Annotated in this window: 15 protein-coding genes; 9 read left to right on the top strand and 6 right to left on the bottom strand. The window is 43.1% G+C overall.

All coding sequences use genetic code 11. From position 1 onward, the window contains the following. The 4 genes from CALSC_RS01755 to CALSC_RS01770 all read right to left on the bottom strand — a co-directional run. Positions 1–761 (bottom strand): carbamoyltransferase N-terminal domain-containing protein (locus tag CALSC_RS01755; protein WP_327331005.1); only part of this gene is annotated, 761 nt, incomplete at its 3' end. Positions 762–881: 120 nt separating this feature from the next. Then, positions 882–8,408: a type I polyketide synthase gene (locus CALSC_RS01760; RefSeq protein ID WP_088239712.1), complete on the bottom strand. Its 7,527-nt coding sequence runs from the start codon at positions 8,406–8,408 to the stop codon at positions 882–884. A gap of 169 nt (positions 8,409–8,577) precedes the next feature. Further along, positions 8,578–13,116 carry a type I polyketide synthase gene (locus tag CALSC_RS01765; RefSeq protein ID WP_088239713.1) on the bottom strand — a complete coding sequence of 1,513 codons (4,539 nt, stop codon included), beginning with the start codon at positions 13,114–13,116 and terminating at the stop codon, positions 8,578–8,580. Then, the gene (locus CALSC_RS01770; RefSeq protein ID WP_088239714.1) at positions 13,113–20,921 is read right to left on the bottom strand and encodes a type I polyketide synthase; all 7,809 of its coding nucleotides are present in this window, start codon (positions 20,919–20,921) and stop codon (positions 13,113–13,115) included. Before CALSC_RS01770 ends, CALSC_RS01765 begins: the two co-directional genes overlap by 4 nt. Before the next feature lie 388 nt (positions 20,922–21,309). Here CALSC_RS01770 and CALSC_RS01775 point away from each other — a divergent pair, with 388 nt between their 5' ends. The 6 genes from CALSC_RS01775 (at position 21,310) to CALSC_RS01800 (ending at position 27,645) form a co-directional block, all read left to right on the top strand. After that, positions 21,310–21,996: a ferritin-like domain-containing protein gene (locus CALSC_RS01775; protein WP_088239715.1), complete on the top strand. Its 687-nt coding sequence runs from the start codon at positions 21,310–21,312 to the stop codon at positions 21,994–21,996. Positions 21,997–22,177: 181 nt separating this feature from the next. Continuing rightward, entirely contained in the window at positions 22,178–23,611 is a 1,434-nt protein-coding gene (locus CALSC_RS01780; protein ID WP_088239716.1) for a lipase family protein, read from the top strand. Between the two features lie 181 nt (positions 23,612–23,792). After that, complete coding sequence (locus CALSC_RS01785) at positions 23,793–24,851, top strand: methyltransferase domain-containing protein (RefSeq protein WP_159460548.1); 1,059 nt, start codon at positions 23,793–23,795, stop codon at positions 24,849–24,851. A gap of 247 nt (positions 24,852–25,098) precedes the next feature. Beyond that, positions 25,099–25,962 carry a class I SAM-dependent methyltransferase gene (locus tag CALSC_RS01790; RefSeq protein ID WP_088239718.1) on the top strand — a complete coding sequence of 288 codons (864 nt, stop codon included), beginning with the start codon at positions 25,099–25,101 and terminating at the stop codon, positions 25,960–25,962. Between the two features lie 11 nt (positions 25,963–25,973). Further along, positions 25,974–26,660: a rubrerythrin family protein gene (locus CALSC_RS01795; protein WP_088239719.1), complete on the top strand. Its 687-nt coding sequence runs from the start codon at positions 25,974–25,976 to the stop codon at positions 26,658–26,660. A gap of 259 nt (positions 26,661–26,919) precedes the next feature. Then, a complete protein-coding gene (locus CALSC_RS01800; protein WP_088239720.1) occupies positions 26,920–27,645 on the top strand; it encodes a rubrerythrin family protein in 726 nt (241 codons plus the stop codon). Between the two features lie 99 nt (positions 27,646–27,744). Here the strand turns inward: CALSC_RS01800 and CALSC_RS01805 are convergent, their stop codons facing one another. After that, the gene (locus tag CALSC_RS01805; protein ID WP_088239721.1) at positions 27,745–28,506 is read right to left on the bottom strand and encodes a thioesterase II family protein; all 762 of its coding nucleotides are present in this window, start codon (positions 28,504–28,506) and stop codon (positions 27,745–27,747) included. Between the two features lie 342 nt (positions 28,507–28,848). Here CALSC_RS01805 and CALSC_RS01810 point away from each other — a divergent pair, with 342 nt between their 5' ends. The 3 genes from CALSC_RS01810 to CALSC_RS01820 are packed head-to-tail and all read left to right on the top strand — an operon-like array spanning position 28,849 to position 50,598. After that, on the top strand, positions 28,849–37,932 hold the full coding sequence (locus CALSC_RS01810; RefSeq protein WP_088239722.1) for a type I polyketide synthase: 9,084 nt from the start codon (positions 28,849–28,851) through the stop codon (positions 37,930–37,932). Positions 37,933–37,934: 2 nt separating this feature from the next. Beyond that, positions 37,935–44,501 (top strand): type I polyketide synthase, encoded by a 6,567-nt coding sequence (locus tag CALSC_RS01815; RefSeq protein WP_088239723.1) that lies wholly within the window; start codon positions 37,935–37,937, stop codon positions 44,499–44,501. A 46-nt stretch (positions 44,502–44,547) separates the two neighbouring features. Next, positions 44,548–50,598, top strand: coding sequence for a type I polyketide synthase (locus tag CALSC_RS01820; protein WP_088239724.1), 6,051 nt, complete (start codon positions 44,548–44,550; stop codon positions 50,596–50,598). Between the two features lie 271 nt (positions 50,599–50,869). Here CALSC_RS01820 and CALSC_RS01825 read toward each other — a convergent pair. After that, positions 50,870–54,634 (bottom strand): DNRLRE domain-containing protein (locus CALSC_RS01825; RefSeq protein WP_143288122.1); only part of this gene is annotated, 3,765 nt, incomplete at its 5' end.

The following is a 54,634-nucleotide window of genomic DNA, read 5'->3' on the forward strand; positions in this document are numbered from 1 at the left end:
TCAATACCCTTGACTTTAATTAATGGTCGCAACAACTGATATAAATTTTGATCGTATTCACCATAAGGAGCCAGCCCCATGACTTTCCATTCTTCTCCTTTGACCACATCAAAACCACACAAGCCACAAACAAGGGCATAAAAATGACCCATGCTACCATTGCCAAAACCTTCTAAAAAAGGATTTTTAAAGTTGTGGATTTTCCCATCTTTGTATTGAAATAAATCATAGGAACCCCAACCACCATAGGCATCAACAATGGCACAAACAGCTTCATTAAAAGGGCTAGAATAACAAGCTAGGGCTGCATGGGCTAAGTGATGCTCATAATATCTCACATGGGTTTTATTTTTGAGTTCGGGATTCCCCAAAATACTATTACCAGCTAAAGTCATATTACTCGCTTGTCCGGCAATCACACTCTGAAATGCTGGCCAAGGCCAATTCAATTTTCTAAAAAAGTCGTTGATGTTATCAAAATTGCTCAAAAAACGAGAGACTTCTGACATAACTTTGGTCAGCAAAACAATGGGCTGACTCCAGCTAATTGCTAAAATTAATTCCGCATCTCGGTCACAATATGACTTGATTAAATCAGGGGTGCGAATTAAATTATCAGGAGGAGCATTAAACGCCCGTTTATTTTGTAAATATCGTTCTGTAGCTTCCGCAAACACTACTTCTCCTTGAGGATTAACAATAGCGATCGCTGGATCATGTAATGATGCAGATAAGCCGATATAAAATCTTTTGCTAGCCATAATAATTTTGGATTTTGGATTTTGGATTTTAGATTGGTAACTGAGCCTGTCGAAGTTTAGATTTTGGATTTTAGATTGACCCCATACCTTCTGCCCCCTGCCCCCTGCTCCCTGCCTGATTCAATTAATGCCACGGTTTAAAACATTTTTTAAAATATCTGCTAGGGTGACAACATGGGGTTGTCTGAGTACATTCATATGATTTCCGGGAATTTCATATACTTCAACTTTTTCCGAAGTTAATTTTTCCCATCCCCAAGTTTTTTGTAATTCATTTTCTGGTAACAAATCTCCAGTCCGTAATAAAGTAATCCGACCAGAGTACACAGAAGGTTTGTACTTTAAGAGGGCATTATTGTTGATTTCAACAATTCGTAGTAAACGCTTGACAGCAGGTTGACGCAATTTCATGAGTTTGACCATTCGTCCTGTAGCCCTGGCAATATTTGAGGGATTGAAAAAGTTACTCCAAGAACTAGATTGCAGACTATTTCTATCTGGATTGTGCTGTTGATTGGGATTATTTAACAGATAAAAATAGTCGTAGACATAAGGCCAAATATGGGGAACAATAGAACGCCAAAACACTGTAAACATTTCAAATTTAGAGTTTTGGGTCACATCGGGTGATGGTTGGTCAATTAACACCAAGAGGGCGACTGATTCACCTGCTTGTTGTAGCTGTTGTGCCATTTCAAAAGCCACAGTTGCCCCAAAAGACCAGCCCCCTAAATAATAAGGGCCTTGGGGTTGGACAAGGCGCAATGCTTGAACGTAATGCTCTGCCATGCCTTCGATGCTGGTTGATGGATTCTCATTGGCTGCTAAACCAATTGACTGGATGCCATAAAATGGTCGTTCCTCACCCAAAAGACAGGATAATTCATAATAGGGAAAGACTACACCAGCTAGGGGATGAGCACAGAAAAATGGGGGCTGTGTCCCAGCAGATTGTAGGGGAATTAAACAAGGAGGAATTGACGATGGAGTTGGTTGAGTAACTTTAATTGTTGTTGCAGCCAGCTGAAAAACTTGATCAGCTAAATAATCTATCAAGGCGGCAATTGTGGGATATTGAAATGTTAATGTTGAGGGCAAATTACATCCCAAACTATTTTGTAATCTGTTGCGTAATTCCACAGACATTAAAGAGTCCATACCCAGATCAAAAAATGCCTGCTGGGGATTTAGTTCAGCAGATTTTAAGCCCATGAGGTGAGCAACTTGGGTTTGGACGTGGGCTGTTAAAAGTTTGCGCCGATCGCTGGCGGGGGCTGTTTCTAATTGTTGTTGAAATTTGGTTTGGGAGGTTGGGGATAATGATGTGTTGGCGGGATCCATAAATTCCGCAAATAATTGCCGATCAACCCCTTGAGGAAGTTGTGCCAAAAATTTCTGCCAATCAATGGAAATCACGCCGACTTGGGGCTGTTCTTGCTGGAGCAAGTAACCTAAAGCTTGCAGTGCTGGCTGAGAATCCATGAGATTCATTCCCCCGATTTCCCACTGCGCTTCCCGTCCTTCACCAACAGCCGCCGCCATTCCTAATTTATTCCAAGCACCCCAATTGATACTTAATCCCGGTAAACCTTGGTGTTGACGATAATGAGCGATCGCATCTAAAAAGGCATTGGCTGCTACATAGTTACCCAAACCTAAAGCCCCGAGTATGGATGAACCAGAGGAAATCAAGGCAAAGAAGTCCAGATTCATCCCTTGAGTTAGGGTATGCAAATGCCAAGTTCCGGTGACTTTAGCTGCAAACACTCGGCGGAACAGTTCCCATTGATGCTCCCTTAGTAACCGATCTTCAAAGATCCCCGCAGCATGAATAATGCCTTTTAAGGGAGGCATTGATTGCTGTATTTTTGTCAACAAGGCTTCTATTTGGGCAAAAACTGAGACATCAACTGGTTCTACCAGGATTTTTGCCCCATTTTTTTCCATTTGCTTCAAGGTAGTTTGGGTAGCTGCATCGGGACTGCTGCGAGAGACAAGTACCAAATTTCTCGCTCCTTGCGCCACCATCCACTCAGCCATGACTAAACCAATTCCACCCAAACCCCCTGTAATCAGGTAAGTTGCATCTGGGGAATATTTGATTGGGGAGAATTGGCGCAATTCACTGCGTCGGAAACGTAGGGTATAAGCTTGTCCTTGACGAAAGGCTACATGCTCTGGGCTGTTAGTTTGGGGTGAGAAAATTTCTGCTAATAACTGAGAAACTTCATCCCCATGACTTAAGGGATCTAAATCGATTAAGCGACAGCGAAATTCTGGGTGTTCCATTGCTATAGTTTTACCCAAACCCCACAATGGTGATTGAGCCAAGGCTGGGGAGTTGTCAGCAATCGATTGACTGGCGCGAGTAATTAACCATAGGGCTGGAGGTTGGGGGAAATTTGCCTGAATCAGGGATTGCAGTAAGTGCAAGGTACTACCACAACTGAGTTCCAGGGAGGCTTCTAGGTCATTACTGCTAATATTTGGGAGATAGGGAGTATCGAGACTCCAGCAATGGATAATCCCGGTAATAGTGGTGTACTCAGCCTTGATGGTGGTGATTAGGCGATCGCATTCTTCGGGATTGGCGGCATTGATTGTAAATTTTCTTGTCTCCACCTGCTCATATTCTGTCCCTGTCATCACCAGGATTGGGGTTTTCCCTTGAGCTTCTAATTGAGGAACCAATTGCTGCGCCAGTCCTGTGCTATCAGCAAAAATCAACCAATGCTCGGCAAAAGTTGGTTTTTTGGTAATCACTTGATCCGCTTGAGCGACAATTACAGCTGATTGGGCGGCTAGTTGGGGATTACCTAACTCAGAAACGAGGTTAATAGCTTGAGGAAATCCTGTGGTGGCTAATAAGTTAATCCATTGTTGGCCATTCACCAAGGGGTAGTGGGGGCGCACATCAACATCGGTAAATCTCCACCATCCTTCGGTTAAGCCGAAAGTTAAATCGATCCAGCCCATGGGGCTACTGCCTTCAATCAGGATTAAAATGCCACCAGGAGCCAATAAATGGCGAATATTTTCTAAAGTTTGCTTTAAATCGGCTGTGGCGTGGAGGACGTTCGCCGCCAAAATGATGTCATATTGGTGGTGGTTAAAGCCTTGGGAGTCGGGGTTAACTTCAATGTCTAAGACTTGATATTTGACAAAGTCAAAGTCACTAAATTTTTGGGCGGCTTGGGTGGTAAACACAGCACCAAGATCGGTAAATACATATTCAGTTTGCTGGGGATTTAATAAGGGTAAGATACCAGCCGTTGTCCCTCCAGTACCAGCACCCACTTCTAACACCCGCAAGCCACGAGATGGAGGGAATTTTTCCAGGGCTGTAGCCATCGCCTTTTGTGCCAAGGTATTCATCAGCATGGAACCTGGCGATCGCTGGTACATATTACTGGCTGTTGTTAAGTCACCTTGGGGAAATAATAATTGTAAGGGGTCACATTCTCCTCGCAATACTGAGGCTAAGTTAGCACCACAACGAGCCAAAATTGTTAATTCCGCTTCTGCAACTGGGTGTTGTGTTAATAATTGTTGCTGACGAGATTGGGGGGATTTGTTTTCTGGTAAAGAAAGCACCTGCCAAACAGGATCAATATGTTGCAAAATACCCACTTCCTGCAACATTTCTAATAAACGATTGAGTAGGCGGGAATGTTGATTAACAATGCCTAACTTTTGGGCAATTTCTGCTAGGGAAAATTGTTGTCCGACTTGCCAAGTCCACCCCATTTGGGCAAAAGCTGCTAATAAATAGTCAATGGCTAACTCTTCCAGGTGTATCAGTGCAGCTTGGTATTCTGGCAGATTTTCTTGTTGGCTGAGTTGGGGAAATTGGGGTTTTAGTTGCTGATAAATTTCTAGGGGCGCAAGCAGATAATCAGGAGGGGAGTATTGATGACTAAAACGGAGTTGGGGTTGCCAATCCAGTTGATAGAGCCAATTTTGCCACTGTTGTTGATTATTATTTAATAACCCTTGGCGGTTGGTTCGCATTAACTGCAAACCTAATATTTGCACCACCAAGTCACCATCTGCATTGAATAAATCAACGTCAACAATCCGCATGGGTTGATTCACATCAATTACTGGACGAACTTGTAATTGGCTCCAAAGACGAAAGCCGATATTTCCATAAATTTGTAGTTGCTCAAACCCAACTTGTAAATAAATTTGCTGCGGATCTAAGTCCTCAAAAGCCACACCTAATGTTTGCAAACAGGCATCTAATAGAATCGGATGTATGGTGTAATTCTCAGCTTCTACTATTAAAGTTGGTGATAACTCAATTTGCCCGATGACTGTACCTTGATATCTTCCTAGTCTTTGCAAACTGTGAAAACTTGCACCTAAATCAATGCCCTGCTGACGACAAGTCTGATAAAAATCTTCTGGTAAAATTTCTGTTGTTTCTGCTGTAAACCAATTGTGCAGATTAGTCTTTTGCTGCTGTTTTTTTGTTGCCGCAACTCCTATTTTTCCAGAAACGTGGAGCTGCCAATCATGCTCTCCATTTTCGCTAAAAATTTGCAAGGAATAGTTCTGAGAATCCCTAGGGGATAAAATTAATTGTAGGGTTTTCGCCTCAGCTTCTGGCAAAATTAATGCTTGTTGAATAGAAAAATCTGTAATGGTTAAATTCCCTGGTGGTAAAACCTCTTTTCCTGCTGCCAATGCCATTTCTATGTAAGCCGTAGCTGGGAATACGGTGGTTTCATAAAGGCGATGATCGGCTAAAAATGGAGGGGAATTTTGACTGACTTGGGAGGTAAATAAAATGTCTTTTAAAGGTGAATGCAGCCGATTACCTAATAGGGGATGATGGTCATGGGTTGCAGGTAATAAACCTGGAGATGGGACATCATAATTCCCTTCTATCCAATACCTTTGCTGTTGCCAAGGATAGGTAGGTAAGGGTACACGAGATCGGGGATAATCTCCATAGAAACCTAACCAATCAATATCCTTTCCTTTGACATATAATTTCCCTAAACTATGGAGAATTTGCTGCCAATCTGATTGGCGTGGGTTGAGACTAGCTAACCATTCACCAGACTCACCATTTGAATTATCACTTTCTGCCAACTGCCCCATACCAATTAAGATGGGTTTAGCACCAATTTCTAGAAAGTATTGATAATTAGCTTGCTTGATTGTGGCTAAACTGCGAGCAAATTGCACTGGTTTTTGAATATGATTTACCCAATATTCAGGGGTGGCAATTTCTGTTTCTACCCAGGTACCACTAACATTGGAAATCAATGGTAACTGGGGAGAAGAATAACTAATTGTTTGTGCAACTTGGCGAAACTCAGCCAGAATCGGTTGCATTAAGGGTGAATGGAAGGCTTGAGAAACTTCTAAGGGCTTAGTTTTTATCTCTTGACACTGCAATTCTGCCACAATGGTGTCAATTGCTTCTCCATCACCAGAGATGACTAGATTTTCTGGGCCATTAATGGCTGCAATGCTGACTGAGTCAGGGTAAGGGGAAATGACACTTTGGATTGTCACCGCATTTGCCCACACTGCCACCATTTTCCCGTGGCTCTTGATGCCCTGCATCAATCGTCCCCTGGTGGCAATTAATTTAATCCCATCCTCCAAGCTAAATACACCCGCCACACAAGCCGCAACATATTCCCCAATGCTATGACCCATAACAACACTTGGTTGAATACCCCAAGAGCGCCATAATTGGTAGAGGGCATATTCTAGGGCAAAAATTGCCGGTTGGGCATAACCAGTTTGATCAATGGCTGTAGGCAAAGTATAAAGAATATCTAGTAAACTCACATCCAAGTACGGTGTAAGTAATTCGGCACAATGGTCAATAGCTCTGCGGAATGTGGGTTGGGTTTGGTAAAGTTCCTCACCCATACCCACAAATTGAGAACCTTGTCCAGTAAATAGAAATACTATTTTAGGTGGCTTGCTCTCAGTATAAATATGGTGGTAAAACGAGTCGCTTTCTGGATGAGAGAGGAAAGTGGTTAATTGCTGGCGCAGTTGTTGGGTGTTTGCTGCTACTAACCCTAAACGATGTTCCAGATGGGCTCTTCCTGTGTTGGCGCTATAGCAAATATCTGCTAGTGGTTGCTGAGGATGAGTATCTAAATGCTGGAGGTATTTTTGGGCTAATTGTTGCAAAGCAGGGGCGGTTTTTGCTGATATTGTCAACAAATGTAGTGATGGACTGGGCACCACCTGGGGCGATCGCTCCACTGCTGCTGGTGGGTTGGCGAGGATTACATGGGCATTGGTACCACTGGCACCAAAGGAGCTAACTCCGGCAATTTGCCGTGGTTTGTCTTCAGGCCAAGCTGTAGCTGTGGTAGTTACTTGAATTGGCATCTGTGCCCAATTAATGTGAGGATTGGGCTGATTGAGATTTAAATGGGGTGGAATTTTTTGATGTTGCAATGCCAATACCACCTTAATTAACCCTGCAATTCCAGCTGCGGCTTCCGCATGACCAATATTGGTTTTGACTGAACCCAAGAGTAAGGGTGTATCAGGCGATCGCCCCTGAGCAAAAACCCCGCCTAGGGCATTCACCTCAATTGGATCCCCTAAAGATGTACCTGTACCATGAGCTTCAATATACTGCACATCTGACGGCTGAACCTGCGCCGATGTCAAGGCTTGACGAATTAAATTTTGTTGCGCTGCCCCGTTAGGAACGGTAAAGCCACTGCTAGGGCCATCTTGATTGGTGGCTGAGCCTAAAATCACCCCTAAAATATTATCCCGAGCAGTCACGGCATCAGAGAGACGCTTTAAGACAACTATGCCGCACCCTTCAGAACGCACCATGCCGTTAGCCTCAGCATCAAAGGTTTTGCACCGACCATCGGCGGCTAACATGCGGGAACGACACAGAGCAATGGTGGTTGCTGGGGATAAAATAACGTTGACACCACCCGCCAAAGCTGTTGTGCATTCTCGATTGCGGAGACTCTGACAAGCGAGGTGAACCGCAACCAAGGAAGAAGAACAAGCCGTATTCACGGTTAAACTTGGGCCTGTTAACCCCAAACTATAAGATAAACGTCCGGCGGCGGCATAGACTGGTGTGCCAGTCACATCATAAGTATCCATTGACAACCGAGCCGATTCCCCCGCTGTTTGCAGATGTTGGGCGTAGTCATTGGCTGTAATCCCCATAAACACACCGGTGGGAGAACTAGCCAATCTGGGTTTAATTTGGGCAGCATTTTCCAAGGCTTCCCAACTCACTTGTAACAGCAAGCGATGGGCAGGATCCATATTGGCGGCTTCACGGGGAGAAATGCCAAAAAATAAGGGGTCGAATTGGTCTATGTGGTCTAAAAATCCCCCGAACCGGGTGTACATTTTGCCGGGGGTATCAGGATTGGGATGGAAATAAGCGTCAATATCCCACCGATCGCCAGGGACTTGGGTAATTCCCTGTTGTCCCGCTTGTAATAACTGCCAGAAGGCTTCAGGACTATTGGCACCGGGAAAACGACAACCTAAGCCAATAATAGCGATCGCTTCATTTTTTGCCGCTTCTTGTGCTTCCAGTTTTTTCCGGGCTTCTTGGAGGGCTAAAAGTAAGCGCTGAGGTGATGACATTTGTTCTAAATTGGTGGCAGAATCCTTGCTCATTGATCCGTTCCATATTTACTAACATTTGCTAACAAATACTTCTTGCTTCACTGTGGCAACGTCGGCGTTATTCACTCCACAAGCTGTCACGGTCGAAAGGACTAAAAGTGATGTGTTGCGCGAACTAATTCGGAAGTTGTCAACAAAGATCAAGAAAAGTTAGTATTTGTTACGATTCCGACTGCTGTTGATTAACCCTCAATAGTTCTTCAATACCTGCGACTTCTTGGGCAATTAATGTTTCTATCTGATTTGCATCCAGTTGGGCAATGGCGGAAACATTGTCTGAATCTGGGTTTGTGACATCCTCAACTGTCCACCCGAATACTGTGTGCATTAGATGGGTTGCTAATATTTGTATATTGGGAAAGTCAAAGGCTAATGTGGAAGGCAGGGTAGCATTGAGATCTGCTTCCAGGCGATTTTTTAACTCCACTGCGGTGAGGGAATCTAAACCTAAATCGAAAAAGCCTTGTTGAGGATCGGGAATTTGCGATCGCTCTAATCCCAATACTAGCTGTAGTTGGTCTTGCAGATAGGTAACTAAGACATCATGTCTGAGTTGGGGGGAAACGGTTGCTAATTGTTCTCGAATCGGGATAAATTTTTTCTCTGGTGTGGGATTTACTGATGGTTGGGGATATTCCTCAGTAGCAGATAATGCTATTTCCACCCATTGAGATTGGGCAATAATCACTGCTGGTTGGGCAATTAATGGTTGATTGTTCAGGTGTGGCTGGATTGTAGCCGTGGTTTCAAAGCCGATTGCTTGTAATAATTCCTCCCATTTTGGCGCTGGTAATAATGGATGATGGGGACGTAAATCAAAGTCAGTAAATTTCCACCATCCCCCGGTAAACCCGGCAAATAAATCGACCCAACGCTGTCTAGCTGTAGTTTCTAACATAATCAACAAACCACCAGGGGCGAGTAATTCATGGATATGGGTTAAGGTTTGCCGTAGATCTGCGGTAGCATGAATGATGTTGGCAGCGATAATAATTTGGTAATGGTGGGAGGGAAATTTTTGTTGCTGTGGGTTTTCCTCAATATTTAAGACTTGATACCGTATAAACGGATAATCTGCAAATTTTTGCGCTGCCTTGGTGGTAAATAAAGGGCTAATATCTGTAAAAGTATATTGTGTTGTTTGGGGGTGAAGATGTGGTAACAAATAGGCTGTTGTTCCTCCTGTACCTGCACCAATTTCCAATATTCGTAAATCAGTCTTGGAGGAGAACTCATCTAGTACAGTCATGAGAGTTTTCTGCACTAATGTATTCATCACTTGGGAGAAAGGTGCGTCTTGATATAGTTGGGTTAATAAAGTAACATCAGCGTCTGGAAATAGACTTTGCAGGGGGTCACATTCTCCTCGTAAAACAGGTGCTAAGTTAGCACCACAACGTTGGACAACTGTTAATTCAGCTTTTGCTTGGGGACATTGCTCTAACAGCTTTTGTTGTCGGTTTTGGGGATGGGAAACATCTGGTTGATTAATCACCTGCCAATGATCATTAACTGATTTTAAGACCTGAGTTTCACTGAGCATTTCTAATAAGCGCAGTAACAATCTATAATGCTGGTCAACAATCCCTAGTTTTGTCGCCATTTCCTTAGCAGAAAAGCCCTGTTGTGGCTCAAAATTCCACCCCAAATTATCAAAAGCTTGCAAGACATATTCACTAGTTAGGGTTTCCAGTTGTTCTAAAACTTGCCAATAATTTACATCTATCTTCCCAATTAAACTGTCTAATTGCGGTTGTAAGGCAGCTTTGATTGTACCTGGTTGGGGAAGGGGGAAAGTGGCACAATTTTCAGTTTGATGTTGGTCAACTAAAATATTGACTATATCTGTAATCACTGCTTCCTGTTCTACTGGTAAGCGATTGAGTAATAATTGAGTTAACTTGTCTCGATTACCTGCATCTAAAAGTTGAGTAATTTGACTGGATTTACTCCCTACATTTTTTGTTGCTTTTGTCACTGCCCAATATCGTTTTCTCTGCCAAGGATAGGTGGGTAAATCAACTATATGGCGCTGATAATCTTGGTCAAACCCAGACCAATTAATCGCCACTCCCTGGGAAAACAAACTAGTTAAACTTGTGAGCATTTGTTGCCAATCACCAACACCAGGACAGAGTGTAGGTAGTAATGCAATTTCTGCTGTTGGTAAGTTTTGGCTAGCCATAGCTAAAAGTGTTGGTTTGGCTCCAATTTCCAGCAAAACTTCTACACCTTTTGCAGATAATGTGGCTAAACCCGCCGCAAATTGCACAGGTTTTTCTATCTGCTGACACCAATATTCAGGTGTGGCAATTTCCTCGGTGATCGGCTGACCAGTCACATTAGAAACTATATTAATTTTTGGTGATTGATAGTTAATTTTTTGGGCAACTTGGCGAAATGCAGAGATGATTGGTGTCATCAGAGGAGAATGGAAGCCGTGGGATACCCTTAAGGGTGTTGTTTTAATATTTTGGTTATTAAAAGTATGAATGAGTTGCTCTATGGCCTTTGCCTCACCAGACACTACCACATTTTGTGGCCCATTAATGGCTGCGATCGCTAAACCATGTTCGGCAATCACATTGCTAACAGTAGGGACATCGGTAAATACTGCTACCATTGCCCCTCCATCAGTGGATTGCATTAACCGTCCCCTGTGGGCAATTAAGGTTAAACCTTCTTCTAAAGTCCAAACTCCCGCCACAGTTGCCGCTACATACTCCCCCACACTATGACCCATCAGCCAATGGGGTTGGATGCCCCAAGTTTGCCATAAGGTAAATAAGGCATATTCTAGGGCAAATATTGCTGGTTGAGTATAAACGGTTTGATGAATTAAATCTGCGTTCTCTGGGGAACTGGGGTAGAGAATTTCTAGCAGTGGTACATCTAGCAGAGGTTGGAGAATTTCTGCACAATGCTCCAATGTTTTCCGGAAAGTTGGTTGGGTATCATAGAGTCCTTTACCCATCCCCGAATATTGCGAACCTTGCCCCGTGAATAAGCAAGCAATTTTGGCACTCTCTGCATTATTACTTGCTTTAGTAATATTTTGTTGTGTTAGTTGTGACTGGAGGTGGGGGATAGACTCAGCAATATAACTAGTACGATATGCAAACTGCGATCGCCCGGTATTGGCTGTAAAACAGATATCTGCCAGGGATAGATGGGGATGATTGTTTAAGTGTTGGTCATAGTCTTGAATTAATTGCTCTAATGCATCTGGGGTTTTGGCTGATAAGGTCAGCAAATGCAGTGGACGCTCCGGTGTATCTGGGGAATTTTCAACTGCTAAAGGAGCTTCTTCTAAGATAATATGTGCATTAGTGCCACTTAAACCAAAGGAACTTAGTCCCGCCAGTCGCGGCTTCTCCCCCCTTGACCAAGCCATAGATTTAGTGGGGATGTGGATAGGTAATTGCTCCCAATTGACGTGGGGATTGGGTTGTTGAAAATGTAAGTGGGGGGGAATCTCTTGATGTTGTAAAGACAGAATCACTTTTATAAATCCCGCAATTCCCGCAGCCGCTTCTAAATGACCGAGATTGGTTTTCACTGAGCCGACAATTAGGGGATTTTCTGGGGAATGGTTTTGACCATAGACTGCGTTCAATGCTTCTAACTCAATGGGATCCCCCAGAACTGTACCTGTACCGTGAGCTTCCACATAGCTAATTGCCTCTGGCTGAATTTTAGCTTTGGCGATCGCTGTTTGCATCAGCTTGACTTGGGCTTTTTCATTGGGAACTGTTAAGCCGCTACTGGGACCGTCATGATTGATGGCTGACCCGCGAATTAATCCTAAGATGGGGTTCCCATCGGCGATCGCATCTGTGAGACGTTTGAGGACAACAATACCACAGCCTTCACCTCTTGCCATGCCGTTGGCTGAAGCATCAAAGGTTTTGCAGCGACCATCAGGGGCTAAGGCTTGTAAGCGACATAAGCCGATGGTATTCTTGGGTGCTAACATCAAATTCACCCCACCCGCTAGAGCGAGGTTACATTCTCCCTGGCGCAAACTCTCCACTGCTAAATGTATGCCGACTAAGGAACTAGAGCAAGCGGTATCTAGTTGCATGTTTGGCCCTTGTAATCCCAACACATAGGCAATGCGCCCTGTGGCAATACTACGGGTCACTCCCAGATAAGAATATGCATCCAGATTGGTGTGGCTAGAATCTCCACCATTCACGGTTAACTGGGCATAATCATCTGTACACAAGCCGACAAATATGCCTGTCAAACTGTTTTTCAGGCTTTCTGGTACTATGGCTGAGTTTTCTAGGGCTTGCCAACAAACTTCTAATAGCAGGCGTTGTTGGGGATCCATGCTGGCGGCTTCCCTGGGAGAAATGCCGAAGAATACGGGATCGAATAAATCCACATCATCTACAAACCCACCATTACGGGTGTACATTTTGCCGGGGACATGGGGATCACAATCATAATAATCCTCAATCTGCCAGCGATCGCTGGGTACTTCTCCAATGGCATCCACTCCATTGCGTAACAGCTGCCAAAAGGCGGCGGGATTGTTTGCTCCTCCAGGAAATTTACAACCCATACCCACAATGGCGATCGCTTCTGATGCTGAATTTTCATATTCCCTGAGTTTTGCCCTCAGTTCTCGCAATTCCCAGAGGGCTTTTTTCATTAAGGAGGAGGAATCTGTATGATTTACATCTATATTCATCGCTGTTTGCTCTCCTCAATTGCGTTTAATTCTTGGGCGAGTAACTGTACAATATCTTCATCCCCAAGGTGGTCGAAAGCCGGTGCTGTGGGTTCTGTTGGCCTAGTTAAGGTCAGTCCCAGGACATTTTGCGCCAAATAGTCTACCAATTCTGCCACGCTGGCACATTTGAACAATAAGGTAGGCGGTAGGTCACATTCTAAGGTAGTTTGTAAGCTATTCCGCAATTCCACTGAGGTTAAGGAATCCATTCCCATATCAAAAAAGCCCTGTTGGGGATTAATGGTGGCTGTGGGTGATAATCCTAAGATTTTGCTCAGGTGCAAGTTGACATGGTTGGTGAGTAAAGTTATTGCTGCTTCTGGGTCAGTATTTTCTAACTGTTGGCGAATTGATGGAGTATCATCCGTCGTTGATGGGTTGACAACCTGGGACTGTAACAGGCTGAAGAATGGGGAATTTGTCCAAGGTTTGCCAAACTGTGACCAATCAATAGGAATCACACCCACTTGGATTGCCTTATTGTTCAATGATGCCTCTAAAATCTCTAATACTGCTTGGGCGGGAATAGTGCCCATACCTGTGCCAAGTAACCGGGAACTGATATCTAGTTTGACGGCTGCACCCACCTCATCCACTGCACCCCAGTTGATACATAGAGCAGGTAAACCCATTGCTCGACGTTCATATACTAAGGCATCTAAAAAACTATTGGCGGCGGCGTGGTTGGATTGTCCGATATTTCCTAAAATTGAGGCTGCTGCTGAGAATAGGACGAAAAAGTCTAGGGGTTGATCCTTGGTTAAAGAATGCAAATGCCAAGCCCCGTCTACCTTCGACTCCATAACTCGGGTAAATCTTGACCAAGATAATTGTTGCATCAACCCATCTGCCAATGTCCCAGCTGAATGAATTACCCCTCGTAGGGGTGGGGATGATTGGTCAATTTCTTGCAGAACTGCGGCGATTTCTTCAGCTTGGGACACATCAGCTTGAACAACTTTCACTTCAATGTCCATTGCTTCCAGGGATTTTAATGCTGAGGCATTTTCTGGCTGCACTCTCCTGCGTCCGACTAATACCAAATGCTTGGCACCTTTCTCTGCTAACCAATGTGCCACCAATAAACCTAAACCACCCAAGCCGCCGGTGATTAAATAAGTCCCCTCTGGGTGTAATTGCAACTGATTGGGGGAGGTCTGAGGAAATTGAGAGAGGACGATTTTGCCTGTGTGTTTTGCTTGCTGCATATAACGAAAGGCAGCGATCGCTTCTGTGAAGGAAAAGACTGTATGGGGTAAAGGCTGGAGTTCCTCTTGCTCAAACTGCTGTCCAAGTTTTTCTAGGATTCCTTGGGCTAATGTGGGTTGTGTTTGTACCACCTGCATTAGATCCACGGGAAAATAAGCTACATCTGGTCTGGCTTGGGCGACAGCTGCTGGTTCCCAAGCATTGCGTTTGGAAATTTCCACAAATCGACCATTACGCCGCAATACAGCTAGGCTGCTTTCAATAAATCCTGGGGAGGTGAGGGAGTTGAGAACAATATCCACTCCTTGGTTTTGGGTAAATTCCATCACCTGTTGGGCGAAATCCAAGTTACGGGAATTCATGATATATTTGACTCCCAAGGATTTGAGAACTTCCCATTTTCCAGGACTGGCTGTGGCGAAGACTTCTGCCCCGGCTTGTTGGGCAATTTGCACGGCGGCTTGTCCCACTCCTCCGGTAGCCGCGTGAATCAAGACGCGATCGCCCGGTTGAATTTTGGCTAAATGATCCAGGGTATAATCGGCTGTGAGAAAGGCTGAGGGGATGGTGGCGGCTTCAACAAAACTCAATTGTTGAGGCATGGGGATAGTCATTGCGGCATTCACTGTCACAAACTGACTGAAGCTACCGCTAACCATGGCGATTGCGGCATCATTGATGTGGAAGTTTGTTACCCCTTCCCCCACAGCTACGACTTTTCCCGCACACTCTAATCCCAATGGAGCTGATTTGACAATAGGGAGTGGGGAGTCGGGAGTGGGGAGTCGGTCAGAGGTATTTTCATCCTTGGTGGTAAAATTGTTCTTCATCGGGACTGCTTCTCCTGGATATAAACCCAAGACAATCATCAAATCCCGGAAGTTTAATCCCGCCGCTTCTACCTGGATTTCAATTTCTCCCGCCTTTGGTTGACTACGGGTGATGGGTTGCAGGTGTAAGTTGTCTAGTTCACCGGGTGTACTTATGTCTAACCTGACTGGTTGCAGATTACTATCAGACTTGTTATCTAAGGGTTTACGGTTCAGTCTGGCTAGATGTCGCCTACCCTCTCGAAAGGCAATTTGGTCTTCTGATGTGGGATTGCTAATTTCTAACAATATGTTTTGCACATCTTGCTGTATGTCTTTTCCAGGGACATCAATGCGGACACAATTTAGTTCCGGATGTTCTAAGTTTAAGGATTTGCCCATGCCCCATAAACTCGATTGGGCAAGCCCTGGGACTGAATGATCTAGAGCATCAGCAGGAACGGCTTGTCTGGTAACTAACCACAACTGAGAGGATTTTTCCAGTTTGGCGATCGCTTGACATAGATGTAAGGTACTTGCACAACTGAAAATAGTCCCTGCTTTGAGTTGGGTGTGGGTCAAATCTGGGGAGCTGGCTGCATTTAGACTCCAACAGTGAATAATTCCCGATAAAGGTTGGGGAATTGCAGACAAAAGTTGCTCAAAATCAGCTTTATTTGCTGGATTGAGTTGAAATTCTTGCTGACCAATAACTTGATAATTTTCCCCAGCAAAAGCCAAGACCACATCTTCACCGCGATCGCGTAGTTGTTGAGCGATCGCTTCACCTGTACCTTGACCATCCCCTAATATCAACCATGTTTGTTCTGAGGATTTGCTATCAACACATGGGGATGCTGTGGTTTGAGCTAGGAATATTTCTTGTTGTGATAAACTTTGCCCTTGAGAGTTATTGATACTAATGGTTTCTACTTTTGTAAACCCAGTTTCTGTTAGTAATTGCTGCCATTTTTCCCCTGATAGTAAAGGATAATTTGGTCGCCATTTAACATCTTGCTCTTGAAATTTCCACCACCCTTCTGTCAAACCAAAGGTTAAATCAATCCAGTTTTGCTTTTGTGTTGCTTCTAATAAAACCAACATTCCTCCAGGTGCCAGTAGTTGCCGTACATGAGTTAATGTTGTGGGTAAATTAGCCGTTGCATGTAACACATTGGCAGCTAGAATTATGTCGTATTTTTGATCAGCAAGTCCTTGCTCTCGGGGATTTTTTTCAATATCTAAAACTTCATATTTAATAAATGGATAATCTTTAAATGTCTCACTTGCTTGGGTGATGAAACTGGCACCAACATCTGTGAATGTATATTCAATTTGTTCAGCATTTAAACTAGGCAATACATAGCGAGTTGTCCCCCCTGTTCCGGCTCCAATTTCTAAAATTCTCATGCCTTGGGATGGGGGTAATTTTTCCAGGGTGGAATTAATTGTCTGAGCGACTAAACTGTTCATCGCCACTGCTAAAGGAGAGTGCTGATACAGTTGACTTACTAATGTGGCATCCCCTTGGGGAAATAATAAATCAAGAGGGTCAATTTTCCCCTGTAAAACCTCTGCTAATTGATTCCCACAACCCTGTAATAAAGTTAATTCGTTGGCGGTTTCTGCGGTATTATTTACTTGCCCAGTCAAGTTTTGCCCTGTGGGGGGAATCGTTTCCACCCGCCATGTCTGATTTTGTGGTTCTAAAAATTTGGCGGCGCTCAATATTTCTAAGAGGCGATTAACTAAACCCAAATATTGAGGATTCATTCCAGTTTGCTCAACCAGCTCGTCAGTAGTAAATTCCTGATTTAACTGCCATTGCCATTTTAATTTTGTCAAGGCTTGTAAAATATAACTTACAGCCAATTCTTCCAGTTGATTCACACCATTTTGATATGCCGTGAGTCTCTCCTGAAAATCATCAACCCTGACTAATTTTTGCTTAGTTTCTGCTGGTGATAACAATGGCGGCAATGTAGGAGAATTTGGATGACGGAATATAGCTTGGGGCAACCATTGTATTTGATAAAGCCAATCTGACCATAACTGATGCTGCTGACCAAATATTGCTTGGGGATTGGCTGGCTGAAACTGCATTCCTTCAATTTCAGCAATTAACTCTCCCTGCTCTGACCACAAATGCAAGTCAGCAATGATCACCTGATTTACCTGGCGCAGTTTTACCTCGCTCCAACGTGGCTCTCCCAAATTCAATACTCGCAAACTATCTAAACTAGTAGGCAAATAAGTCTGGGTATTGCCTTGAGCAACTAATACCACCCCTACCACTTGTAAACAGCCATCCCATAAAACTGGGTGGAGTTTATATTCCTTTTCTTCTCCTCCTAATACATCTGGTAAATAAATCTCACCAACAAACTTATCTGCCTGTTGTCCAACTTGTTTAACTGTTTGTAAGCTTTTACCTAATTTAATTCCTCTTGCTGTCAAGTCTTCGTAATAAGAATTAACCGGAATTACTGTTGTATAACTTCCCAAATCCTGATGAATTAATTTTTTGGGTGATGTTTTGCCGAGAACACCCGAACCATGACAGAGCCAATTATCAGCCTGTAAACTAAATATTTCCACCAAATAACGTGCTGAAGTTTCCGGTGTTAAAGCAATCTGCACCGTCACAGAACCATCTTCAGGTATGACTAATGCTTGTTGAATGACAAAATTTTGCAGCGTGATTTGCTCAGTTTGCCATACTTTGATCCCGGCAGCGATCGCCATTTCTAAAAAGGCTGTTCCAGGTAAGATCATCTGTCCATAGACCAGATGATCGGCGATAAAGCTCAACGTATCACAACTGAGTTGAGTCTCAAAACAAATGGTTTTTGATTTAGCTAACCGTAAACGTTGCCCGAGTAAAGGATTTTTTGCCGATTTTACTTCAGAAATACTATGTTTTTTACTATGTCTTTTGGCTGTGATTTCCGGTGATAACCAATATTTTTGTTTTTGCCAAGGATAGGTAGGTAGAAAAGGTAATCGTCGATGGGAATAATCTTGCTCAAAACCCTGCCAATCAATGTTCACACCTTGGACATATAACATCCCTAAAGTTTCTAGTATTTGCTGCCAATTAGATTTTTGCGGATGTAAACTCCCTAGCCAAATTTTTCTCTCACTTCCCCAATCAGCTTTCGCCATTGCTGTTAGAGTTGTTTTAGCCCCTAATTCTAAAAAAATGTCATATTCAGCAATTAATGTGGCTAATCCTTTTGTCCACTGCACGGGCTGTAAAATATGTTCCACCCAATAATCTGGACTTGCCATATCTGGGGTTGCCCAGGTACCGGTGACATTGGCAATCATATCTAGTTGGGGTGTATTGTATGTAATTTGCTGGGCAACTTGACGAAATTCCTCTACCATCGGTTGCATTAAAGGAGAGTGAAAAGCTAAACGCACCTGCAAAGGTTGGCTTTTGATCCCCATCTGGGACAGACGCTCCACTAACCCATCAATGGCTGATGCTTCCCCGGAAACTGTCAAACTTTGCCGTCCATTGTATGCTGCAATAGTTAGGGAAGGATGAGAAGCAATTGCCTGACGTACCATTGTCTCATCAGACCAAACGGCTATCATTTTGCCATTTTCTGGGATTTGCTGCATCAATCGACCTCTAGCAGCAACTAACATTAAGGCATCTTCTAAACTAAATACCCCTGCCACACAGGCAGCTATGTATTCCCCTAAACTATGCCCCATGACCGCATCTGGCTTCACTCCCCAAGATAACCACAGTTGATAGAGGGAATAGCCAATGGCGAATAAAGCCGGTTGAGTGTAAGCTGTCTGGTGTAACTTATCTATGTCTGCGTACAGCAGATCCCCCAAGGAAACATCCAAGTGTGAATCCAATATTTCCTGACAGCGATCAAGTGCTTGGCGAAATGTGGGTTGGGTATCATAGAGTTCTCGTCCCATACCTACATATTGGGAACCTTGACCTGTAAACAGAAAGGCAATTTTGGGAGCTTTTTTTGCAGATATCAAACCTTGAAAGCAGCCACCATCTGCATTTCCCTTCAGCTTTTGCTCAACTTCTGCCAAGGAACTAGCAACCAAACTTAACCGATAATCAAAGTGCGATCGCCCTGTGTTAGTGGTATGGCAAATATCCCCCAAATTTGCTTGCCCATGCCCATCTATATAATGAATATAATCCTGGGCTAGTTGTTGTAAAGCTGTTGGGGTTTTCCCTGATAAGGTTAACAAATGATAGGGACGTTCATTAAGAGGCTGGGAGGAAGCATTCCCCATGCTTCCAGCTCCCTTACCCCCTGCTTCTTCTCCTGAAGAGGGTGATTCTAGATTGGGTGCAGCTTCTAGAACTACATGCACATTCGTACCTGTAAATCCGAAGGAACTCACCCCCGCAATTTGTCTACCATCGACTCCTGCCAATGATTGCAAAGTTGTTGGCACCGTAATCGGTAAGTTGTGCCAATCTATTTGGGGATTGGGTTGCTGAAAGTTGAGGTGGGGGGGAATCTGTTGATTTTGCAGTGCTAGCACTACCTTAATTAACCCTGCAATTCCCGCCGCCCCTTCTAAATGTCCAAGATTCGTCTTGACTGAGCCAATCAACAAAGGACTCTGGCGATCTGAACTAAAGACTGCTCCTAATGCTCCCACTTCTATGGGATCCCCTAAAGAGGTTCCTGTACCGTGGGCTTCAATATAACTGACTTGTTGTGGTGTGACTCCGCTATTTTCCAGGGCTTCCCGAATGACTGCTTGCTGTGCAGGGCCATTGGGTACTGTCAACCCACTTGTGCGACCATCGTGATTGGCAGCTGAGCCACGAATCAAAGCTAAAATTGGATCCCCATCACTCAAAGCATCCGCCAACCTTTTCAGGACAATCATGCCAGCACCTTCGCCTCTGACATAACCATCCGCAGCTGCATCAAAAGTATGACAGCGATCGCTCGGAGATAACATTTGTGCTTTCGAGCCAATAATACTGATATCTGGTGCCAGCAGTAAGTTGACTCCTCCCGCTAAAGCTAAGTTACATTCCCGTTGACGTAGACTTTGACAGGCTTGATGCACAGCCAATAACGATGAAGAACAAGCCGTATTCACAGCTACACTCACCCCTCTGAGTCCTAGGATGTAAGACAAACGCCCCGCCGCCGCACTCAAAGCGTTTCCCGTACCCACATAGGCTGCTAAATCCTGAGGATCTCCAGAACTAGTAATCAGTTGAAAGTAGTCACTGGTACAAATCCCAACAAAGACTCCCGTGGCACTAGCCAATAATTTTTCTGGTGATTGGGCACCATTTTCTAGGGCTTCCCAAGCCACCTCTAACAATAGACGTTGTTGCGGATCAAGGATGTTAACTTCCCTTGGGGAAATACCGAAAAATTCCGCATCAAATTTGTCTACATCCCTTAACAAACCTGCTTGGCGGGTATACATTTTCCCCCCTACTTCTGGATGGGGATCATAGTATGTGGCTATGTCCCATCTTTGTTGAGGTATATCGGTAATTCCCTGTTGACCATTTTTTAATAATTCCCAAAATGTCTGGGGTGTATCGCTTCCCCCAGGAAAACGACAACCGATGCCAACAACAGCAATGGGTTCGGCTTTGAGCAAATCTATCTTTGGTAAAAGCTGCTGTGTAGCTAACGCTAATTTCAGAGGGGACATTGTAGAAAGACGTTGAGATAAGCTTTGCATACCAAAGGTGCTGTAGTTATCGTTATGCGTCATGGGCTTGTTTTGCTACACTTGCCCACTAATACCATAGGGCTAACATTGTATGCAATGCCAAATTTTTTACCACTAACAATTTGATATTTTTTTTACCTTCTTAATCGCCAATGTAGACAATTAAGTATAATTATCTCAATTTTGTTACATTATGTAGAGATTACATGATGCTAGTTGCGTAACACCTGTTACTTTTGGTAGGGTATCTTTGATTATAATTGGGTTGTACAACATGATCAAAAACTGGAAAATGCGTTAAGCTTTTATACAAGTGAGGTTTTTTGACTGAAGAGTAAAATTATACAAGCCATCAATATTTATTTATGGACAAATAATTTTGTTATTGAAATCTTTAGCTAGAAATTCAAATTGAATATGGGAGGCTAGTATGGATTTAGTTACGTCTTTATTGCGTCTGGCTTGTTCTGGAGGAGCAGCTTACATTCAGTCTCACAATATGCGAGATCCAGTAGCAAGACTATCCTATCTGATGGAAGCACAACAGGTAGAGTATGGAGCGGCAGATTTTATTAAAACTTTGAGCAAAAGAGCTACCGCCGAAGGAGATACCTGGTTGGCGAAGAAACTTGACCTCCATGCGATAGATGAAGAAAAACACGGAAAAGTTTTTGGTCATGCCTTAGAACAACTGACCCAAGGTAAGAAAGTAGATGCTCCTGAGCGTAATCCTTTTTATTCAGCTTATTTAGAAGGCTATAGCCCAGAAAAATTACAAGCTGAAAAAATTGACTGGGTAGTATTTATGGGTAGTATGTACGTTCTAGAACGAGATTCTAGTCGTGAGTTTGTTCATATGGCAAATGCCTTACCAGAAGACAATCGCTGCCTGAGCAACTTGAAAAAAGGCCTGATGAAGATCGCAGAAGATGAGAAACGCCATGCAGGATACCTGTATGAAGCCATGCAGCGTCGTATGGGTAACACCGTCGATGAATGGATAGACCAATGGCGTACCCGTCAAGTCCAAGCTATTTTAACCATCACGGGCGAATTTATGAGAGGCGTACAAAGACCTGTAATGCCTCAAGATGGTGCTTTATTTTCTTGGTCATAATAGTCCTTATTGACCAAGTCATACTACTCACGTGAGTTAGGGCAAGACCCTTGATGGCAAAGCAAACATTTCCAGCCATCATAAAATGTACTTTATCCGACAGAGCAATTCCATACAAGTAGAGTCTGGCAACGCCATATAAACACAATATTATCCCCACAAACGGAGACTATAAATAAAAATGAGTAGTAGCATTACCACAATCAAAATTCCTGAAGTTCTCAAAAAAGGCTTTAGCTTTGACGAAGCTATTATGCTGTCGCAAATGTGCAAGCGTGCCTATGCTATTTTCCCAGAATCCTTTGGCAGTATTGACGGCAGAGACATTTTAGATTCCTATAATGCTACCTACAAGCACGAAGATTGGGTATTAGTGTGTCCCCTCAGAGACTTTGTCAGGGGTATTCGAGGCATGATTCTCAAGCGGAAGGATTCACACCATTATGCGATCGCTTTCCGTGGTACAGTTGCTACACAACAAGGTGTAATTGACATCACCAACTTTTTATCAGACTTTAATTCTACTTTAGTCAATTATGGTAACTTGGGAGACCTGGTAGACCAACGCATCAAAGCCATACAAGGAATTCAAGAAGACTACGAATCAGTTGAGCAAGAGATTTTGATGTTTTTCAAAGTCTTGGCTTTAGGAAAAATAGAACCTCAAGACTGGGAAGTATTACGGAGGCAGGATTTAGAATTTGAGCAACGGGTAGCAACAGCCGTATCTTTAGCGGCGGCTGGAGGTATTATCTTTGGCACAGAATTCCAGGCAGCTATATCTGATTTGATTACTCAATTTATCAAAGACTTTGAGTCTAATCCTTTAAAGGAATTGGGTTATTTTAAAGGCAAAGCAGGGGATCAATTTGCCAACATCATAAACTTTGATGCCGTTGCTAACCGACTCCAAAGTATTGAAACCCCAACCTTTATTATAGATCGTCAAAATCAGACTATCATCGGCAGACCCCTGAAACATATTAATGTTTATGTTGGAGGTCATAGTCAAGGTGCTGCGATCGCAGATTTTTGTGCTCTTTCTGTGAAGCGTTATCTTAATGGTTTCCCTCAGACATCACACCGACTCAAGTCTTACAAAATAGGGGGAATTAAAGTAGGTAATAAAGCCTTTGCTAATTACGCCAATAAAACCATTGGGCTGGACTACAGTTATCGGGTAGAAAACACCCTCGATGTCGGTCTAAATATGCCATTTACTCCTCCTTTCCCCCTGGATATCTTGAGCAAAAATGGATTACGGATTGGTGATTTTTATTTAGCTGAATTCCACCACATTGGTACACAACATACGGTTACCGGAGAAGGCTCTCAAGGTTTAAACCTTGATTTTGGTGGTTCTTTAAGGCTATTTGGCGGTGTTCCTTTCCCCCACGGTTTTGATACCTATATTCAACTACTAGAAGAACAACGAGAAGGTATCAGAAATTTACTCCGACCTTTGCAAGGAATTATCTCTGAGATTTTGTACGAGATGTTAGCAGAACAGCAAGAAGGTATTGTACAAGCTATCCAGCGTTATACAACTAATGTGGATGAAGATATCTCCAGAGAGATTAGTAATGTTCAAGAAACCCTGGAACGCCAAAGTTAAGCTGAAGAAGCACAATGTGTTTAGCCACTAGTTATACCATTGTGAAAAAATAATGCGACAGATGGGTAGGGGCATGGCATCGGTCAATCTTTCAGGATATAAAAGTATCTTACTGGTGCCGTGCCCTTACAAAGAATTTATATGTTGCAAACATTATTTGAATGAGCAACGGGCAATAGTAATGAAGAAGACTTTATTGTCAATTCTGGCTTGTCCTTGCTGCCAAGGGCAAATTGAACTTAAAGCCAGAGAAACAACTGAAAACGGCGAAATCATTTCTGGCACACTGCAATGTTTGAATTGTGGGGCAGAATTTCCCATTGTTGAGGGAGTTCCTTGTATGTTGACTGGTGAGCAACAAATAAAGCCATCGGAAGGCTTTACTGAACAATGGAAATATCGCTTTTCAGGGCGATTTGAGACAAATTCCCTTTATGGTTTGAATCCCACTCACAGAATTGAGGATGTAATTGCTAAATTTGCAGATCCGATTCAAGCCGATGAATGGATTTTGGATGCAGGTTGCGGTTCTGCGGAAATGACTTTTGCTGCTGCGAAAAGTTATCCCCAAGCACAAATTGTCGGATTGGAATTGAGTGAAGCTGTCAGATTAGCAGCTAAAGAAGCTAGTTCTATTCCTAATTTGCATTTTGTCCAAGGTGATGTGACGAATCCTCCCTTCAAACAATCAACCTTTAGCAAAGTGTATTCCATGGGGGTTTTACACCATACTAGCAACACAAAAGCTGCCTTTGATGCAGTCTCTGCATTGGTATCAGAATATGGCAATCTCGTGATTTGGCTCTATCCAGATCCCATAGAATGCCCAGCCAATATCCCTTATTATGGTATTCGGGACATTGTTTTTATGGGAATGGGACATAAATTATCCCCTGAATTACGCCTGTGGTTCGTCCAATTCTACACAGGAATATTTTTACCCTTTATTATCATTGCCCAATCCTTCGGCAAAGAATTTTATCATTTTTGCCAACAATACAATTTTCTAGTATTTGATAAACAAAGTTTATCTGAAATTTACGAAGCTACAGCTTTTCTTGATAATCTGACCTTACCAGAAAAGTTTAATGCTCTAGCATTTTGGATATTTGATGATGTCACACCTGAATTTCAATTCCGCCACAAAAAACAAGAAGTAATTAATTGGTTTAAAGCAAATCGTTTTGAAGAAGCTCATGCTGATACCATCGGGACTTATTGGGGAAAACGCTGGCATTAACAATTAATTAACAATTAAAAATATCTTGACGGTAAGTCAAACAATTTTGGATTTTGGATTGACCCCATATCTAAAGTCAGCATTCAGCACGGAAATATGAAAAATGGGGTTTCCGCATATTTTTATTTACAAAAATATTTTAACTATATTTAATAATATAAATATAGTTAAAATTAATTTCTCAAAGGTGATATATTTTTCTTTATTAAGAACTGCTCTTAAGAATTTCTTCTGCTAAAGGACTAAAATGTTAGAGCAAACAAACAGGCTCCGCTATTTCAATATTTTTCTTGATTCAATTGAGCGACAAGATCGGGAAGTAACAGAAGCTTTTGGGCATCATGTCCATTGGGGTTATTGGGACTCAAACAATTTAGCAGATGGCTCTGCCGAGGACTTTCGGCGAGCGGCAGACCAGTTATCTGTGAAAATGTGTGAAGCAGGAAGAATCACAGATCAGCAAAGAGTTTTAGATGTAGGATGTGGATTTGGCGGCACCATCGCCACTATTAATGATAGGCATGAACATATGGATTTGGTCGGCGTGAATATTGATGAGCGTCAGCTATCCAGAGCCAGAGAACTTGTTCAGCCTGCTGCGACTAACAAAGTTGAATTTATAGAAGCAGATGCCTGTAAGCTACCCTTTGAAAATAATTCCTTCGATGTGGTTTTAGCTGTTGAGTGCATCTTTCACTTTCCGAGTCGAGAGCTTTTCTTTAAAGAAGTAAAACGAGTACTGAAACCAGGTGGTTATCTAGCGATTTGTGACTTTACCCCCGTAGATATGGTAATGCCTTGGATGGGGGCTTTAGAATTGATGTTTGGCGGCTTACTTAGTAGCGCTTATGGTCAAAGTAACCTGCGCTATAACTACACCGTGGACGATTATGAAAAACTGGCTGAACAGACAGGATATCGTGTTTTGCAGGAACACGACATTACCGTGAATACATTGCCTAGTTACCTGATTACCCGTCAATTAATGCGTAAAGCCTCACCTCCAGGGTGGGATGCGGAACTTGACAGCATGGTTAACCAAATTATGGAATGGGTGAGTCGTCAAGGCTTATTGCGTTACATGATTTTTTCCTTTAAAAATCTGCATTAACAACAACTGTAATGAACATCGTTACATATTTGCTGCATTTAATTTGTTCTGGTGTTTCTGCTTATTTGGCAGCGTACCTCATCCGAGATCCTTTAAGTCGTCCCCAGGCTTTAGCAGAAGCAGAATTAGCCGAATCTGGATCGGTTCCCTACTTCCAAGCTCTAAGCGATCGGGCTGCGGCTGAAGGTGATAGTTGGTTATCAGAAAGATTAGCTAGCCATGCAGCCGATGAAGAACGTCATGGCAAGATATTCGCCCATGCACTCAAACAACACATTGGGGAAAAGTGGGAAGTACCCAAACGGAATGTTTTTTATACCCTGTATTTAAAGGAATATTCACCAGCCAACTTACAACCCCAGACCATAGACTGGTCAGTGTTTCTGGGAAGTATGTACATTTTGGAGTTGGATGCAAGCAAAGAAATCGCTCGCATGGCTAATGTTTTGCCAGAAAGCGATCGCCTCACAGCTAATCTCAAAAAGGGATTATCCAGCATCGCCCAAGATGAAGTCCGCCACGCAGCTTATTTATATGAAGCCATGCAACGGCGTATGGGTCAGGATGCTGTTGAGCGCACAGTTAATGAATGGCGGAATCGACAAATTCAAGCTTATATAACTATGGCAATGGACGTTATCCAAGGGGTAGAGCGTCCATCAATGGTTCAAGATGGCGCACTTTATTCTTGGGTGTAAGTTGAAAGAAGCAGAGCGGAGCAGGGAGTAGGGGGAGTGTGGGAAGAGAGGGAAGGAGGGAAGGAGGGAAGGAGTGAAAGATAAAAAATCTTAACTCCCAACCATCAACCCTCACTCTTTCACTCTCTCACTCCCACACTCTCCACACTTCCCACACCGCAAGACTTATTAAGACTTACCTGCGAAGAGTACCTTTTCTTGTTAATTTGTTTTCTGCCTAACAAACAAAAACTACTTTCTAATGGAGTAAATTTTGCCTATGAGATTCTTTAACTATATTCTCCATTTATTTTTTTCCGGTGCTACTGCTTATATCTCAGCCCGCAATATTAGAGACCCGATTACCAGACGACAAGTATTAGCAGAATATGAAGTAGGAGAATCGGGTTCAGTGCCATTTTTAAAAGTACTCAGCGAACGAGCAGCTACAGAGAATGACCCTTGGTTATCCGAAAAATTGGCTAGTCATGCAGCCGATGAAGAGCGTCATGGAAAAATATTTGGTCATGCTCTCAAACAATTGCTGAACCATGAAGCTAAAAATACTTCCCAACTCCAAGTCAATCAAAATCAAGCTGCTTTAACCCCTTCGACCTTATTTTATACAGCCTACTTGGAAGGATTGAACCGCACAGATTTGAAGCCAGAAAATATAGATTGGCAGGTGTTTCTTGGCAGTCTATATATTTTAGAACTAGATGCTAGCAAAGAATTTGTCCGCATGGCTAATGTTTTACCAACTAACGACCAACCCACTATTAATTTGAAAAAATCGATGATGAGTGTCGCTAGTGATGAAGTTCGCCATGCTGCTTATCTTTATGAAGCCATCAAACGTCGAGCGGGAGCAACTGGAGTTGAGCAAATCATTGATGAATGGCGAACTCGACAAATAAAAGCTTCCTTATCCATAATTGCCAGTGTGATGTCTGGGGCAGAACCACCTAGTAAATTGGAAGATGGGATTTTATATTCTTGGGTTTAGTCAAACAATTTTGGATTGGTAACTGAGCCTGTCGAAGTTTGGATTTTGGATTGGCTCCATGTCTAAATAGCAAATGGCTCAAAAATCAATTTGTACTGATCACAGAAGTTCCTCTAAAGTTTGATTGATAGATGTTAATAAACTTGATTTATCTGTGTTGAGAAAAAAATGATCTCCGGGAAACATCTGTAATGAAAAACTTTGATTAGTCTGAGATTGCCAAGCTTCTAATTGCCTGACACTAACTATAGAATCTTGTATACCTCCAAAGGCAGTAATTGCACAATTCAATGGTTGGTCATCAGTATAGGAGTAAGTTTCTAAAACAGAAAAATCTGCTCTGAGAATGGGTAAAAATATTTGCATTAATTCTTTATTTGCTAATACTGCTGGAGGAATGCCATTAAACTCACAAAGTTTGGCGATAAAGTTAGATTCAGGCAAATTATGGAGAGGAGGATTGGTATGAGAAAGTTGAGGAGCACAGCGAGATGAAACAAATAAATGTTGAGGACTCAAACCATAATTGTTGCGGAGTAGTCGAGATAATTCAAAACTAACTAAGGCTCCCATACTATGACCAAAAAATACAAATGGCTTGTCTAAAATAGGCAAAATAGGCTGAATTAAAGACTGAATGAGAGAGTCCATATCAGTGAATAGTGGTTCCTGAAAACGTGTTTCTCTTCCCGGTAATCGGATCGCACAAACTGCGACATTATTTGGCAGATAATCTGGCCAAGTCCGAAAAACTCCAGCACCGCCACCAGCATAATGAAAGCAGATGAGTTGTAGTTGAGCATCAAGATTGGGTCGGGGATAAACTAGCCAATTATTGACATTGTTAGCAGGTTTGATCATCTTGTGAAGTATAGTATTTGTGAATAAATAATATATTAAATTAAGTTTAAATCAGTTGAGCATCTAGCTCGAATAAAAATCGATATTTGTGGAGATAATAAAGGTAATACCAATTCAAATAATGTTTGCCACATATAAACTATTCGTAAGGGCACGGCACCAGTAAGATACTTTTATATAGTGAAAAATTGTGGATGCCCTGCCCCTACGTAAAAAACTGTAAAACATCATCCCTGGGGGTATTGACAAGTGTGACATCAAAGACAGAGAATTTATACTTTCTAGTGGCATCCTGAAAAAATCCGAAAATTACCGGCGACATCCTGAAAAATCCGAAAAAAGATGTTAGATATTATTAACCGTTATGCTCATGGATTTGTTGCTATTCCCCTGATTGTTTCCTGTAAACAAAAGGGGCTATTTGAGTTGATGGAACGTCATCAAAAAGTGACGTTGGAGCAGATTGTTGTTGAATTAAAGGCTAATAGTGGTCATATTCAAGTAGCTTTGCGTTTATTGCGATCGCTATCTTGGATTGAGCAAAATGAACAGGGAGAATATCAATTAACTACCAAAGCCAAATATGGAGAAATTTCCCCAGATAGTGTTAATTTATTACAGCTGCCTATTGCATCATATCTCAATGGAGAGCAGCCAGAAGGATTATTACAACCTTGGATAGAGAGATCGCGTCAAAGATGGGGTGTTTCGGAAGAGTTAATCGCGGATTTTATCGATGGTTTGCTGCTGTTACCAATCTTAAATGGTCTGAATCAAAAATTTCATCTCAGTCGCCAAGATTTAGGGGATGAAATTCCTTGGTTAACAACACTAAATACTGGTGTATATGAGGAAATTTCCACCCTGTTAATTGCTAAAGGTTGGGTAGAATATCGAGATAGCAAATTGCTGCTGACTGATGCCGGTAAATTCATTTTTGCCCGGATTTTAATCACTGCCACAACAGTATCTTATACCCCCATGTTGTCCCAGATGGATGAGTTGTTATTTGGGGATGTGAGCCAGGTATTTCAAAGGGATGAGACAGGCAAAGAACTACATTTAGACCGGACTTTAAATGTGATTGCCAGTGGTTTTCAACATGAAAAGTATTTTGCAGAATTAGAAGAAATTATTTTAAATATTTTTAATAAATTACCCTATGAACAGCAGCCGAAATATGTGGCTGATATGGGGTGTGGTGATGGAACTTTATTGAAACGGGTTTATGAAACCATTCGGGATCGGTCGGCGAGGGGGAAGGTATTAGGAGAATATTCCCTGCAAATGTTGGGCTTAGATTATAATTTGGAATCCTTGCAAGCAACAGACTCCACCCTGGCAGATATTCCCCATGTAGTAGTACAGGGGGATATTGGCAACCCTGGGGAAATTGCCCACAATTTGCGACAAGTGGGGATTCATGACCCAGAAAATATATTGCATCTTCGTTCATTTTTAGACCACGATCGCCCATTTATTCCGCCGCAAAATCAAGCACAAACACAAGAGCGATCGCATCTTACCTATGACTGCGTTTCCGTGTATCCATCGGGTGAATTGATTCCATCAGCAGTAGCGGTGCAAAGTTTAGTAGAACATCTGCAACGCTGGGCAGAAATTGTTACCAAATATGGCTTAATTATTTTAGAAGTCCATTCCCTGAATCCTGATGTTGTTTACACTTTTTTAGATCGTTGCGAAAACTTACACTTCGATGCTTATCAGGCATTTTCCATGCAGCATCTAGTGGAAGCAGATGTATTTTTGTTAGCCGCAGCAGAAGTAGGGTTATTTCCTAAACCGGAATTTTCCCAAAGATATCCGAACACCTTTCCTTTTAGCCGCATCACCTTAAATTGGTTAGAGAAAAGACCCTATACCATTCGTCAAGCAAATATCTCCGATTTACCCGCCTTAGTTGAATTAGAAGCGGCTTGTTGGTCAGATGCCCTCCGTACTCCCAAGGAAGAACTGGAACAAAGATTTGCACGGCAACCTGATGGTCATTGTGTATTAGAGGTTGCAGGTAAAATTGTGGGGGTCATTTATTCCCAACGAATTGTCGATGTCGCCGCCTTAGAAAACATCACATTTGACCGCGTCCCGGAATTACACTCCCCCCAAGGCAAAGTAATGCAATTACTAGGGATGAATGTCCTACCAGAAATGCAAAATCGCGGTTTGGGCAATCAATTTTTAGACTTTATGTTGCAATGGTTTGCCCTCAAAGGCGGGGTAGAGAAGGTAGGGGGCATTACCCGTTGTCGAGATTACGCCCAGCATAGGGATTTAGCGATCGCTGATTACATTCAACAGCAGAATCAACAAGGACAACTGCTCGATCCCATTCTCCGCTTTCACACCTCTCATGGTGCCAGAATCCGCCAGTTAGTGCCTGACTACCGACCAGAGGATAGAGATAATTTAGGTCTAGGGGTATTGATTGAGTATGATTTGCAAAATTTAGGGCAGAAGTTAGACAATATCCCTCAAACCACCACAACTCCAGGGATGAGCAACAATCAAGAACTGGCAGCATTGGTGGAATCTGCGGTGATTACCGTCATGGGACAGCGCCGTGCAGCCGCCTACGGTGCCAAACGTCCTTTGATGGAAATGGGGTTAGATTCCTTGGAGTTATTGGAATTAAGGAGTTTATTAAATCAACGGCTCAACATAGAACTTTCACCCACCTGCTTTTTTGAGCACAGTACCCCAGAAGCAATTACTCAGTACTTACAAACCCAAGCATCCCCCACTCCAGCATCAATCAACCAGCGAGGGGTTGTCAGTCCTAGGATTTCTGTAAGTAAACCACAGCAAGAGATTACCCAGACCAACGCCATCGCCATTATTGGTATGGGATGCCGTTTTCCTGGTCAAGTGGACAGTCCGGATACTTTCTGGGAGTTATTACGCCACGGCAAAGATGCGATCGCCCCAATTCCCCCTAATCGCTGGCGGATAGCAGATTATTTAGAGGCTGGTGAATATGGGGGATTTATTGCCAATCCAGAGCAATTTGATGCCAACTTTTTCCGCATTGCTCCCAGAGAAGCCAAATTACTCGATCCCCAACAGCGAATCCTCCTAGAAGTGACATGGGAAGCCTTAGAAAACGCTGGCATTAATCCCCAAACCTTAGCCGGGAAATCAACCGGAATATTTGTCGGCATGTTTTCCCATGATTATGAGTTATTGCAACTCAAACAGAATCAATCCCAAGATTTTGACGCTTATTTTGCCACTGGTAATGCTGGGGCGATGGCGGCGGGACGGATTGCCTATACCTTGGGTTGTCAAGGACCAGCAATCACTATTGATACTGCTTGTTCCTCCTCCCTAGTGGCAGTACATTTAGCTTGCCAGAGTTTACAGCAAGGAGAATCAGAATTAGCAATCGCCTCCGGGGTGAATTTATTATTATCCCCAGAGTTGAGTCTCACCTTCTCCCAAGCGGGGATGATTGCTCCCGATGGACATTGTAAAACCTTTGATGCTGCCGCTAATGGTTATGTGCGTTCCGAAGGCTGTGGTGTGGTGATTCTCAAACGCCTAGAAGATGCCATCGCCCAAGGAGATCAAATTTTGGCGATCGCTAGGGGAACAGCCATTAATCAAGATGGTTTTAGCAATGGCTTAACAGCACCTAATGGTATTGCCCAAGCAGAAGTCTTGAACAAAGCCTTAGCCCAAGCAGGAATCACACCCGAGCAAGTATCTTATATTGAAGCCCACGGTACAGGCACTTCCTTAGGGGATCCCATAGAAATCAAAGCCTTACAAGGGGTTTACGGACAGAACCGCCAGCCACAACAGCCCTTGGTAATTGGTTCAGTAAAAACCAACATTGGACATACAGAAGCTGCCGCCGGGATTGCAGGATTAATCAAGGTCGTATTGGCAATGCAGCACCGTTATATCCCCCCACACCTGCATTTTCAGCAAATCAACCCCCATATTGCCTTAGATGGGATTCCCGCCCACATTCCCACCACAGGACAAAGGTGGTCAGGAGACCAATTATTTGCTGGGGTGAGTTCCTTTGGTTTTAGTGGTACCAACGCCCATGTTATTTTAGAATCTGCACCCCAGAGACAATCAACAACCGAGGAGAATTTGCCCACCCATGTGTTGAAATTGTCCGCTAAAAGTGAACCGGCGCTGCAACAATTGATCCAGAAGTATGATGACTGGATAGAACAAGAAGCAGGGGGGAAGGGGGCAGGGGGCAGGGGAGATACCTCCTTTCCAGAGATATCCTTGGCTGATATCTGCTTTAGTGCCAACATAGGACGAGGGGATTTTGACCATCGTATTGCTGTGGTGGCTCAATCCTTGAGTGAATTACGGCAGAAATTAGAACATAAATCCATTCCTGCTAAGGTATCTCAACCCCAAAAGATGGCCTTTTTGTTTACTGGACAAGGTTCACAAGCCATTGGCATGGGTCGGGAATTGTACGCAACCCAACCCATTTTCCGCCAAACCCTGGAGCGGTGTGCGGAGATTTTGGCAACTGAGTTAGATTATCCCCTGCTGGACATTATCTATCCCCAACCAGGAACACCCCAAGCACAACTGATCCACCAAACTGCCTATACACAACCCGCCTTATTTGCCATCGAGTACGCCTTGTATCAACTCTGGTTATCTTGGGGGATTAAACCCGATATAGTCATGGGGCATAGTGTGGGTGAGTATGTGGCGGCTTGCGTGGCAGGGGTATTTAGTTTAGAAGCTGGACTAAAACTGATTGCCAAACGCGGGCAAATCATGCAGTCCTTACCACCGGGAGGGGAGATGGCAGCAGTCTTTGCCGATGAAAAGACCGTGGTTGCAGCCATTGCTCCCTATGCAGACATTACCATTGCTGCCAGAAATCATCCCCATGCCCAAGTGATTTCTGGCACAGGTGAAGCAGTCCAACAAGCGATCGCCACCTTAGAAGCCCAGGGCATTAAAGTCGTGGGATTGCAGGTGTCTCACGCTTTCCATTCCCCCTTAATGGAGTCGATTATCCCCGAGTTTCGCGCCGCTGCCGCACAATTCAGCTATGAGCCACCCAGTATTGTTCTAATCAGTAATTTAACTGGCAAGATAGTAACAAATGAGATAGCTAACCCCGAATATTGGTGTCAGCATTTACGGCAAGGGGTGCAGTTTCATCAAGGCATGAATACCTTACAACAACAGGGAGTAAATATCTTTGTTGAATGTGGTCCGAAACCAGTTTTATTAGGCATGGGTCGTCATTGTTGGTTCCAGGAAAACACAGCTGCTTGGTTACCCAGTTTGTATGGTGGTGAGGCTGACTGGCAACAAATTTTAACTAGTTTGGCAGCACTTTATGAACGGGGAATAGATATTAATTGGAGTGATTTTTATCACCATACTCCCCAACAGCGAGTTACCTTACCGACCTATCCTTTCCAGCGCCAACGTTATTGGTTAGACCCAAAAAGGGCTGCATCTGTCCCTCAAAATCACAAGAAACTCCATCCCTTGTTAGGGGAGCGGATTTTGTTAGCAGGGACGAAAACATTACATTTCCAATCCTACATTACCAAAGATGCTCCTGCCTATTTGGGACAGCATTGGGTGTATGAATTTTTGGTAGTATTGGGAGTCACCTATTTAGAAATGGCGATCGCCGCAGGTACCCAAGTTTTTGCCACCCAGACCATTATTTTGCAAGATGTGACGATTCTGCGGGCGTTAATTTTGCCAGAAGATGAAGGGAAAAATTTGCAATTGGTCTTGAATCCAGAGGACGGGAAATTTCAGGTATTTAGCCAGACAAACCCCACAGCCACAGATTGGACACTGCACGCCTATGGTCAAGTAGCCCGTCATAGTCAAACTATCCCCCAGCCTATAGATTTACTCGCTTTAAAAGCCAGATGTCCCCAGGAAATTGACCTAGAAACCTATTATCAAAAGATGCAGGTTTACTATGGCCCAGATTTACGCAATATGCAGCAGTTGTGGCGGGGAAATACGGAAGCATTAGCAGAGATTCAATTGAATCCCCTATATCAGTTGGAAGTCGAGAACTATCAATTGCATCCTGCCTTACTTGATGCTTGCTTCCAAGTTGTATTTGCCCTATTGTACACCGACGAAAGTCATAACGATCCCTATGTGCCAGTAGCTTGCCAGGAAATCACAGTTTACGCCACCCAAGTTACCCACCTCTGGAGTCATGTACAACTACATCCAGTGAAGCGATCGCAGCAAGAGAATCGCACCGTTGATTTACAATTGATTGCTCCCAATGGACAAGTGATCGCTACAGTCAAAGCCTTACAACTCAAACGAGCCAGTCGTCAGGCTTTATTAAGTAGTTTACAAGGCAACCTCAAAGATTGGTTATATCAAATAGATTGGCGCAGGACAGAGTCCGTCACTTTGACAGAAACCGCAGTCTTGAACCTGGAGTCAGTGAGCGATCGCTTGTTACCCAGGTTAAAAAAAATTGACCAACAATTAGCCCAAAAAATCTCCTCAGGACTGCTCCCAGAAGTAGAAAATTTAAGTCTAGGGTTCATAGAGTCAGCCTTAACAGCAATGGGTGGAGATTTAGCTGCATTTCCCGGCGGTTCCACAGAAGAATTAATTGCCCAATTTGGGATTATTCAGCAGCATCATCGCTTATTTGCCCATTTGCTAGACCTGTTAAAAGATGCAGGTATTCTCCATCAGCAAGGAGAAAAATGGCAATTCATTAACTTAGTTAATCAACCCAAGACTAAGCAAACTCAGGCATTATTACAAGCAAAATATCCCCAAGCCCACACCGAAATATCCTTACTGGCTAGATGTGGGGAACGACTCGCCCCAGTTCTCCAAGGAACATGTGATCCACTGCAACTATTATTTCCCAATCTGGACTTAACTAATTTAACCCAACTCTATCAACATTCTCCCAGTTTTCAGGGAATGAATAGTTTAGTAGAAAAGGCAGTATCTACAATAGTTCAGGCTTCACCAACAGGGAGGAAAATTCGTATTCTAGAAATTGGTGCAGGTACAGGGGGAACCACCGCCCACATTTTACCCCAACTACCTCCCCAAGGCATTGAATATGTGTTTACCGATGTTTCTCCTCTGTTTGTCGCCAAAGCCAAAGAGAAATTCAGTGATTATCCCTTCATTAAATATCAAGTCTTAGATATTGAAGCAGAATTACCAACAGCCGGATTTGATAGTCAAGCTTATGATTTAATTATCGCGGCGAATGTGCTCCACGCCACCCCTAATTTACACCAAACTTTAACCCAAGTCAGAAAACTATTAGCATCAAGTGGTATTTTACTTTTATTGGAAGGCAATAGCCATCGGCGCTGGATAGATTTAATCTTTGGTTTAACAGAAGGTTGGTGGAAATTTACCGATACCAACTTACGCCCTAATTATCCATTAATTAAGCCCCAACAATGGCAAAAATTATTAACGGAAACAGGATTTAATGCCATTGAAACCTTAACCCCCCAAGTAGAAACCCTATTTCCCCAGTCAGTAATTTTAGCTCAAGCTGATGTCACCAGACAATTACAACCTAGTGCTAGCAAACACTGGTTAATTATGGCTGACAGTCAAGGAATTGGCGAACAACTGGCGCAACAAATCTCTAGTCAAGGAGAAAGTTGTTACCTAGTTTATGCCGGAACAAACTATCAGCAGTCCCACACCCAAGAATTTCAGATTAACCCAGAAATTCCCCAGGATTATCAGCAATTATTAACTGTAATTCATCAACAACAACCTAACTTAGTGGGAGTGATTAATTGTTGGGCATTAGACCAAACTAGCACAGATAACTTCATGGCAGATGCCAAATATAGCTGTGGTAGTACATTAAATTTAGTCCAAGCGTTAATTAAAACTCCATTTACCTCACCCCCCGGTTTATGGTTAGTCACCCAAGGTGCAACCTCGGTAAACGATTTACCTTTGTCACAAATATCACAATCTAGCCTATGGGGAATGGGTAAAGTCATTGCCTTAGAACATCCAGAATGGCATTGTACTTGTGTGGATTTAGACTCGAATGACAGTATTATCAACAATGCCCAAATCCTAGGGGCAGAAATTCAGACCTCCTCCCCAGAAACACAAGTCGCATTTCGTCAAGGATGGCGGTACGTGGCTCGCTTAGTGGCTACACCCCATCTCCAAGATGAAGGAGCACAACCAATAGAAATTAGCCAGGAAAAAACCTATTTAATCACCGGTGGATTTGGGGGATTGGGGCTACTTGTAGCTAATTGGCTGGCTGAAAAAGGAGCAAAAAATCTGGTATTACTGGGACGGAGCGGTGTGAAACCAGAGCATCAACCCCAACTAGAAAAATTAGCCCAAGCAGGGGTGACCGTGAAAACAGTGACAGCAGATGTGAGCGATCGCCAAGCAATTGAGCAACTACTGCAAGATATTGATGCCCATCTACCACCTTTGGGGGGGATTATTCATTCCGTTGGAGTCTTAGATGATGGTACAATACAACAATTATCCTGGGAGCGGTTTGCCAAAGTCATGCAGCCCAAGGTCGCAGGGGCTGAGATTCTCCATGAATTAACCCGCCATCGCCCCTTAGATTGTTTTATTCTCTTCTCCTCTGCGGCTTCCCTATTAGGCTCATCTGGTCAAGCCAACCATGCAGCCGCCAATGCCTGTCTCGATGCCTTAGCCTATCAACGTCGCCGCCAAGGATTACCAGGAATGAGTATTAACTGGGGACCTTGGTCAAGTGTGGGTGCAGCATCTCAACGGGAGATTAGGGAAAATTGGCAGATGCGCGGTATTAATGCCCTTAGTCCTACCCAAGGATTGCAGATATTAGAGCATTTATGGCAATACCCCCCAGCACAAGTAGGTGTAGTGGGAATTCAGTGGTCCCAGTTCCTCGCCAAGCGCCCAGAATCAACCTTCTTTGCCGAATTCCAAACCGTAGCGCCACCGTCCATCAAACCAGAGAACTTCCTGGAAAAACTGCGCCATAGTCCCATGAGCGATCGCCCAGAACAGTTACTTGCCTATCTTTGCACCCAAGTAGCTCAGGTTTTGGGACTATCTAGCACCGCCTCCTTAGAGTTACAAACAGGTTTCTTTGATTTGGGTATGGATTCCCTGACCTCCGTCGATTTGCGTAACCGCTTGCAAACGGATTTACAATGTTCCCTACCTGCAACCCTAGCCTTTGATTATCCCACCCTAGCCACATTAGAGGAGTATCTGAGAACAGAAGTTTTATGTAACGATTTTACTGGCTTGCTAACAGTAGAATCACCGGATCATGTAAAGTTAGTAGATGAAAATAGCAAAATACAGCCCAATTTGGAGCCGTCAGATTGGGAAACTTTATCAGAAAGTGAGATTGAAGCTTTGTTGGTGCGTAAGTTAGACAGCATGAATTACTAAGGATGAATAATCAACCAGAATCCCCCCAGTCCGTATCCCCTTTGCGTCGAGCCTTACTAGCATTAGAAAATATGCAGACCAAGATCGATGCCCTAGAATCAGCCAAGACAGAAGCGATCGCAATTGTCGGTATGGGGTGTCGTTTCCCTGGTGGTGCAGATCATCCTGACGCTTTTTGGCAACTCTTACAAAACCGGACTGATGCAATTACGGAAGTCCCCCCAGAACGGTGGAATCATGCAGCTTACTACAGCCAGAACCCAGAAGCACCGGGGAAGATTAATACCCGCTACGGGGGATTTGTGGGGGAAGTCGATCAATTTGATGCCCAATTTTTTGGCATTGCACCCCGTGAAGCTGTCAAACTCGACCCCCAACAACGGCTTTTATTAGAAGTCGTCTGGGAAGCCTTGGAATCGGGTAACATTGTCCCAGAAAAGTTATTGGGTAGCTTAACAGGGGTATTTATTGGCATTAGCAGCTTTGATTATGCTATGGGTTTATTTGGGGGTGCATCTCCCAGTTGTATAGATGCTTATGCTGGTACAGGTACATTACTAAGTCCAGCTGCTGGACGGTTATCCTATATATTGGGCTTGAATGGTCCCTCAATGGTGGTAGACACTGCTTGTTCTTCCTCATTGTTAGCAGTACATTTAGCTTGTCAGAGCTTACGGAACCAAGAATGTAATTTAGCTTTGGCTGGCGGGGTGAATCGTTTACTTTCCCCAGCCTTGAGTATTAATTTTTCCCAAGCAGGAATGCTGTCCCCTGATGGGCGTTGTCAGACATTTGATCAGTCGGCGAATGGATTTGTGCGCTCTGAAGGCTGTGGGGTGATTGTTTTGAAGCGATTATCCACAGCCTTAGCCGATGGGGATCATATCTTAGGGTTGATTCAGGGTTCCGCCGTCAATCAAGATGGACGGAGTAGTGGTTTAACGGCTCCTAACGGTGTGGCTCAACAAGCTGTAATGCGTCAAGCCTTAGCTAATGCCAAAATTCAACCCTCCGAAGTTGATTATATCGAAGCCCACGGTACGGGCACCAGTTTAGGGGATCCCATTGAAGTTGGAGCTATAGGTGCAGTATTTACGGAGCGCCAGAATTCCCAACCCTTAATTATTGGTGCGGTGAAAACCAATATTGGTCATTTAGAAGCAGCAGCGGGAATTGCAGGTTTAATTAAAGTAGTGCTGTCATTGCAACACCAGGAGATCCCGGCAAATCTGCATTTTCACCAACCCAATCCTTATATTGATTGGCATCAGCTAGGGGTGAAAGTACCTGTCAATCCCATTCCTTGGACATCGGGGACAAAACGCCGGATTGCGGGGGTGAGTGGTTTTGGTTTTGCGGGGACAAATGTACATGTGCTCTTGGAAGAAGCACCCCTAGAACAACCTCAAACTACGACAAAATTTAACATTCAAACAGAAGATGAGATTGAGCGTCCACTGCATTTGTTGACTTTGTCCGCAAAAACTGAGTCAGCGTTGCAGGAATTGGCACACAAGTATTGTCAGTATTTAGAAAACCATCCCCATGAAAAATTAGCTGATATTTGTTTTACAGCCAATACAGGGCGATCGCAGTTTCTTCATCGCCTAGGGGCGATCGCTTCTTCTGGGGTAGATTTACAGCAACAGTTACAAGCATTTAGCCAAGGGGAATCTGTCACCAACTTACTCAAGGGTCAGGTATCCAGAACTTCAGTGCCAAAAGTTGCTTTTTTCTTCTCTGGAGAAGGGTTAGGAGTCTCTAATTTGGAGGCGCAACTTTACCAGACTCAATGGACATTTCGCCAAGCATTAGGGCGTTGTGCAGATATTCTTTCCTTACCCAGCAGTGAAATTATCTCTGGAAAAACTAGCAATCCGGTAAGTTTATTTGCCCTCGAATATGCCTTATTTCAATTGTGGCAATCTTGGGGAATTAAACCACATTTTGTGTTTGGTGATGGTGTGGGGGAATATGTTGCTGCTTGTGTCGCCGGAGTGTTCAGTTTAGTTGATGGCTTAAAATTAGTCGCCAATTTAGGAAAAGTAACTGGAGAGACAGCTGGTCAAATTGCCCAAAGTATTCAGTATGCTTCACCCCAAATTTCCTTAATTAATATATTGAATTATCCAGTCAATACAGCAGATTATTGGAGTCAAAAATTAATCGAGGAGAGTAGTTTAAATCATGAATCAAAAGATTTCAGCCAAGCCAATCAAACTGATGGTTTTTGTCTAGAAATTGGCCGGCAAGTGAGTTTATTTAGAGATAATTTTCCATTGATTTGCGGTCAATCTGATTGGGAAGAATTATTGAAAATTTTGGCTCAACTTTATATCAATGGTGTGGCAGTAGATTGGCATGGATACGATCAAGATTATGACCGTCATGCATTACAATTACCTACCTATCCTTGGCAGCGACAACGGTATTGGTTAGAAACAAAACAACCCCAATTACTTGTTAGTCAAGAAAATATTCCATTGGGTCATCCTTTAATTGGGAACAAATTAAATTCGCCTTTAAAAACAATTATCTTTCAATCAAGAATTAGCCCATCTGCTCCAGCTTATTTAGTAGACCATAGTGTTTATGAGAAAATTATTTTACCCGGAACTGCTTATTTTGAAATGGTATTAGCAGCAGGAAAAACAGTATTTAAATCAGACAATTTCCTGGTAGAAGATTTAGTAATTCAACAGGCTTTAGAAGTTGTTGAAAATCAAGATAAGTTGGTGCAGACTGTGTTAACACCTGATGCTAATCATGGTTATGAAGTGCAAATATTTAGCCAAGTTAGTCAGGAAGCAGTCCCGATAAACAAAATTTTCACCACCAAGGATGAAAATACCTCGAACCAACTCCCCACTCCCGACTCCCCACTCCCTATTTTTGAGTCAGAGGAGTGGATACTGCACGTTCAAGGGAGACTGAAATCAGCGACCATCATTCCTCAGGAAATTAAAACCAAATATCTCAATCGTCTCGAACCATCCTCAGAAATAGCCCTCAATAACTATTACCAAAATTTACAAACCCAAGGTATAGAATTAAAGACTAGTTTTCGCACCCTCAAACAGCTTTGGGAACATGGGCAAACTATTTGTGGCTACATCGAATTACCAGAATTTTTACATGGAGAAATTGACCAATATATCATCCATCCAGTGTTATTAGATGGGGGATTGCAGGTAATTTCCGCAAGTCTGACTCATCAACAACCAAACCAAACTTATTTACCCATCGGTTTAGAAACACTGCAAATATATGGACATCCCAGTAAAGCTTTATGGGTGGAGGTAGAACCACAACCAACCAGGAACAACAACACAACCACCTTAAGTTATGATATCCATTTATTTGATTTAAAAGGGCAAGCGATCGCTACTTTAACAGGGGTGGAATTTAAACCCGCCAGTTATCAAGCCTTATTGCATCAGCAACAAGCACCCTGGAAAAATTGGCTGTATAAAATCCAGTGGGAACCACAAGTAGTTTTTGGTAATAGCCTCGGGGAAAATACCAAACCTAATCCCCAAGCAATTTGCCAAACTCTGACAGAGGACTTTACACCAACACCTCTGGGATCGGAACTGGCAACCTATGAACAAGCTCTGCAACAAATAAATCTTTTAGCAAGCAATTATATTTTATCAGCTTTTAGTCAACTGGGATGTAAATGGCAAGTTGGTGAGAGATTTACCCCAGCAGATTTAGGACACACAATTGGTTTAACTGAGCCATACCAGCGTTTACTTAACCGCTTACTAGAAATCTTAGCCCAGCATGGATACTTACAACCCGTGGCTCAAGGTTGGGAAGTCAAAGAAATTGCCCATATTCATCCAGAGCAACAAGCATCCCTACTACTAGGAGAATATCCCATCGCCGCCGCCGAAATCACCTTGGTACAACGTTGTGGTGCCCAACTAGGGGATGTGCTGACTGGAAAATGTGACCCCGTACAATTATTATTCCCTGACGGTGATTTTAGTACCACCAGCCATATTTATCAAGACTCGATTGTTGCCAAAATCTGGAATCAACTCGTCCAGAAAACAGTAAAATTAGCGATCGCCCAATTACCCCAATATCGAGGAGTGCGTGTACTAGAAATTGGTGCCGGAACTGGGGGAACTACAGCTAATTTATTACCCGTGTTTAACCCCACTCAAACCCAGTATGTTTATAGCGACGTGGGAGCAGCTTTTCTGAATCTAGGGGCGAAAAAGTTTGCTGACTATGATTTTGTCAATTACCAAACCTTAGATATTGAAATTGACCCCAAAACCCAAGGTTTTACGCCAGGTGAGTACGATTTAATTGTGGCTGCTAACGTCCTCCATGCGACCACAGACATGGCACAAACATTAGAAAATGTCAAGACTTTGTTAGCTCCTGGTGGCTTACTGATTATTTTAGAAGAAACCTTAGGACAGCCTTGGATTGATGTAACCTTTGGTTTAACCACAGGATGGTGGAAATTTACCGATGTCGCCAATCGTAGTAATTATCCCTTACTCCCCACTGACAAATGGCTGAAAAAACTGTCTGATAGTGGCTTTGACAATATTGCTAGTGTATTTCCGGAAATTGCCATCGGTGAAGAATACGGACAACCCAGTTTAATTTTAGCTCAAAAGAATGCTGTAAAAACTGATGGTAAGCAGCCAAGGAACTGGTTAATTTTTGCCGATGACAATGGTATAGCCCAAACCTTAGAGAAATCCTGGCAACATCAAGGTGACACCACTATTCTAGTGTTTCCTGGAAACAAATACACCCAGTTAAGTCCGAATCAATTCCAAATTAACCCGACTCATCCCCCAGACTTCCAGCAATTATTCAACGCCATTGGCTCAAAACCCTTACAAGGGATTGTCCATTGTTGGAGTTTGGATACTGTCACAACCCAATTACTCACCCCCAACTCCCTGGATACAGCTGCCGAATTAGGATGCGCCAGCACCCTACATTTACTGCAAGCACTGACTAAAACTCCCCAACAGCAACCGCCTCGCCTGTGGTTAGTCACCCAAAATACTATACCCGTACCTCAGTTTAATTCAGCATTATCTGGTTTAGCTCAATCCTCCCTGTGGGGGATGGGAAAAGTCATCGCCTTAGAACACCCAGAATTTAATTGTGTGTGTGTAGATTTACCAGGTGAAGGGATAGATACAGATGTCTCGGCCTTATTGACAGAAATTTCTCAGCCCCCAACCGAAAAGCAAGTAGCCTTTCGTCAGGGACAGCGTTGGGTACCCAGATTAAAACGCCATGTGCCTAGTTTATCCCAGCCCGTCCAGCTCAACCGTAATAGTACTTATCTGATTACCGGTGGTTTAGGAGGGTTAGGCTTAGTTATTGCCCACTGGTTAGTCCAGCAGGGAGTCAAACATCTGGTGCTAGTAGGGCGCACAGGGGCAACAGCATCAGCAAAACAAACTCTAGAGCAGCTAGAAAAAGCTGGTGCTCAAATCATTGTCAAACAAGCAGATGTTTCTCAACGGGAAGAAATCGCCGCAGTCCTAGCAGATATTGATGCTCCCCTGCCTCCCTTACGGGGAATTATTCATGCTGTAGGTGTGTTAGATGATGGCATGATTGAGCATTTATCTTGGGAGCGGTTTCACCGGGTGCTGGAGCCAAAAATAGCAGGTGCTTGGCATCTACATCAACTAACTCAACACCAGCCTTTAGACCATTTTGTCCTATTTTCTTCGGCAGCAGCTTTATTAGGAAATTCTGGTCAATCGAATCATGTGGCGGCGAATACTTTCCTGGATGCTTTAGCTAATCACCGGCGGACAATGGGTTTACCTGGCTTAAGTATTAACTGGGGTCCCTGGGCAGAAGTTGGGGCGGCGGCTCATCCCCAAAATAGCCAACAATGGGAAATGAAGGGTATGACCAGATTTACCCCCAGTCAAGGTTTGCAGGTATGGGAAGAGGTGTTAAATCAAGATTTGACTCAAATAGGTGCTGTGGCAATTGATTGGTCTAAGTTTCTTTCCCAGGGAGCTACACCATTTTTCGCCCAAGTCATGCCCATCCAGGAGCAAGTAAAATCAAAATCAGGGGATTTTTTACAGCAATTACAACAAGTCTCACCGCAAAAACAGCGATCGCTCTTAGTTGATTATATCTGTAAGCAAATTACTAGTGTTTTAGGGTTAAATGCCACCGCAATTGATGTTAATCAAGGGTTCTTTGATATGGGTATGGATTCCCTTACATCCATCGAGTTTAGGAACCGACTGCAAACTAATTTGCAATGCACCTTACCCTCAACCCTAGCATTTAAATATCCCACAGTAGACACCTTAGTCACCTACCTGATGGAGGAATTGTTGGTGCTGAATATTACCAGTGAGCAAGAAGCACAGGGGAATGCCTCCTCCGTCATGCCGTTGAGCGAAGAATCCCCATCTGAACCTCCCCCTGCTCCCCAGCTTCTTAGTGAATCCCAGGATGAATCGTCAACGGAAGAAGTTGCTAGCCTAGAGTCCCTATCAACAGACGAACTTGCCAATCTCCTCGCCCAAAAACTCACAAATATGGAATAGTTCCCAATTCATTAATTATCTCCGGCAAATCACCCTGAAATTTTTTATGAGTAATCAATCCGTAGGCTTAGATTATCGCGCTCTCATGAAGGATGCGCTGGTAAAGCTAGAGAAAATGCAGTCCCAGCTAACTAGCATGGAGTCAGCCAAAACAGAACCCATTGCCATTATTGGTATGGGTTGCCGATTTCCTATGGCTGAAACTCCCGAAGCCTTTTGGCAAATGCTATGGAATGGGATAGACGCAGTCACGGAAATTCCTCAACAGCGATGGGATATTGAAAATTACTATGATGCCGATCCCAGTCAACCAGGGAAAATGTATGCTCGGAGTGGGGGTTTTTTAGCACAAGTAGATGGCTTTGATGGTGATTTTTTTGGCTTAGCGCCCCGTGAAATTAACCATATTGATCCTCAGCAACGGTTACTACTAGAAGTCTGTTGGGAAGCAATTGAAAGAGCAGGAATTTCCCCCAGTCGCCTCCAGGGTAGCCCCACGGGGGTGTTTATGGGAGTGATGAATCAAGATTATTCCCAATTTACCCATGACCCAACCCTAGTAGATATGCATACTGGAGCTGGCAATGGCAATAGTTTTCTTACAGGTCGCTTGTCCTATTTATTGGGATTACAAGGCCCAAGTATTACCCTTGATACTTCCTGTTCTTCCTCATTAGTGACAGTGCATTTGGCTTGTCAAAGTTTACGTAATCAAGAGTGTGATTTGGCACTATCTGGCGGGGTGAATTTAATTTTATCCCCCCTGACAACGGTGGTGGAATGTAAAGCCAGAATGCTATCACCAGATGATCGCTGTAAGACTTTTGATGCAGATGCTAATGGATTTGTGCGCGGGGAAGGGTGTGGGGTAATTGTCCTCAAGCGACTATCAACTGCGATCGCTGATCAAGATCATATTTTAGGGATTATACGGGGTTCGGCTGTGAATCACGATGGACGCAGCAGTGGTTTAACAGTTCCCAATCCTTTAGCCCAAGAAGCGGTGATTCTCCAAGCCCTGAAGGCGGCTCAAGTGGAACCAAATCAGGTGAGTTATATTGAAACCCACGGTACTGGCACATCCCTGGGGGATCCCATAGAAGTGGAGGCTTTAGCTGCTGTCTTTGGTAAAAATCGTCCCCAATCTCAGCCCTTAAGTATTGGTTCGGTGAAGACAAATATTGGTCATTTAGAAGGGGCGGCGGGAATCGCAGGGTTAATTAAAGTTGTGCTGTCATTGCAACATCAACAAATTCCCCCGCACCTACATTTGCAACAACCAAATTCCCAAATAGATTGGCAAAACTTACCCATGACAATCCCCACACAATTGCAAACATGGGTAAGTGAGCAACGGCGAATTGCTGGGGTTAGTTCCTTTGGCGCGAGTGGGACAAATGCCCATATTGTGTTAGAAGAAGCCGCTTTAAAAATTCCCACTGCTGGGACACAAACCAACCGTCCCCTACACCTATTCACCCTATCAGCCAAAAATACCACCGCCTTACAGGAGTTAGCCCAACGTTATCTTGATTACCTGGGGATGAATTCATCCCTAGCCGTAGCAGATATCTGCCATACTACCAATGTAGGGCGATCGCATTTTGATTACCGTTTGGGTATTGTTGCTAGTTCGGTGGCGGATATTACACTGCAACTATCTGAATTTGTCACCCAAGCAGGTAATGATCAAGTTAGCCCCTCACAGGAAAATCCCACAACCAAGCATAAAAATACTTCCTTCACTCCTTCCCTCCTTCCCTCCTTCCCTCTCGATTTTCAAGTTAGCAATAGGGCGATCACTCAGACAAAAGCCCCGAAAATTGCCTATCTTTTTACTGGTCAAGGGTCACAGTATTGGGGTATGGGAGGAGAACTTTATCAAACTCAGCCTACTTTCCGTCAAGCACTTGATCTGTGCAATGAAATTCTCCGTCCCTATTTAGATGTTTCTTTACTGGATCTTCTGTATGCAGAGCCAAACCAGGATCAGTTACAACAAACAGCATACACCCAACCGGCTTTATTTGCCATTGAATATGCCCTTTACCAATTATGGCAATCTTGGGGACTTCAAGCAGATGCCCTAGTTGGTCACAGTGTGGGAGAATACGTAGCGGCTTATGTGGCAGGGGTTTTTAGCTTAGAAGATGGGTTAAAGCTGATTGCTCACCGGGGTAAACTCATGCAGAGCCGTGGTGGTAAGGGGAAAATGGTGGCAGTCTGGGCAACGACCGAGGTTGTTGAGCAGGTAATTGCATCCTACCCTTCAGTGGCGGTGGCAGCTTACAATGGTGCAGCTAATGTTGTGATTTCTGGGGAAGCAAGTGCTGTTGACGAAATTGTTGCCACTCTCACAACACAGGGTATCAACAGCAAACCGTTAAAGGTATCTGAAGCTTTTCACTCTCCTTTAATGGAAAATATCCTACCTCAATTTGCTGAAATTGCCCAGGAAATTGATTATCACCATCCCCAGATTGATTTACTTTCCAACCTGACAGGAACATGGGTGAATCAAGAAGTCGCCAATGCAGATTATTGGGTGCAACATATTATTCAACCTGTGCGTTGGGTTGATAGTATAAATCAGTTAATCTTAGCAGGATATGATATTTTTCTGGAAGTTGGTGCCAACCCAACACTAACTACCTTAGGTAAATTTAGTTGGGAAGGGGAGCAAAAACAATGGTTAGCCAGTTTAAATCCTCGCCAATCTGATTGGCAACAACTTCTCCATAGTTTAGCCGCATTATATATTAGTGGAGTGCAAATAAATTGGGAAAAATTTGACCAAAACTATCCCTACCGTCGTTTATCTTTGCCTACTTATCCTTGGCAACATCAAAGGTATTGGTTAGAAACTACCACCCCCAATTTATCCTCATCTCAATCACAATCACCTATTATTAATTTATTAGTACAAGGAAATACTACAGAGTTAGCTAATCTCCTCAGTAGCACTGGCAATTTATCTGCTAGTGAGCAAGAATTACTGCCGAAACTGTTATCTCTCATAGTTGAGCAGCACCAACAAAAAAATACTACATACCCCTTATCAGATTGGCTTTATGAAATTGAGTGGCGTTCCCAAGCCCGGTTTAACCAAAACTCTCAGAATTCCCCAATAGTAAATTCGGGTTTAATTCGTCAACAATTATTCAGCCAAATTAAGGAAATTAATCAACTCAAAAACCAACTCCATTCCTATCAAACAGAAATTACCCAACTAGATAATTTGGCAGTTGATTATATTTTGTCAGCTTTCCATCAACTTGGTTGGCAATGGTCATTAAATCAAAGTTTTACCACAATAGAATTAGCTGCCCAATTCCAAGTAATTGACCGATATCATCCCTTGCTTAATCGCTTATTGGCAATTCTCGAAGTTGCTGGCTTTTTACAGAAACATCAGCAACAATGGCAAGTAAAAAAGCAGTTAGAACAGACAACCCCAATAGAATTTAGCAATTCCAGTATAGAAACTGAAATTACACTCCTCAATAATTGTGGTCAACAAATAGGGTCAATTTTACAAGGTAAAACTGACCCCTTACAATTGCTCTTCCCCCAAGGTAATGCAGACATAGTGAGCCGGCTGTATGCAGACTCCCCTGTGGCTATGGCTATGAATTTCTTAGTGCAACAAGCTGTAGGTTTAGCATTAGAAAAATTGCCTGGTTCCCAAGGGATAAAAATTTTGGAAATTGGTGCCGGGACGGGGGGAACAACTACTCATTTGTTACCGATGCTCAATCCGCAACAAACTCAATATACATTTACAGATTTGGGAGCAGTTTTCACTAGTCAAGCAGCCCAAAAATTTGCGGATTATACATTTGTCAACTATCGAGTTTTAGATATCGAAAAAGATCCTCAATCCCAAGGATTTATTGATGAGAAATATGATTTGATTATTGCCGCCAATGTACTACATGCCACAGCTAATTTAAGTACAACTTTAACTCATGTACGGCAATTAATCGCCCCAGGGGGAATGCTCCTATTGCTAGAAGCAACATCGCCCCAGAATTGGATTGATTTAACCTTTGGCTTGACTGATGGCTGGTGGAGATTCACCGATAAAGACTGGCGTAATAGTTATCCCTTGTTATCAGAAAATAGATGGCAAGAACTATTAACTGCTAATGGATTTGAGAATCTAGAAGTGCTGTCCTTAGAAGACGCAACTGGTGAGAGTTTATCCAAACAAGCGGTATTTTTAGCGCAAAACCCAGCCACATTACCCACACCAGCAGAGCAGAAACATTGGTTAATTTTTAGCGATCGCCAAGGTACGGGTGAAGCATTAGCCAAACGTCTGCAAAGCCAAAATCACAACTGTACTGTAGTATTTCCTGGGGAAAATTATCAACAAATCAGTTCCCAAACATTTGAAATTAATCCCGCAGATCCACAACAATGCGATCGCCTATTAACAGCGTTAACTACTCAATTTCCCATTCACAGGATAGTTCACTGCTGGAGTCTTGATACACCCAATAGCCAAAATCTCACAGCCCCAAGATTAAAACAAGCTGCAACATTAGGGTGTGGTAGTATTTTACACCTAATCCAAGGATTAATTAAAGCCAAAACAGCCCAAATGCCATCATTATGGTTAGTGACTCAAGGAGCGCAAGCCGTTGGTATAGAGCCTGTACCCCTAGTTGCACAATCTCCTTTATGGGGCTTAGGGACAGCGATCGCTTTAGAACATCCAGAGCTGAACTGTGTGAGAATCGATTTAGACCCAACAGCACCACTCACCCATCAAGTTGACAACCTCTTAGGAGAAATTACCTCTGCAACTGCTGAAAATCAAATCGCCTATCGTCAAAATCAGCGTCAAGTAGCCAGACTAGTTCTTCAAAAACGTCCTCCCGTTGACCAAAAAACTAGCTATTTTCGCCCAGATAGTACCTACCTAATTACAGGAGGATTAGGTGGATTAGGCTTGCTCGTGGCTGAATGGATGGTAAACAAAGGTGCAAAGCATTTAGTGTTAGTTAGTCGCTCTGGTGCTAATAATACAGCTAAACAAAAATTACAAAAACTGGAACAACTAGGTGCAAATATCACCGTTGCTCCAGTCGATATTTCCCAAAGACAACAAGTCGCCGATTTATTCACAACAATTGCCACATCATTACCTCCATTACGGGGTATTATTCATGGGGCTGGTATTCTCGCCGATGGAACCATTCAGCAGTTATCTTGGGAGCAATTCTATCGAGTCATGGCTGCCAAAGTAGAAGGCACATGGCATTTACATTCTTTAACCAAGGAGCAACCTTTAGATTACTTTGTTGTCTTTTCCTCAATTGCGGCAATTTTAGGTAATTTAGGTCAAGCAAACCATACAGCAGCGAATGCTTTTCTAGATGCTTTAGTATATGAACGTCGAGCCATGGGATTACCTGCATTAAGTATTAATTGGGGAGCAGTTGCTGGGGTGGGAACTGTGGCGAAAAAACAAATTGGTGAACAACTCAGAGAAATCGGCATTGACTCTATTCCTCCCCAAGCTGTGGGAGAGGTTTTAGACCAATTATTTACCAATCATGCCGTGCAAGTAGCCGTACTACCAATTAATTGGTTAAAAATACGCAAAGAGTGGTTAAATTCACCCTTGTTAAGAGAGTTAAAACCAGATGCAAATCACAAAGAAGTACAAATAGCTAATTTCTTACAAGAATTAGCAGCAACACCACAAGACAAGAAAAGAGAAAAATTAATTGGTTGTGTTTCCAGAGAAATTGCCAAAATTCTCAGGTTAAAATCTGTTGATTTGGTAGATAATAACAAGGGATTTTTTGATATGGGGATGGATTCTTTAACTTCTGTGGAATTAAAAAATCGTCTCCAGTCTATTTTAGAATTGAGTTTACCTACAACCTTAGCCTTTGATTATCCAACGGTAACACTCTTAGTTGATTATTTATTGCCAGCATTTATATCTAGTGAATCTGGTAATGCTGTCAATGAAACAAGAGAAAAATCATTAGTTTATGATGATGAATTAGATGATTTATTGGCTGAAATAAATCAAATCTCAGATCAAGAAATTAAAAAAATATTGACCAAAGATAATTGAAAAGGCAGCTTTGCAGGAGGCAGTCCCGTAGACGCGCTAAGCGTGGCTCCTCGTAGAGATGAAAAAATCCACCATCATATCATGTCCGGTTAAAGACTTATCGTTAGGACTGCAATGGGCAGGGAGGGGGCAGAGGGCTGGTAAGCCACTGCGTTGCGCGGGTTAAGCGCGTTGTAGCAAGTGGCGCAACCTGAAGGGGAGCAGGGAGGGAAAGAGTTTTGGTGATTTTTGCACCATGATCCGAATAATAAGTAATCTTCTGAACATGATATTATACGTACTGGAAGGCAGCACTATCAAGATTCAAACTTAAGGCAGCAACCTTAGCATTAACAAGCTTCAAACCTAAGTCAGCATTAGAAATATTCAAACTATTCACATCCTCAAAAATAGCCACCAAATCTCCACTGCGAGAGAGTAACACATCACTACCCTGTACTTGTGTCTGGTAATCCCCAGCAACACCATGAAGCTGCACCACATCCTCGCTAACTAAAAAGTCCTGAATCACAGCGTAATCTTGATTACCATTATTATCAGGATTTAAGTAATAGCTCTGAGTCGCATCACCAAGGATAAAGGTATCTGCACCAGCTCCACCAATAAGCACGTCGTGTTCATAAACTCCAGCAGCTATATCATCCGTACCGTTAAGGGTATCATCGCCTGCACCTCCAGCGAGTTCGTCATTACCGCTACCCCCTATAAGTTGGTTTTTGGTAATAATGAGTTCTTCAAACACCATATTGGCACTGGTATATGGGTTTGTAGAGAGTTGAGAAATTTCTGTACCACTTAGTTGTTGGTCATAGAGGCGCACATCTTTTAGGGTACCAGTGAAATAATCTATTAAGTTGTTTGCTGTCAGATCGCTGCTCCATGATTGACTTGCTCCTAAAACAATAGGCTCATAATTACCGCCACCTCCAGAATTATTACCCAGTCCTCCTGTATAGGTGTTTATATCAACAAGGTTTCCATCGAGCCATAGCTCTAAACCACGAGAACCAAATGCGATCGCTACATCATATTCTTGACCTGAGTTTACAAAAGTTTCAACTGTGTAATTTGAGTTAATACTTTGCAAACGAACAGTGAGTTGCTCATCATCCAAGTTTACGGTCAAGTGCCCGCCATCATCGTAACCCATTGAGTCTTTAGAAAATAGCCCTTGTTCTTCAGAGACATCATTAGCCTGAAAACTGAAACTGAGGGTACCATCATTCAGTAGCATTTCAGAGGTGTGGTTGAAAATCAGAGCATCATCTCCGTCAAAAGTGTTTGAAGTTTTCCTCTGATTAACAATGGCTAAACCATAATCATCAGCAAAGGTACTATCACCATCATTCAGTAGCATTTCAGAGGTGTAGTTGAAAATCAGAGCATCATCTTCGTCAAAGGTATTTGAAACTTTCCCCTGATTAACAGTGGCTACACCATAATCATCAGCGAAGATCACATCATTCAGTAGCATTTCAGAGGTGTAGTTGAAAATCAGAGCATCATCTCCGTCAAGGGTGTTTGAAGTTTCCCCCTGATTAACAGTGGCTACACCATAATCATCAGCGAAGATCACATCATTACCAGAATTGCCGTAAATTATATCATTGCCGCTTCCTCCTACAAGAACATCGTTACCTCCAGCGACAGACCAATCAATTTCGATGATACCTAGTCGTTGATAATTTTCCGAAAGATCGCCCCAGCCAGAATCACTGTTATCAAAATTCATCCGCACATAGTCACTGCTAGTGCTATGGCTATTAGGCTCACCAGGTACCCAGTTGGTATAGGTAACAGCTTCACCACTCGCCCAGGTAAAAGTACCTTCGGTATCTTTATCAGTCAAACCAATCCACAACTCTTCGCTGGTACCAAAAGTTTGTTTTAACCAGTCCTCTTCAGCAGCATCATTAATAGTAACTAAGTTACCGCCTAAACTCTGGGCTTCAGTTTGGGCTGCTTCCCATGTAGTTGCTGAACTAAGAACGTAAGTACTTTGACCATAGGTATAATAAGTATAACCCTCAGGAATCACAGGGGTAACACTACCATCATCAAACTCATCTTCACCGTAGATAATATCATCACCAACATCACCGAAGATTACGTCATTACCACCGCCACCCCTGAGAATATCGCTATTATATGAGAGCTGTACATTGGCACTTTCAACGGGCACAAATTCAATATAGTCAATCTGAGCATATTCACCGGTATCTGCAATTCCTTGCAAGAAAATCTCATCGCCTTCGTTGACTACCAGTCCCTCGGCAACAGTACGGGTAACAAAGTTATCAGTTACTGCTAAGGAATTATCTAGATCTTGGTCGAGTAGCCATTTATCTGCTTCTACCCCACCAACTGTCACAGAAATCTCGGATACACCATCATTTTCATCATGGTAAGCGACGATAACATCGTAGAACCCGCTCGCACCAGTAAAGGTGGTAGTTGCAGTTACGGTAGAATCAGCAGAAATTGCCTTAGTTAAACTACCACCAGAGGCAAAACTAACTGTTTGCGCTTGGTAGCCATCCAAAGTCATATTCTCAGCTTCAAACCTAACTGTGCTAATTGTTAGAGAATCATCACTGGAATTATCAGTATAATTATCGTTGTAATAGCTGTCAGATGTTGCTTCTTCAACATTAACCAACAGGCGAGGTGCATTAGTACCTTCAGCAGAGTCAAACTCAACATTATTAGTATCAGTCGGTAGAAAAGCCCAGCCATAGTTACTCGTGGGGTCTGCTTGCCAAGCTTGCAAACTAGCTGTCACATCAATGGTGAGGATGCCTTTATTCACGTAACCCGTAGTAGCTACTGACGTACTCTTTGCTTCTGTACCGTTGGTTTGAATTCCATTCTCCCAAGAGTTCCAAGTGGCTGTATCTGTCCAACTTTGCAGCAGCTCATATACCTCAAGGCTATTTCCTCTATTAGAAACATCAATTTCCAAAACCGCAGAGTTGATAGTATCATCCAAAGCAATTTGACCAGTTTGGCTGCCGAAGATATCGTCAAACCGAATCAGACCCTGAACAGGCTCCCTTCTATACCTACTATCAACATTCAAGGAAGTTGAACTGCTATTGTTGGCATTAGGATTATTTCCATGTATATAGGTATCAACCGTGCCACTGTAGCCATTCACCCCTTGCTGGAAAACTATCCACTCATTCAGAACAACATTGTTCTCGTTGCCACTATTAGAACTATTGTCATTATCACTGCTTGCATTTTCGCTATTACTATCACTAGTATCAGTATTATTACTACTAGAATCGATGTTAAACTGACTTCTCAGGTTGTTGAGGTTGATATCAAAGCTACTAGTATCTTGGTAGCTATCCCCAAAAATCAGATCATTACCATGACCACCCTCAATCATATCCCTGCCATCTTCACCCACCAGCAGGTCACTTCCAGCTTCACCTTGAATCAGATCATCACCAGCACCACCAAAAGCCGCATCATCACCAGTACCAGCAATGAGGAAGTCTCTACCCTCTCCCCCAGAAAGGAAATCATCACCCCCACCTCCGGAGACAACATCAGCACCAGCTTCACCATAAATGGCATCACTACCACTTTCCCCGGAAAGAAAGTCATTTCCCGTACCGCCATAGATTTTGTCATTGCCGTTGAAGCCAAAGATGCTATCATTGCCAGCATCACCTTTGAGGGTATCATCCCCATCCCCACCATCAATTAAGTCATCCCCATCTCCACCACTGATATCATCATTCCCAACAAAACCGCCGAATATATCATCTATCCCAGTGCCAATTTGAGTTTTGATAGTGGTATTAGGGTTATTGGGGTTTTGTTCTCCTGGTAGTGGTTCAGAGTTGGCAGCACCATTGAACACACTTTGCCAAAAAGGATCATCATCATCACCACCACCAAACCATGACCAGAAGGAATCATCATCATCACCACCACCAAACCATGACCAAAAAGGATCATCATCATCACCACCACCAAACCAGGAGTGGAAGGATTCCTCAACATTAGTATTCTCATCAATAAG

It is taken from the genome of Calothrix rhizosoleniae SC01 (assembly GCF_900185595.1).
GTDB classification, from domain to species: Bacteria; Cyanobacteriota; Cyanobacteriia; order Cyanobacteriales; family Nostocaceae; genus Calothrix_A; species Calothrix_A rhizosoleniae.

Excerpts from the sequence above, each read along its gene's own strand:
- CALSC_RS01785 (WP_159460548.1), top strand. The coding sequence starts at position 23,793 with ATGAAGAAGACTTTATTGTCAATTCTGGCTTGTCCTTGCTGCCAAGGG.
- CALSC_RS01765 (WP_088239713.1), bottom strand. The coding sequence starts at position 13,116 with ATGAATATAGATGTAAATCATACAGATTCCTCCTCCTTAATGAAAAAA.
- CALSC_RS01775 (WP_088239715.1), top strand. The coding sequence starts at position 21,310 with ATGGATTTAGTTACGTCTTTATTGCGTCTGGCTTGTTCTGGAGGAGCA.
- CALSC_RS01760 (WP_088239712.1), bottom strand. The coding sequence starts at position 8,408 with ATGAGCAAGGATTCTGCCACCAATTTAGAACAAATGTCATCACCTCAG.
- CALSC_RS01795 (WP_088239719.1), top strand. The coding sequence starts at position 25,974 with ATGAACATCGTTACATATTTGCTGCATTTAATTTGTTCTGGTGTTTCT.
- CALSC_RS01815 (WP_088239723.1), top strand. The coding sequence starts at position 37,935 with ATGAATAATCAACCAGAATCCCCCCAGTCCGTATCCCCTTTGCGTCGA.
- CALSC_RS01805 (WP_088239721.1), bottom strand. The coding sequence starts at position 28,506 with ATGATCAAACCTGCTAACAATGTCAATAATTGGCTAGTTTATCCCCGA.
- CALSC_RS01820 (WP_088239724.1), top strand. The coding sequence starts at position 44,548 with ATGAGTAATCAATCCGTAGGCTTAGATTATCGCGCTCTCATGAAGGAT.
- CALSC_RS01780 (WP_088239716.1), top strand. The coding sequence starts at position 22,178 with ATGAGTAGTAGCATTACCACAATCAAAATTCCTGAAGTTCTCAAAAAA.
- CALSC_RS01770 (WP_088239714.1), bottom strand. The coding sequence starts at position 20,921 with ATGACGCATAACGATAACTACAGCACCTTTGGTATGCAAAGCTTATCT.
- CALSC_RS01800 (WP_088239720.1), top strand. The coding sequence starts at position 26,920 with ATGAGATTCTTTAACTATATTCTCCATTTATTTTTTTCCGGTGCTACT.
- CALSC_RS01790 (WP_088239718.1), top strand. The coding sequence starts at position 25,099 with ATGTTAGAGCAAACAAACAGGCTCCGCTATTTCAATATTTTTCTTGAT.
- CALSC_RS01810 (WP_088239722.1), top strand. The coding sequence starts at position 28,849 with ATGTTAGATATTATTAACCGTTATGCTCATGGATTTGTTGCTATTCCC.